This window comes from Thioalkalivibrio sp. ALE16 (assembly GCF_000381305.1).
In the GTDB taxonomy this organism is placed as follows: domain Bacteria; phylum Pseudomonadota; class Gammaproteobacteria; order Ectothiorhodospirales; family Ectothiorhodospiraceae; genus Thioalkalivibrio.
The window spans coordinates 1-51459 of sequence record NZ_KB906369.1 but is presented as its reverse complement, the minus strand read 5'-3'; the positions used below and the strand labels follow the sequence as shown (position 1 = coordinate 51459).

Genomic DNA, 51459 nt, shown 5'->3' with positions numbered 1-51459 from the left:
ACGATGGCCGTGCAGGCTTCGACAAAGGTCGACGTGTACTCCCGCAGATTGACTTCCCAGAAGTCCAGGAAGACTCCCTTCCCTTCATACTCGAAGCGTTCTGCGGCGTACCGGGCCATTCGCTCCCCGTCGTCGGAGAACGGCAGGACCTCCTCCCGAACCTCCCGGATCAACCCTTCCGGGTCGTCCAGCTCTTCGGGCGGGTTCCGGGCGATGTCCATCACCACATCCTCGAACTTGTCCGGGCTGTAGCGCTGGATCCCGCTGTGCGGATCCGCCGATACGCATTTCTCGGCCCAGTACCCGAGCGAAAGATCGATCGGGCCATCCCCGGGCTGGCGGAAGAACTCGAACATATCGTGCATTCGGGCAAACACATACGTGCCCATATCCCCGCTGATCGCGATATACCCCGGCCAGGTGGTGAGCCGATAGCTTTGGACATTGGTGTTCGGGGCCGCGAATCGGATACTCCGAAAGACCCCGTTGTCCTGCTCGATGACCATCTGGTGCTGTTCGAGCTGCGCCACGAGTTGCTGTGCAGTCTTCGTGTGTTCCATAGGTTTTCTCCTGAAAAAGCGCCTCACTGAGGCGGTGGTGTAGACGTCACCGTTGGGCGGCCTTCCGCCCGGTGGTTCCGATGGGGCTCATGAACACGAATGGTTATTCGCGTTCAACGGCTGGACTCTCCAGTTGGGTCACAACCCATGTATCGCGCGAGAGATCCGATCCATGGGCGTAGTCGCCCGCTTCCTCGGGGTCGTTGAACGGCCCCACGAACGTCAACCCGTCAATCGGGTTGCCACAAACAAGAATGCATTGAGTGGCGTTGGCTTCGGACATGGTGATTCTCCTTGAAAGAGGGGCCTTATGGCCCCGTAGTGATGTGACGAGCCCTAACCCGCACACCAGTTTCCGGCGGCGTCTTTTACGAAGTCCTGCGACGAACAGGGCTTCCACGCCGGACCGCCGTCCCAGCGGATAGACGTCACGGCCGCACTGCGACCATCGGATAGGCGGACCAACATGGTCTGCCAACCCGACGCATCGCTCGGATCGTGGAGCACCGCCCCGTCTCCCGGGGCCAGTGCATCCAGCAGCACCGTATCCAGTGACCGCGGGGCGACGAACGTGAAGTTACGCATAGTGGTTCTCCTTGGTTAAAAGCCTCGAACAAGGCGGTGGGTCGACAACAGCCCCGGGACCGGGGTCTGCGCTTCTTCCATGCCGGGTGAGGGCATGGGCTTGAAGCCGGGGGGCCGCGCTCGGACCGGGCGGATGCCCAGGAGCGCCGACGGAATTGGGAAAGGCCACCGCCCGCGTTCACAATGAACACAGGGGTGGTAAAAGGGGGTGGGTTTAGCGGTCAGGCCGCATCGTCGCTGGACCGGATGCATTCGATCGCATCCGGATCCCCGAGGTAATAGCCGTCGTACCCGCCATCGTCGATGTCAAACTGGGCTCCGGTCAGAAACTCGGGGGATGTCATGCGCGCAGCGGCCGCGTCACCATCCGGGGCGTAGACCCGGACGGTGGCTGAACAGGTCGAGTCAAAGGTGACGATCCCCTCATAGAGGCTGTCGCCGGCCTGGGGCTCGTTCAGCACCGTCGGTGCTTCCGTCTCCGTCTCCGTTGCCGGAGCGGACTCCAGTTGCCCATCGAAGCCGATGGAACCGCCCTTGCGCATGAACTCGAGGACATGGTCGATGCCGATGACATCGATGCTCTCCCGTGTGATGCGGGTGACGTGTCCACCGAATTCATTACGGCGGGTTTTGTCGCACCAGTACGCCGCCTTGGCCTCGATGCAGTCCAGGCGGTCGGGGCCGGTGTTCTCGGGCTTGGAGAGGATGGACTGAAGCACGTCTCGCCAATCGATCCCGATCTCGGGGAAATCAATCTCGGGCCACCGATCACCCTGCTCCAGAGTCTCCGGATACCCTTGAAGGACCTCACCGACCCTCGCCATCCATCCAGGCGCTGACTCCAGATCCGGGTAGTTTTCATCGATCAGTTTGCGGATCACGTCCAACTCATCCGGCTCGATGACCCAGAAATTGGAATCGCCGTCTTCCAGGAAGAGGTAGTAACTCCCGTTCGGTTGTTCCTCGATTCCGACGCCCATCCCCTCGAGGATCTTCTGATCCAGGGGATTCAACAGGCGCTTCGGGATGTCCTGAAGGACGGTCGTGGTCTCGTAGTTGTTGCTCATAGTGATTCTCCTTTGAAAAGCCCCGTTCGGGGCGTTGAAAGCCGCTCTGAAGGATTCAGATCACGGCGATGGATGTGCCTTCCTTTTCGATCTTTGCCAGCCAGCCAGCCAACAGAAGGTGGCCACTGGCATTCAATCGCATCAGGTCGCCATCCAGACAGGTTCGCAGACGCAAGTAGTCCACGTCCTTGCCTTCCCTCATATCCATCGGCCCCATGAGTCTCTCGAGAAGGGCCTCTGTGGGGATCCAGATGGCTTCCGGTGGCTCGGGTGCGCCGCGGTCCCGGGGATTCTTGAAGAGATCCTCAATCCGGGTGGTGATTGCGGTATACCCAAGTCCATTCGTGACGTAACGACCCGATTCCTCGGATCGCTCGATCGCCCCCATCGTTTGAGTGGTCCAGTGATCCGGGTGGTGGATACACCAGTCGAACGCGCTGGCGAACGTCTCCTGTTCCTCTTGATCGGAGGCGTTCCGACAAAGGATCAGGCCGTACGCACCCTGAAATGCTCGTGCCATGGTGTGTTCTCCAAAAAAGAGGGGCGCAAGCGCCCCTGTGCTCAGGTCTTACAGGGTTGGACTCTTACGTGATGTGAGAAACCATCGACAGATCCGGCGTCAGGTTTTTCAGGCGGCCTTCGAACACGCCGACCGCTACAAAATCCTCCGGACGACCGGGATCAATCCCCTCGACCATTTCCATCATCGTGCGCATCTGCGCATCGTGGATGGCTTTTTCAACATCCTCCCCGATCGTGGTGATGGTGACGAATTCGTCACCGCCGCGCTTTCCGGGCGCGGCATATTCCGGAAGAGAGAGAACAATGGTGTACGTACTCATACGCTGATTTTCCTCTAAACAAGCCCGCGTGGGCGTGGGTCTAAAACAGCCCCGAGGATCGGGGTCTGCGCTTCATCAACACCGGGTGAGGGTGCTGGCTTGAAGCCGGGGTGCCGCGCTCGGACCCGGACAGGGCCGGGGAGCGGCGGCGGAATTAGAAAGAAAAACCCGCCTGCGCAAAGCAAGGCGGGTGGTGAGGTCGGTATACACAGGCTGTCCAACCGGTCCGAGCCTGACATCAGGACGGACAGCCCGGGTGGCGATAGCGCCACACGATGAATCGATCCGCCGCGGCATCATGCGCTGCGAGGCGTCCCATACGCACCACAGGATGCGGGAGCGGGATTCCATTCAACGGTCGTTCGGGTACGTCGCATCCGCCGAGGGCGGCATGGACAGAATCGGAATTGGTTCCGATGGCGGGTTCGTTTCGTGTGTGACGCGGGGCGTAGTCCGAGGCACGAAACGATCAGAGGCCTTTCAGCCTTTCGCTCAAGCGCGCGGCGCGCGGCTCGAAGCGTCTTGCAACCGCTACTGACCTCACAGCGTTCGCCGGTTGCCGGGTGTGCTCTTCACCCGAGGTGCGATGGGATCGCACCAGGCAGGGGGGTTCCAATGTTCCCGTCGGGCGTTTCACCTCGACGACCTGAAAGCCCCAGTCACGCAAGGCCCGGCCCTGCGTATACTGCCTTGGTTTTCGCAAGCGCGGATCCGCTTCACTCAACCCTTCGTTGCATCCTGTCCACTCGGTGGGTACCGGTCAAGTCCATTTCTCGGGGCGAAACACCACCCAAAAAATCGACAACGACCGAATTTTCGATACCCTGTTGAGGGAATTCCAAACCCCAGTTCAAGGATGAATATGAGCCTTCTCGCATCATTTAACCCCGAGCATGCGGACGCCGCCTCGGCTTGCACCTCCACGGACCCATCCCAATGGGACATAGACTCCAGTGAGCCAATCGACCCCCTTCGCGCTCCCTTATCCGCCCCCGAGATCATTGAGTACGTTCTCGACGCCCCTACACCGAAGGATTACACGGTACGAATGCTGGAAGCCCTGTATCGCGAGGCGCTCGGCGGGGTGGTGGGCCTGACCCCTGATAAAAGCGGCGCCCGACTGGAGCGGCTGCTGGGGATCAAGTCCAAGACCCTGCTGGAGCGCCTACGCAAGCGCGACAATGCGCTGTACAAGCGAACGTTCAAGTTCTTTTCCCAGAAGGAGGGTTCGGCACAGCAAGGGCGCAATCGCATGCTCTCGAAGCTCTACGGGACCTGGACGGCACGGCGATATCAACGAGGCATCGATGATCCCGGTCTCCCAACGCTCGAGCTGATCTGGCTGAAGGACTACTTTGCGCGACGCCCGGCGATCGCGGTCAGCGAGGGCCCCCCGATCCCGAGTGACGAGGCGCTCGATGAGGCGACCCATATCCCTGAGTACCTCGGGCCCTTTATCAGCGAAGGGATATCCACATCCGCTCTCGTGGCACAACAGCTTTCGAGCGGCCCGATGAACGATGTCGAATCGCGCGCCCTCGTAAAGGCCCGGTGTCTTCTCCAGGACGTCTTCCTGTCGGACCGGATGGAGCGATCCGAACAGCGCCGCACCGCGCGCGCTCTGATGGCCTTTTGCTGGCTTATCGGCCCCTGTGACCTCACCTCCCATCTGATCGGATACAGTCCGCACCTCTTCCCGTTCTTTCTGGACCCTGACCCCGATCTGGACGACGCTCGATGGGCGCCCCTGTTCACTATCGACCCCGAAATGCGCGGGCGCCGAGAGCTGTTCCGGGCGCGCCTGGCGGCCGATGTCGGCTTCTTCTATCCGGGGCACTCGTTCGAGGAAAGTGGTTCTTGGATGATTCGAGCGGGCGAGGGTCTTCAACGCACAGAGGGCTCTTTGACGGTCATCCGGGCCCGAGAGTCCGAGCAACTTCTGGATATGCTTCTCGACGTTCTGGATGCGGGTGCCGCCGGCACGTCGTACGCTCACCTGGAGGGCTTCCCCTGGGGTGCAACGCGGCAATCGGTTGACCAGGTTCGCCGAGGTCTCGAGCGACTGGACCCGGGTGCCACCGAGCATCAGGTTTGGAGCGAGACCGTGTTAGCCGAGGCCATGATGAGCGTCGGGCGTTTTCTCGAGTCCCTGGAGGCGGATGAACAGGCGCTGGCGGACAAAGCGGCGCAAGCGGAACAGGCCGACACCGTGCGCGAGCGCGGCCAACTGCTGACCGAGCTGGCGGACGCAATGGAAACGACGGTGCAATCTCATCTTGCATCGCTTCAGCCGGTCCTCGATCTTGACCTTCCGAAGCTATCGGACGGCCAGTGCCCCACCGATTTTCCCACGCCGGAGCCGAATCCGGATCCCGAGACGGACGGGCCGACCCCGCTCGAATGGGAGCAACTCCAGGCGGAGAATGACGCTCTGCGCCAGGCCCTTTTTGCGGCCGAGGACGAAGTTCGCGCGCGACGGCGTTGTGCTCAAACGGGGGGAGCGGGGGCATCCGATCCGAGCCTGAACGAGGCGATTGAGCGCTACGTATCGAATGACACTCCGGACCACGCCCTTCAGCTACTCGCGGCGATGTATCCGGATCGGGTTCGGTTGCTTCCCAGCGCGACCGGGAACGAAACGCTGGACCTTCAGGGCGCGACGGTGATGTCCAAGGTTGGGTCTCTGATCCGGGACGGCTATACACCCCTTCGAGAGGAAGGCTTTGGAGGCCAGGTTCGAGAGGTGGTGCCCGGCAAGATCTCCCCCAGGGAGAGTGACCGCGTCGAATCCAGCGAGAAGCTCCGATCCCATCGCCGATTCAAGGACGGCGACCAGATTCGGGAAATCTTCCCGCACATGACGCTCAGCCATACGGTGCGCCTGTACTTCGAATTCGACCGCACCGAGGATCGGATTATCGTCGGGTACATGGGCAAGCATCTGCCCACGGGCCGTCACGCGACGGTCTGAAGCGATGTCCTGATCGGATCCAACCCCGATCCCAGGCGGGTCGGGGTTGCGCCGGCGGCGCTCTCAGATGGCCGGCTTATACGCCGACGCTCGATTCCGGAGCCACTCCTGCTCCGGATCCAGGGGCGGGCTCCCCAGGGGCCTCCCGAGTGCTCGATCCCGGGCGCGAAGCGCCCATTCCAGCGTGAAGTTGATGGCGTGGCGCGTTCGGTCGGGGGCCGTCGGTCGTTCAACCCTCAGCCAGTCCCGCTGGACGCTGGCCACCAGGCTCTCCACGGCGTCCTCAGGCGTCTCGTGCGACTGGATCGTCGTGCACCCTGAGGGATCGCGCATCGTCAACGCGACCGTCCAGCGATCGGGTTCGGTGAAGGACAGATGGGCCCACTCCAAACAGTGGACGAGTTGCGGCGCGGCGCCAGGCGGCTGCGGACGAATCCGATTCCACCACGTTCGATCGAAACTCCAGATGGCCGCGTCGCCGGGGCCGGGCGCCCGCAGGCGGTCCCGCCCCTCGGTCTGCGTCAACAGCTCCTTCGCATCTCGGTAGAACGAATGGTGGTATCCCCCGCGGAGCTGGTGCCTGTCGAGCAGGTACTCCGGCGCAAGAATCCCTCCGTTGTCGTGGGCGACCTGATCGACATACCGCTGAAAAATCGTCTCTGTGCGCTGCTGGTTTTCACGGTGCGGGTCCGCCAGCGGTATCAGACACCCCAACAAGGGGTGCTGGTAAAAGCCATGGCGCTCGACGCGCTCCTCCTCCTGCGGTTCCAGCATCGCCGAGGGGTCCCAATCACTCCCTCGCCGCCGGCGCGCTCCGCTCACGTTATCCTGTTGCTCCATTTTTCAATCCTTTCGTATGCACCCCAGCGGATGGGCTGACCCGGCGGGGTTGGTTAAACCGGCGCGTGGCGGCGCGCGGTCACGCTGTAGGCCCAGGCCGCCAAACCCCTCCCTATGACCACACCCCTTCGGCTCTCTGGTATCGACGGCAGGATGCCAATACGGTGCTGATAGAGCAGGGCATCCACACACAACCGAGCGAACCAGGCGGCCGCCGCCTCTGAAGTGGATCCCTCCTCCTTTCTGATGGGGGGTTGGGCACCCGCATTGCGCAGTATCTCCAGCGCCCTTTGGATCCCGGCGTTCTGGCCGAGCGCCCATCCGTCTTCATCGACGACCTGATAGATGCGATCTGCGTTGTTCGCGCGCTCCGCGGGCCCGATGCGCTGTACCGTCCGGCCGCTGTCGATCGCTACCTCCAATCCATGCAGGGCCTTCGCGCGCCATCCCGAATCGGGTGCTGATCTGATGCCCGCCACCCACAGGGCGTATTCGGTGGAGATTCGGGACTCGGATTCCTCGATCGCATCTTCAATCTCCCTGTGGTCGGTCACCAGTACCCCGCTATCCGGGATCTTCCGGCCGTTGAACCGGCGCCGATCCAGGTCCTTACGCCCTAGCAACAAGGGGTAGTTGGCCCCGATGGGGGCGCTTCGCATGTCTTTCCAGATCTGGGCAAACCCGGGATCACCGAGGTTCAGCGGGAGGATTGTTCCGAGGGCATCGGAGTGCAGGTACAGATCGATCGGTTTTTGTCTCGGCATGTTGCAGGGTCTCGTTTTTCAGATAACGGCATACTGCCGGGCCGAGCTGGAATTCGCCCACACGGATTCCGCGGTCTGCCGCTTCTGCGCCTGGTGCAGGCAGGCATCCAGAAAGAGCCCCACCAGGTTGAGGCGAGCCTTCTCGCGGGCCTCGGCGGTACCGGAGGTCGGTGTGGGCTCCGTGTTCAGCGGTGGACAGTCTTCTGCGATCCATTGCAGCAACGTCGGCGCGGACCCCGGTTGCGAGTGGATGCCCTCTATATAGCGGTGCCGGAATCGATACAGCGCTTCAACCCGGGTCGCTTGCGGATCGGGTTCGACCCGGTGAAACCGGACCGCCGATTCCCCAAATCGTGAGAGATTCTCGCAGGCAGGCTCCAGGTGCCGTTCAAACACGGAAGACGGTTGTCCGGTCTTCAGGTTGGATTGGGGTGGTAGCCAGATGTATTCGTCGCGGCCCGTGGGATTTGGGTCCCAGGCGCTTTCGAGTGTGTTTTCCTGCCAGGCTTGGGCCACACGCTTTGAGACGGCGGTGCGTGTGGTCGGGGTGGGCTCCGGGATTTCGATGGCGGTATCGAAGTTCCGGGGTTGGCCCCGAGCCCAGTCAAAGACGATGGCCTCTCGGTACGCGCCGGTTGGGACGATTTCGTTCAGGGCCCGCATGGTGGCCTTGTAGGCGGTCGGGCCGGCTGCCCGAACGGCGAAAATCCGTCCCAGCTCCGGATGACTGTACCCGGCAATCGCCGGGGTGGGGTCAGACGCGCTCATTGGCCGGCGGCCGTGTTCACGAAGCCATGCACCAGATCCCCCTCCGGGGTCTGCCCGCCCACCATCATCCAGCCCTTCGGGAGCGGGACTTCCTGGATGAAGCGCTCTTCCATCGCGCGAAGCACTTCCGCCGGCTCCTGGTCGCGGTCGAACTCTGCGTCCGCATCGAACTGCTCGACCCAGTCGGCGCGGGTGGCGGCCTTGAAGACCCGTGTGCCCTCGGGCCACCCCAGTTGGGCGATCGCCTGGCGGGAGACCTTCTCGAACACTTTGTACGGGTTCGGCTCTTCGGGGGATTGGTTGTACAACACCATGGTGATTTCTCCTTTTTTCCGGGTTCAGGCGGCCGAGCCGATCTGGGCGCGCAGGGCGTTGTGTTCCCGGCGCACATGATCGGCGAAGTCCTCGGCCAGCCGCCCCAGGGCCTGATGGCGCATGAGGCGCTCGATCAGCACCGCCGGCGGCTCATTCCACGCGCCAATCCCCGTCCATTGCAGCACGGCCGCATCTTCCAGCGTGTCCGCCAGCGCCTGCCCGATCGCCTGAATGCGATGGGCGGCGCCCTGAATACGCGTCCGCCCCGATGCCGGGTCGTACTGGATCTCGATGCGATGGCCTCGGTAGGCGAGAGACCCCTCCATGCGCCCCGTGCCTTCGATGACATGGAGATCGATGGCAATCTCTCGCGCATTGCCCCGAGCCGGGTTGGCGTGGGTCAGGCGAGCATCCTTGTGCAGGTCGCCGCGGGCCCGGATGCAAACGTCCGTTTCCAGGTGGCGAACCTCGAACACCGGATCCATTCCGCCCCGGTCGACCCGCATAGGTGAACCGACGGGGAAGGTGAGGGTGCCCAGTTGGATGTCTCGGGTCAGCTCGTAGGTGTCGCCCTCGCGCGGGCAGTCGAAATGACGCATGGTGTGCTCCTGTTCCGGCTCCGGGCCGGTTCCGTGTTGCGATTGGTTGAGGGTTCCCATGCTATCCGGATCGTCGCGCCTGTCGATTTCTCAGATCGGGAGCGCTTCGAGGCGTCCCGCCATCGAGTAGGGGACGCGCATCTTGCTCCGTCTGCCGTTATCCAGGTTCCCCACCAGGGTGATCGTCCGCGCGTTATAACGGATCACGGTGCCCACGAAGCGCCGACCCTTGTGCCAAAACTGGTAGGTTCGGTGCGGTGGCACCTGCCGGCGGATCGCCACGGCATCCAGGGCGGGCGCTTCGGCGCTTCGATTCCCCGCTGGATTACCGGACTGCATCGTCTGAGCGCCTTCTTCCGGGTAGTGGTCGCGCACGGCTTGTTGCAGCGCCTGCGCCCAGCGGGCGTGGGGAAGCTCGCTCAGAATCGCGTAGAAGGCGTCATTGTGGACGCTACCGCGCTGGCGCCCGCCCTGTTCGCACTGAATCGCGTGCGCGGTTTCATGGAGAATCACGTGACACACCAGATCCGCCATCGAAGGCGCGCGGTCCCAGCCAAGACGCTCGCGCTCGCGGACGTGCAGCCAGCGGCTCACATCCCCGATGAGATGCTGGCGCACCATCTCACGTCCGAGCGTGATCCGATGGCGGTCAGGGGCGTCGCGATGATAGGTCTGCTGGCCTTTCCCCCGCACGAAGTACAGAGGGCGCTCGAGCTGACCGTCCAGCCCCCGGGGGATATGCTGTTCGGCCATTCGGACCAGGTGCTCCGTAAAGCGATCTGCGACGCTGGCGAGTGGTTTCTGTGCGAAGGCGGATGTGTTCACGTTCGAATTCCTTTTCGATCGGTTTCGGGATCGATTGTGCATGGGTTTGAGGCGCGGCGCAGGTACCCGCCTGGGCCTCCACTACGGCGCGTCGGTTGATCGAGGGTCCCAGTCTGCCGGATGGACGCCGCCCGTCGAGTTTTTTGAGTGGCGGGCGCCCACAAAAAAACCCGGCACCGTTCCAAATGAACGATGACCGGGCGTGGGTCTCGGGGATCGGGCCATTCAGATCCGGTTGAGGATCATGGCTTCGATCCGAGCGTCTTCGGCTCTGTTGAACAGCCGCTGGGCCACATTATCGGTGACCACGGGATTTTCCTCCGGAAGGAATCGCCGGGTCTCCCGTCGCGCCTCATCCATGTCGCGGATGGGGCCGAACTGCTGTGTATCCCACAGGGCGTCTGCGATTTCGCTGCATTCACTCATGGTGTGCTCCTCAAAAAGGCCGCCCACGAAGGCGGCCGGGGTTCGTTGTGGTCAGCCGCGGGCGGCCGACTGGATCTGGGTGCGTAGCACGGCCTTGTTGCGTGCCACCTCCGGGCTCGATTCCTCGATCGATGCGAAGCGTCCTTGACGATAGGCAACCCCGAAGGCCTCCGCATACCCCAGGCCGTCATTTAGGCAAATAGGGGTTTCCCCCTGGATTTCATCCGCTCGAATAGTGGTGTACGCGACCGGCTCCCGAAGGGCCCCGGACAGGGCGTTTGCCATTTGATACACCTCGCCCGTATGGGTCCCCACCATCCCGGCACCCTTGATATAGACGCCGTTCACGAACAAAGCCGCCTGGAGCGGCGGCTCTTCATTCTGGATTTGAACGACAGCGATGGGTGGGTAGTGATTCTGGTGCATGGGTGACTTCTCCTTTTGTATAACCTCGAAATGAGGCGGTGGGTCGACAACAGCCCCGGGACCGGGGACTGCGCTTCTTCCATGCCGGGTGAGGGCATGGGCTTGAAGCCGGGGGGGCCGCGCTCGAACCCGGACCGGGCCGGGGAGCGCTGGCGGAATGCGTAAAGGCCACCGCCACCGTTCCAAAAGAACGGCGGGGTGGTAAAGAGGGTGTGGGTTTCGAGGTCAGATTGGCGCGTACGCCAATGCCTCCGGGTGGTTTTGGATCCACAGCTTCTCGAGGTCGCGTTCACCGAGGATTTCTACTCCCCTCAGCACAATCTCGAGCGCCAGCATGTTGCGGATGCGTCGGCTGTGATCTTCCGGATCATGATCGGGTATCCCATAGCCGTTGGATTCCGCGACCCAGCCGGTCCGCACCATGTACTGAACGGCAGCCTTGAACGACCCCCGGAAAGAACGGGGCCCTTTCGGGGCATATTCGATGACCCGATCACTGGGCCAGCCGGTCCAGACCAACCCTTCCTCTGGGTTGGCATCCTCGGGATCAATGAAGATTTCGCCATAGCGTAATGCTGTACTGAAGTGCGCCGGCCCCGATGCCACATTTTTCGGCACTTTGTGCGTCTTCTCGTGGATCGCGCCGGCCAGCTCCACGGCCATTTTCGGCCGTCTTGCATCGCCTGGATTGGCGTTCGCCCCATTGCCACACCGAAGGAACCGGTCGATCTCCTCTCCGGATCCCGATTTCGTATCAACCCAGGTGGTTCCTCGACCAAAGATCAGGATCCATGGGCTGAAGGTTTCGTCGCCGATTTCTCGCTGGCGACGGGCCAGTTCCTCACGCACCAGTGTGACGTTTTGGGACTCCCGAAGGTCATACAGGGTGCCCAGACGAGGGACCGTCGCGGTCCAGCGTTTGTCTTTCATGAAGGTTTCTCCTTTCAAAAAACCCCGGCCGACGATGTCGGTCCGGGGGGTGGGTATATGACTCAAGCCGCTACGGGCGCCTGTGCCTTTTCTTCCTCGATCGAACGCTTTCCTGCTTCCAGCATGCGTTCGATTTCCGCTGCCACGGATTGATCTCCGTAATAGCCACCGACGCACTCCAGCGTTTCCGTCTGCGACCATTCCCCGGTTTCCGGGTCCCGATCGCATCGTTCGACATGACACGCGTAGACATTGCCGTTTGCCCAGTCGAGATACTCCTGGACCTCAGCACGCGCCGCTTCAAGCCGAGCCTGTTGGCGACCGATTTCGCGACCGCGCGCCGTCAGACAGAAACGTTGCTGCTTTTCCGCCTGATGGCACCAGTCCCAGGCTTGACCCCAGTCGCTGAACTCCAGGATTTCCCCGGACAGATCCAGGGCGTCCAGGAATTCGGGGTCCACATGCACCTGAGGCTGGCCGTTCGGACCTTTTTCTAACGACGCGAACGCCGCTCGATCCTGGTTCCGGTCCAGCTGGTCGAGCCCGTCCTTGTTGAACAGGTAGGCCGCCTTGATGCGGTCGCTGAAACTATCCTGCACGACCAGGTCGATGGGGCCGGCACTGGAGTGATAGCTGTAATCAATCTCCAGCATGTCCGGATTACCCAGCGGGGGGCTGGCTTCCCAGTACGCGTACCAGGCCCGATCCATGAAATCCTCGAACAACACCCGGTCATCCCCCTCATTGAGCAGGGCGGCCGTGAAGTGTTCGAGTTGCTCACGGGTCGGTTGTCCCATGCCAAGATCACAAGCCAGTTCCAACAGCTCGTCCCGACAGGGCACATCCTCCAGGGCCTTGTTCTGCCAGCAGTGCCGGGCCCGCATCCGATCCGTGACGTTCCCCACCGAGGTGGGCGGATACCCCATTTGACGCAGCCATTGCCGCGATTCCGGGTCATCCGCGGCCGCTTCCACGAACCACTCCTGCGGAATGATGCGCTGAAGTGCCCGTCCGTCCAGCCATAGATCGACGATCTCCCGCGGGCGCTGGATCGCAATCGTGCGAGCCAGGTCCTGGGGGATCGGCGATTCGTCCCCGATATGCTCGAAGGCAACACGCCAGGTGAAGGGGTCAACGGATCCGTGCTGGTCGACATCATCCGCCAGCAGGGCATCCGCCACCCGGCGCTTCTGTTCTGGAGAGGCTCTATCCAGAATCACGACCTCACCGAGCTGATCGAAGGCTTTCTGGGGCGATTCTGCCGTTTCGTCGTACGATGCCCATGCCACCAAACAGGTGGTTTCGTCGACCTTGCGGACGACAACATCCTGCCCCATCCCCTCGATGTGAGGAGCGGGGTTTCGGATTTCGAGCCCATCGATGTCCGACGGGTCGATGTCACAATCGCTTTGAAGGGACATGGTGGTTCTCCTTGGTCAAAAAGCCTCGAACGAGGCGGTGGGTCGACAACAGCCCCGGAAACGGGGTCTGCGCTTCTTCCATGCCGGGTGAGGGCATGGGGTTGAAGCCGGTATGCCGCGCTCGAACCCGGACCGGGCCGGGGAGCGCTGGCGGAATGCGTAGAGGCCACCGCCACCGTTCCAAAAGAACGGCGGGGTGGTAAACGAGGGTGGATTGAGGCTCAGGCGGCTTGCTGCTCCGCCTGCGCCTTTTCGGTACGAATCTGCCGGGTCTGGTCTTCCAACCCTTCCCGCAGGTTCATCTCCAGGCCGGATGCTCCGTGGATCTCCCAGAGGCTGTCTGCCTGATCGGTGTAGACCCACTCCCCGGCATTCGAGTCGTAGTCACAACGCTCGATGACGTAACCATAGACATCTCCGTTGGCCCAACCTTCGTACAGATCGGCGAGCGATTCAGCGATCGCCCTGCGCGCCTGAGCACGGCCCCACTCCACTCCGGACGGGGTCAACGAAAAATACCTACCTTCAAGCACATTCTTGCGCCACACCTGCGCGGCCGTCATGTCCTTGAACTCCAGGGGAGCGTCGTCCAGCCCGAGGGCTTCACGGAACTCGGGGTACACCTCGACGTGAACGGTTGACCCGTGATACTCGGCGCGGGAAAAGGCCTCCAGACGTTGTTGATCATCCAATTCTTCCCGGCCGTCCTTGTTCAGCAGGACAAAGGCCTTCGGGTCTTCCGAAAAGCCGTTCTTCACCGACAGGTCGATCGGATCGGCGCCGCCGTTCGTGCGATAGCCCAGCTCCACGAGGTCCGGATCCCGTAGGGGGTTTTCCGCTTCGAACAAATCCCGCCACACTTCATCGATGAACCGATCGTCGTCTTCGTACCGACCAAACGCCGTCTTAATGAAGTGCGTGCTAAATCGTTTCAGGGATTGTTCTTCAACGTGGCGACGGCCGAGGTCCTTTGCGAGGCTGAGTAACTCAGTGGTTACCGGAACATCTTTCAGACGGCACTCCGTCCAGGCCCGTTCCGCCAGCTTCTGGATTGTCGCAGGGTCATTGGCCGTTTCTCCGAACCGATTGATCAACCATTCCTGCGTGTCCGCGTCATCGGCGACCGCCCGGAGGAACCAGTCCTTCGGGATTACCCGCTGAGGGGCGATCCCTTTGAACCATTCATGCTCCAGTATCTCGCGATACCGCTCCAGGAACCGTTCGGCCAACTTCTCCTCGATGTCGCTCAATTTCTCAGCAGTGAATTCCTCCCGGGCTTCCTCCCAGGGGAGGGCGGTGATTTCTCCATTGTGTACGGACTCCGCACCCAGGGCTTTACGAACGCCCTCGAGATCGTCGTCGGTTGCACAGTCGAGCAACACCACGCGTCCGAGCATGTCCCAGGAATCCTGGGGGCAATCGGCATGACTGTCCTGCACCGCATAGGCCACCAGACAGGTGGTTTCATCGACCTTTCGGACGATGGTTTCTTCACCCGCCATGATGGTGTTGGGCAGTGCATCCGGCGGGATGTCCAGCCCATCGATGTCCGACGGGTCGATGTCGCAATCGCTTTGAAGGGACATGGTGGTTCTCCTTGGTCAAAAAGCCTCGAACGAGGCGATGGGTCGATAACAGCCCCGGAAACGGGGTCTGCGCTTCTTCCATGCCGGGTGAGGGCATGGGGTTGAAGCCGGTCAGGCAGCCGTCAGGAGGTGCGGCTACCCCGAGGGGTCGATACGGACGACGCCTCGGTCTCCTTGATCCCCTTCATTGTCCCGAGGGGGTCGGTTGTGTCGATTTTCGGGTCCATGCCCGGGCCGACCCGCTCATGCGTTGGGATCGGCCGGGGCATGCACCGGTTGGTGCATCCAAAAGTTCCGCCGGACACCCCGGAAGGGGTGCCCGAACGGGTGGGTGGGTTTTGACCGTTCGGTTTGAACAGTCAGATTAGGGCGCGGGATCGAGCCCGGAATTCAGGCGACGACATCGCGACATCCGCAATGTTGACCTTCTTCTCCCGAATTCCGACTTCTTCCAGAAACCCCCGAAGGGCCTCCTCAACGAAGATCGCCTGGGTCTTCTCGGCATACGCGGGGATTTGCCGATTTTCCAGTGCGTCGATTTCATCGGCGCTCATGCGGGCCCGGACCTCAAACGCGTGATCGATGATGTCCTTCACCTCATCTCTCAGCCTTATGGCCCTTTTCTCCTTTACAACAAAGCCCCTCTCGTCGATCGCCTGAAGCTGGATGCGACCGACCGGACTGTCCGGGGCCTCATCCAGAAACTCCAAACGATGGAAGCGCATGGCATCCAGCAGGTTGCCTGAATCGCGCGGATCGGTAAGTACCGATAGTTGCTTTTCAAACCAATCCTGCGGAAAGACAAAGATCGCTTCATGCTCGCTTTTGCCCTCCAGGATCGCCTTCACGTCCTTCGACAGTAGATGCCCTCGACGCCCCTTTGATGTATCTGAAAGGATCGCGGGGTGGCCGTTTCGGATCTCATCCTCCATCAACGGGAAGACCGCCATCGGATGGCGCGTCCCTCCGTTTTGGGTTTCGTAGTCGATCTGCTCGAGGACTTGGGAGAAGCTCGAGTTGGCTTGTTGCAAGGCCTTTTCCTGGTTGTCGAGCCAGATTAGCTCGCCGTTCCAGTGCGTATAGTTGACCTGTTCGGTTTCCATGGCTATATCCTCAAAAAGCCCACCCCGAAGGGTGGGGCTGTGGTCATGCGACTTGAAGGCGCTTCATGATCGTCCGGCGCTGGCCGGGGGTCATTCGGCGCCAATCCCGGATCTCGTCCAGGGTTCTTCCGCAACCGGTACATCCGGAGCGGGCGGCGTTGAGTCGGCATTGCTTCGTGCACGGCGATTCCATTGGAACCCCCTAGCTCGAAAAAGCCCACCGGCCGGCCGGTGCATCGGTTACCGCCGGCATTGGACGCGACTGGTTCATACAGGTCATGCGCCAGGTCTTGTCGAGGTCTTCCGCCACCAGTTGCCGGGTGGCTTCCGGCCGGCCGATCGAAAGCCCTTCCAGGGCCACGTCCAGCCGCTCGTCGGTGGACATGGTGACGAGCCATTCCAGTGCGTCCATCCGGTCGCCGGTCAACGAGCTGCGCGACGGCAACCCGCTGTTCCCCCAAGCGGAGTGGAGCCCCTTCGCCACATTGGCGTACAGCTCGGCATAGAAGTGCGGCTCCTGGTGGTCATCGTAGGCGGTCTTAACGGAACCGACTGCGAATCCCCAGGCCAGGCGGTCGCGCTCGTTTTCCCCCTGGGCATCCAGCACCCAGATGGCGTCGAAATCGGCCACCCCGGAGGCCATCGCCTCGAGAATCGCCGCTCCGCCCACCTGATGCAGGACATAACGCCCATCCTCATCCATGCGTAGCGAAGCCAACGGCTGCTCCACCAACGGTTCCTGGAACTTCTCGGCCATCACGAGCTGGTCTTCCAGCTCGCGCAGCGCCGGGGTGAGGTTCTTCGGATCGAAGAGATGAATGCGGCCCCAGGTATTGAAGGCCTGGATCGGGGTGATGGTGGTATTGGACATGGTGATCTCCTTTCATAAAAAGCGCGTCCGTGCGGACTTCATTCCAGCACGGATGGGCGCGGTAGAGGCAAGTGCCGGTCCCCGCGGAATGCGGGGCCGGACGGTTTACGCCGTCAGAAGCGAACGCTTCTGGGTGCTCTTCTGGCGGTCCAGGAGGACCTCCCGGATCACGGATTGCTCCGCCAGAACCCGGCTTTGACGCGTCTCGATGCGCGTTTCGTGCAGGGGCATATCGCTCTCGTGGAAGAGCCGGGCGAGGAAGTGCTCCGCCGCCGCCGGTCCATCCATGAAGAGACGAGTAAACGGAAAGTCGAGCCCGCGCGCCGCCGCTTTGCGACGCACATCCGGCCAGACTTCCGCCAGGGTGTAGCCATCCGGCGTGTGCCGAATACAACCCATTCCGTATGCCACGCGACGTTCACGACGACGCGCCAGGCCCGGCTCAAAGAACACAAAGACCGCCTCCCACGGATCCGGGAGCAAAAAGCCCCGGCCGCCGTGATCGAGGGCCTCGGTGTGATTCCCGGCCGGATCATCGATCCAGGCATCGTCGTAGAAGAACACGACATCAAATTCATCAATGTCGTTGGCGTTCTCCTTGTCGCGAGCCGCGCCCGCCATCTGGTCCAGGCCGATCTTGTCGTGACGATCGGTGGTGTCGTGCGGGATCAGCGTCCCGTTCATGTGCCGATAGGTTTCCATGGTTGTTCTCCTTCAGACACACCCCCGGCCCGGGGTCTGTCGATTGTTGCTAAACAGACCCCCGGGCCGAAGGGATTCAGGACGCCTCACGCCACACAGGCATGGGCGAAGTCGAGTGCGGTGGTGTACCGGGCGCGGCTCGTTTGCCCGACCTCGTCACCGGTCTCCAGGTCGAAGACGCGGATCTGATAGTCGTGCTCACGCTTGACGATCCGGACAAAAACCCCGAGGTCTTCATCACGAATCTCAAAGACCGCGCGGCGTTCGCCGCTTGCATCATTCAGTTGAATGGTCACGAGTGTTCTCCCAAAACACACACCCCCGTCCGGGTGCGTTGTGATTGCAAAACGCACCCCGGGACGGCGGGGCTCTTGGGGCTCGACTCGACTACGAGGCCAGCGCCATTTCGTACAGCAGGCGCTTGGTGTAGTGCCGGTCCATCACCAGAAAGCCATCCACCTTCAGGGCTTCGGACTCATACTGGGCGGAAGGGACGGAGGAGGGGGCACGAAACCGGATGGACCGGTTTTCGTAGGCCATCACCACCATGGATCCTTCCTTGCTCCCCACAATCCATTCCGCCGGACGATTGATGTCCGTGAAGTAGTGAAGCGTGAGGGTGAACAGGACCTGCAACGGGATCTCGACCCGGAAGGATTCAGAGAACCCATAGGTCGAGTTCGACATCAGAACGCTCAGCACACGGTTTTCCATGTGGGGCGCCAGGTCGGGTATTGCCCGCAATGGGGCTGGATGCTTGAGCAGCATGGTGACCTCCAGAGAAAAGGGGTCACCGATCCCATCGGGATTCAATAACCCCGGTGGGAAATACACGGTTCAGGATGAACCGCGTTTGGCTTTACAGCCGCAGGCGTCGAGAACGCCTGTACCGACGATGAATCGCCGATCGCCTTTACCCTGGCGCGGGGTCGAATGAACCTTGATCCTAGCCCTTCTTTCTCTCTCGATCAAAACCACTTTTTCGCGCGGATCGGGCGCCGCACCCATCTGAAAATCGACAACGCCGAGCGATGCTTTACTCTGACGCTATATTCAAGATCGAGCCCTCGCTATGACCCTCATTCTGCGCGTCGCCCTTGAAATTCCGGATGCCGACTATCACGCCATCCGTGAGTCCGTGGAATCCTCCACCTTCATTCTGGGGTTCCCGTCCCTCTATGGCGTTGAATTGGTCGTGCAACGGGGCGTCGTCACAGAGGTGGATTCGATGGAGCCGATGGATCCGCTCTCCATGGATGTTCGGCGCATCGAAGACTGGCTCCACGCAGCCGTCTCCCCCGAGAGCAGGGATGCCGAGGACACGGCCGCGCTTCTCTAAACCCTTGCACTCGGATCGGCACTGGAAAACGCGCGCTTCAATCGGCATTATTCCGATCAGCATCGGTCGTTCGGGTGAACCCCGCAACCGCCGCAAGGGCCGTCACCCAATACAGGCGGCAGGGACATATCCCGCAACAAGGAGGTTGCGCGTGGCAGGACATTCGAAACGCGGGAGGCGGCTCCCGGACGTTGACCTACCGCTCGACCATGTTCGCGCTGGCGGGTTTGACCCGCGGGATTTCAATCTGGCCGTTCGCTTCCCCCCGAACACACGCAGCGCGTGTTTCTCCTGCGAGAAATCCGACTATGGATTGATTTTCGTGGTGGTGGGGCGTCCGGTCGAAGTGGCCGAAGCGCTGGAGGCTGCCGGCTTTCGACTGGTTCGGCCCGAGATACTAACTTAACCCCAACGGAGACCGGAATGCCCCTTGAATGCGGCTTTCATGCGCGCCCGGATGCGGATCTGCACCTGGACGCGGTGGCCCTTGGCTATGACCCCCGAACGCGCGACACCATCATCCCGATTGAGCCCACGATGCGCGCCGTTGTGTTTGCACCCTCCCAGATCCAGGGGCGCGTGTTGTGCCGCGCCGTGGGCTCCCCGGGCGAGCTGGTCCGGATTCTGCGTGACCGCGGCTTCAACGCCCGGCTGGCGGGGCAGGCTTCAGAAGGCCCTCACAGGGCGGGACGGGTGAGCGGTTCTGAAGCGATGAGGGCGCACGGCTAGAGCGTTTTTCGGGGGCGTTCCTGAAGTCCGAACCCAGCTCCCGAGTACCGCGAGGCGTCGGCCATCCTTTACAGCGCGGTCGATTCGGCTATGCAGTGACCGACTCGTGGAGGCGGGCCAAGAAGTCATCGAACACTTCGCGAACCTGCTCCACGCCCCAGGTGTGCACGAACCACTCGATGAGGTTGGTGCCGGTTTCCATATTCAGTCCGTCATCCCGAAAGAATCCGCTACGCCCGATCCCCCATAACACCTTGCGCGCGGTTTCTTCGGGCTTGAGGGTCTCCCGGCGGAAATAGCGGCGCTGCGTATCGCATCCCGCGACGCGGGTTTCCGGGATCTGGATCGTTTTGCGATGCTTCTTCAATACCTTTTCCAGGATCTTGTAAAGCCGCTCTTCCTCCTGATCCAGGCAGTCGAAATCATCAAACGCCCCTACGGTATCGAGTCGATCGAGAACCGTATCCTCCAGCTCCGCATACATGAAGAGGCGCGGGTTCAGATGGTGTGGAGACCGCTCCACCTGGGGTTGGGGGAACAAGCGAAAGCGGCTGCCGTCCATCATGCCGGTCCGCGCCCGCGGAAGCCGCTCGACTCCCGGGAACTGATCCCAGAACGCACTCACCCCAACTCCGCCACTCGGGTCGCACGCCCCGACCTGGAGATCTTCCAGGGTGAGCGGCTGGTTTTCCGGGTTGTCCACCCGGGCGTCCGTGTCATCCCACTCCTCAAAATGCTGGGGGCGGGTGACCACCACCAGGCACTCGGCCAACTGATGGGCTCGCATATCCTCCACCAGGCGGGTTCCGACGCCCATGCGACGGTATTCGGGACGAACGATCAGAAGCGTCAGAACGCCCACGGGATGCTCACAGAGCCGATTCGGTCGCACCCCCTCCTGAACCAGATCGAGGTTTTGCTGAACACCATCGATGTTATGCCGGATGGCGGTGAAGAATGAGGTGTATTCGAAAAGATCGTCATCCGAAACGCTCAGGACCTCCTCCATCGAGTAGTTCGTGAAGGGCTCGGTCAGGGGCGTTTCCAGGATGCGCCCGAGCAGCCACCCGGCCATTTCCCGCTTTCCGCTCTCCGGATCTTCGACATACGCCACGCGCGTGTATTGCCGATAGGGTTCGCGCAGGGAGGGGTAGGCCTTACTGCAATAGCCGGTGGTCTCGATCTTCATGCCAATTCCTTTTAGCTGTGAATGGGGTGCTTCTCAATAGCACATTCGGAGGTGGTTCCTGACGGCAGTTTCGGCTCAGCACCAGAGGACCCACGCAGGATTGGGGGCCGTGCAGATCCTCTAGCCGCACCGCCAGAGCGGCATCATCCTCTTCCTCGTATTCGAGCGCGATCCGCGGGATGTCGATCTCGGTCGCCAACACCCGTCCGACCGCTTCCACTTCGCGGGTGACTGGATTGGAGGCCCAGGCCATCCGCCCCTTGTGTCTCAAGGGGTATGCCTGTGTGGCGAAATGCCGGTGGGTGTGGCCTTCGGTCTGAATACCGATCATCGCTTCCTCCTTGAAGCTGGGCCGCCTGAATCCTTTCTGCCGGTTACTCTATCCGATCCAAGGCGTGCCCCCAAATGCACGCCGTTCCGGCCCCTGGTGCGGCTCACCCCTCCTTTTCACGCCGCTGGAGCGGACACAAAAAAGGGCCGCATGGCGGCCCTTTTCGGGTTCCCTTGCGGGCACCTCTTCAGGGTTCAACCACCCGAACCATGGTGGTGCTGATCTCACTCCCTGCGAAGGCGGTGCTGGAATCGATCGGATCCCGCGACACACGAAGCTCGAACACCAACTCTTCTTCCTCGGTGACCGTGGGCGCGATAAACGACGGATTCGATGTGTTGCTTCCCGACAGATTCACCGACGGTCCAGCAAGCTGCGACCACTGGTAGTAATACGGCCCTCCGGTGCTGGCGGGGTCCTCCACAGACCCTTCCAGATTCACGACCTCGCCCGAGACCGCATTCTGTACGGCGCCGGCGTTGGCGGTCAGGGCGGGCATACCCCCCGTTTCCACGTTGACGATCGTGCGGGCGCGAGCGCTTTCCGCAAGGACCGTATCATCGCTGATGGGCTCGTTTGAGGCCTGGAACTCGAACACCATCTCTTCCGGCTGGTCGATCTCGACCGGCACACTGATCGATGCGTTCCGCATATTGCTGCTGAAGATCTCGGTTTCAGTGCCCGAGAGCTGAACCCAGCGATAGAACAGGGAATCATGCCCGCCCTCCGGGCTTTCAACCGAACCTTGAAGATCCACGAGATCCCCGGGCGCCGCGGTCACCTCGGGGATCGCGGTCACTTCAATCGGGGGTTCCTGCTGCACCAGGATCTCGGTATCTGCGGAATCAGTCTGACCCGCTTCGTCCGTTACGATGCAACGCATGACGATCGGGGTCCCGTCCGGCAGGGTTTCCGGGGTTGCCAACTCCAACATTCCACTCAGCTCGTCGTACCGGTAGTCGACATGCGCTCCTAGATCGCGGATCTCATCATCGTTGACCAGTTCCCACTGGTACCGGGGTTCGGGGTTTTCGCGATCATGGAAGAACCCGCCCTGGTAGGAGCAGGATCGCTCCACCGTGTCGCCCGCCATCACCGCCTGGTCCGGACCGGCATTGACGGAGAGGTCCTGGACACTGGAACGGACGGCAACCTGCATCCGGTCGGTATTCGATAGACCGCCCGTTTCATAGGCCGCGAGTTGCATCGTAAATTCGACGTCCTGCGCGACCGGCCCGATCTCCACCGCTACGGCACAGGTCTTGCGATCCTCGATGGAATAATCCCGGTCCTCCAGGACCTCGGGGTCAAAATCACAGCGGCCCCCGTCCCGGATTTCCACCGTCGATCGACTGTCAAGGTTCCCATCCCGGACGGTCCAGCGCATGTAATCCAGATAAGCGCCCTTGTTGTAGGCATCCCCCTCAATGAAGATGACCGATCCACTCTCAACAACACGGTCGGGGCCGGCATTGACCGATACATTATTCGCCCCCCCGGCCTCGGATCCACCCACACAACCGGTGAGCGTGAGCGCAAGCGGGAGCGCGGCCATCACAGCGACAGCCAGCGGGGTCTTCTGAAGATTCATTGCAGTCCTCTCTTGGTAACGATCCATCGTTCCCCAGGGACGTACGGTGCTCTCGAGGTATTACCGGCCGGTCCCTGGCCTTATTCAGCGCGACAACAAAGCCTTTTCCTGCCGCTGTTGTACATCGTACACCATGCGATCACGCCATGAACACACTCGGTGCGATGCACACCTCTTTTCTCTCAACACATCAAGGCCGGGTCCAATACTCGGACGCGAAGGGATGCGGGTTGACACCCTCCCCATGGCTAAAGCCAGGGGCTTCTCGCGCCTATTCGGTGATCGATCAGGGCTGCACGCAGGCCTGCCCGGTCTCCTGGATATCCGCCAGCCGGCCACCGCCGATCCCGCGGATTTGATCCAGTTCGTGTACGGCCGACCAGGGGCGCCCGGCATGGATCGCCTGTGCCCGGGCCTCGCCGATGTGGGGCAGGGCGGTCAGAGACCGAATGGAAGCCTGGTTCAGGTCGATGCAGGCCGGCGACGCGGGCTCTGCCCATTCCGCGCCCTCCGGCGCATGCAGGGTGTTCCCTTCGAACAGGACATACACGGGGGCGTGATCGGAAACCCGGTCGCGGGCCTTTTCGTGATCCCAGTAGCCCCCGGTCGCCTCGGTCAGCACGACGGGGAAGGGCAGGATGCCGGCTTCGCCCAGCGGGAGATCGTGCTGTCGGGGCACCCAGAGATTGTCGTAGAGGTTGGCGTAGCGTCGGTCGTGCGTGGACAGGGTGGTCGCGCCCTCGGTGATCAGGGGCTTCGCCACCTCGCGTAGGGTTGCCCAGCCGTCGTGATGGGGCTGAAGGTTGAAGTCGCCGAACAGGATGCGCAGGCGCGCATGTTCTGGCTGCACGTCCGCCAGCCAGTCCCAGTAGCGACGCAGCGCCTCGACCTCCGCTACACGGTCGGCCACGCGCTGGCCGTAGGTGATGTGGACGTTGGCCGCGAGGAACTCCTGTCCGGTGCCGCGGGAGCGAAAGGCGGCCGAGAAGGGTTCCCGCGCAAAGCGGTCGGCGTCATCGATATAGGTGAGGGCGCCCCCGGTGTACTCCACGGCGTTCTCGCGCCACAGGAACGCATATTTCTCGCGATAGGAGCTACGCCCCATGGCATCCGAATACAGCACCTCCCAGGGCTCCCCTGTGGATTCTGTAAGGGTGTCCCGGAGCCGGTAGACCCCCTCGGCATTCATCGCCTCCTGGATGGCCACGAAGTCGAAGTGGGCCGCAATCCGGGCGAGGGCGCCGTAGTCCTTCCCGGTGTTCCACCCCAGGTTTTGTATGTTCCAGCTTGCCAGGCGCAGATCCGCCATCGCCGCCGTGGGGAGCCAGAGACACCCCACCAGCAGACTCAATCCGATTGCTTTCCATGCTCGACTCACTTTGAGTCCTCCCTGTGTTGATTCCGAAGCGCCCAATCGTGAGCCTTGCTCCAGGCCTGCGCGGCGTTCCCCGCGCTGGCGATGTCCCGACCGTCCGCCAGCGTGACGACGTAACCGCGAATGCCCATTGCTTCCCGGGCACGGCAGGTCGCCCCGGGCAGCCGCTGGAGGGCATTCGCCTTGGGGGTGTACCCCGGTGGCGGCCCCTTAGCGAACATCAGTTCTCTCCAGGCGGCCGTTCTTCGGCAATCCGTTCGGCCGTGCCCAGCTCTTGAAGCAGCTCCCACGGCGTCTTTTCGTTCACCCGTTGCTCGGGACAAAAGCCGTTCTCCGCGGCTTCGCGCTGGAGGTCGTTCAGGTACTCATTGATCGTTCCCATCGATTCTTCTCCTCCTCGGCCTAATCCTGTTGCGGGGTGGTGCGCCGCATCCGCTTCCGATCGGTTTGGTCATTCCGGGGCCCCTGGATCGCGGCGGCCTGCTCCCGGATCCAGTCGGCGCATTCGCGGGCGTCCCACATGTGCGATAGCTCAACTTTCTCCAGCGGCACGTCTTCGCCGGGCGCCAGATTGGAGCGGAGTTCGGCGGTCAGCAGCTCGTCCGCCAGCGCGTACAGTCGTTACGCAACGATGCTCGCGCACGGGTCAGGGTCCGAGAGAGGGGTCGTGGCCTTCTGCGTGGACGCCTCACCGGTGCCGAAGGCGGATCTCAGTGCATCGGCGGCGTCGCACAACCCGAGACGCTTGGCGGCGCGATGAAGATCCTCGAGCTGCGCCGAGAGGGCGTCCTGGCGTTGGGGTTGGAGCGGTATTGTCTGGATGGCATCCATGAAAGAATCCTATCGTCTTGAGTTCGCCCTAAGTTTGCCCAGTCGGCCGGTCTTGTCGATTTTTCTGGGAGGGTTTAGGCCTCACCCCGCTCCGCCCGGATCCGATCCATCAGCTCGCGCTTGATCCGCATCGGGTTGGAGACGTGCTGCATGTGGATCTCGCCCTCGCTTCCGCCGCCGGCGGAGGACATCTCGACCGTCCCAACCATCAGCAACCGCTCCAGGATGCCTCGGCGCACCGTCGGTATCCGGATGTTCCGGTACTGCATGGACCGCTCCTCGGTTGCGATCACACCCGTGGAGGCGTAGACCGCATGCTCGCCGAGGCGCCACCGATAGCTGAAGCGGGTGTACGCCACGGTCAGCACGATCAGTCCAGCGATTGCCCCGGCCACGAGTGCCGTCAGGACGTCGATGCCGGTTGAACCCAACACGGGCAGGTCGACTTGGGTACCGTTGACCCAGATCGCCAGGTCCTCGTTGTGGCCGTACACCCAGCGCGCGAGGCGGTCGCCCCCGGCGGCCCAGGCGGCAAATACCGCCAGCGCAGCGGCCGTGAGCAGGCGCCCGGCGAACGCGCGCCAGGCCGGATGGATGGTCTTGTCCTTGAACATGGATCCTCCTTGAATCCGCGGGAGCGCCGCGGTGTTGTGTCGAAACGGTGTACTGGTGGTCCGAGTGCTAGTCGTTCAGCCACTCGTCGAAGGTCTTGGCCGGTTGGCCCAGTGCAACCATCTGGTCGCGATAGACCGCATAGCGCTCCTCGAGCGTTCCGTGACCCTGCGGACCCCACTCGAAAGCCGTGCCCGAATTCTGCTCACGGGCTTCTTCGTCGTCCCTCATGCTGCCTCCCGGCCGCGTGCCGTTTCCGCGCGGAGCTGGTGGTGATAGTCCTCGGTGGCCGCGCGCGTCTGGGTGTAGTGGAACCCGCAGCATCGATCGCCGAGCTTTCGCATCAACCCCAACAGCAGAGTTCCACACTGGTCGCACAGATGGTGCGGGGCTCGACCAATCGCCCCGTCTTCCCCGTGAATCTTCACCTCGATCTCGGTTTCAGGGATCTTGAAGCGATGGAGGGTCAGGGCATCGTCGCCGGGGGTAATTCGGTCGCCACAGTCCGCACAGCGCGTGGCGCGGGCGCGCGCCAAAGGGCGTAGATACGGGGCGTATTCCCAGCCGATATCGCCGGGTTCCATATCAAAGTCGCAACTGCATATCAGCATAGAGCCCCCTTTGCCCTCTTACTGCGCCAGCGGCAGGACGGCCGTGGTCCGAAATCGTTCGAAGACCGCGTGCGCGGTGTCGAAGTCCGACCCCGAATAGTGAATCTCATGACGTTCCCCCAGCGTGTCGACGATGAATTCGCCGGCCACGGTCACCAGGAACCTCAGCCGCTGGCGCTGCCCTTCGTCATCCTCGACCGTGAGCGATGCATACTCGATTTTCTGGCGCGCGGCCCACCAGTCGAATTCGGGCTTCGTGAACAGGGTGTCGAAGTTGGTCTCTTTCATGATCGGGTGTCTTTCGATTGGATTCGGACCCACCTTAGCGCGCAACCCCGCGCTGTCGATTTCTTCCGCGGCGGGCTGGAACCACCACTGGAAGACTGGCCGGTTTTCGTCTGTTTCGACCCCGTGGAACAGCCAAAGGCTGGCGGTCACCAGCAGAAGGGGCGCGAACACTCCGCGAAACCAGGGGAATCGCCCGGTTTCGTCGTCGGGCCCGTTCAGGATGCACAGGACGAACAGGCTGATCCCGCCCACGCCGGCGGTGGTGGCCAGTAGTACCAGCCATTCGTAGCTCATTGGGAGGGCCTCCACTTCATCGTTTCACCAGAACGAGGGTGGTTGAAATGTTCGCGAGTCCGTCTCCGAAGGGACCGACTGGAACACCCAATCAAATACCGGCTGGCCATCCTGCGTGTTGACCCCGTGCATCAACCACATCCCGCCGGCGATCAATACCGCCGTCAACACCCAGCGCCTCAACCATCCATGCTCCATCGGTTTTCGATGCCGCCAGTGATCGAAGGCGTCCAGAAGAAGCAAGCCTCCCCCTAGCAACAAGGTGGCCCGACCGCGATCGTGTTGCCTGGATCCATTGCGACGATGGGGTGACCCGCCGAGGTCTCCACGCCAAACAGAACCCAGAGGCCGCCCGCCAGGATAAAGGCCGTACTCACCGCCATTCGGGATGAACCTCTTCGCTGGCGGGCGTGGCCGAACTGGAAAGCCCCGGTCGCCACTCAAACGGTTTCTGATCCCGTCGCAGGTACAGCGGGTGCCCGGGGTGGCCGTCCCGGGTCACCTTCAGGGCGTACAGTGGAATCCCCGCTCGCGCCATCAGGGCCGCCACGGCTTCCCCGCGACCGCGATAGGCCCCGTGTGTGCCCCAGGCCGCGATCACGCGCCCGACATCCTGTGCCCGCTGGAGGAGAGCAGCGTTGTTCTTGAAGCCAATAGGGTCTTCCTGTGCCTTCATGTCCGCCGGGCTGGTCGCGCGATAGGCGAACAGGTTCAGCAGCACCACGCCGTCATACCCCCAGTCCCGGGCATACCCGATACAACGTCGCACGGTCGGGTCGTCTTCGGTCTCGTCCGCTGTGCTTGGGTTCAGCCCGATAAAGGCGACGCTACGGGAAGAATCTTCTGGGTCGCTTTCCCCCCAGTGGCGCCACAGCGCATAACGGTAGCGCCGGCACGGGCTCAGTTGAGCGCCTGAGTGCATGGCTATTCCCTTCCCCGGCCGCCGACGGGCGCTCGATAACTCCAGCACCCCAGATCCGGCGGGCAGGCCATCAGCACATCCGGCTGAACGAATACATCCCGATGGACCCCGGGCGTCTGACTGGCGGCGATCGCGGTCAGGGCGCCGCGGTAGGCGAGGGCGCTCCCGGGGTGGACGTGTTGTGCAAAGGGTTCCGCCGACCCGGGAAGGTCGAGTCGCTCGATGAAACTGGGTGTTCCACCGCTGCGCCGGCATTCGACCTGAATCGCTTCCACGCCTTGTTCCTTCGGAACCACCCGGATGTCCTGCACAGAACAGATCCCCGTCAGGGTTTCGTGGCCGGGCTCGATGGTCGCCCAGCGCTCTCGTTGCAACGTCGTTCCGTGCTCCTGTTGGTGCACCATTGCAGAGGTCACCACGGCACCAGTGCTCTGTTGCTGGCGGACAAAGTTCTGGAACAGAGGGCTGGATACATCCCGGGCACCCGCTTCACTTTTCCAATCTGCCAGGGCGAGCAGTCCAATCGTCGTTACGACCGCGACCGCAGTCCCTACCAGGACCATTTTCCGCCGCATCCGGCGAGAACCCGAGTCGGTCGAACTACGAGAGATTTTTGGCTCGTCCATGAACCCCCCTGCTATTGGATGGTGATGCGCCCGGTTGCGTTGACTGCTCGCCCGGCGACAAAGAGATGTCTGTTTCGCTCGAGACGGATGATTCGAGGTGCAACGCGATATTGCCTGCAAAGACGGTGACACCAATCGCGATCACCCCGGGCGTCAATACCCAGTTCAGATAGATCTCGAACAGTCGAGGCGCAACCCCCATCAGGGCTTCTGCCACCAGGACCCCGGGCAACCCCAGCATCAACAGCGCCAGAATCACAAGGCTGACCATCAACAGTCCGTTGAAAATCCGATTACGAGGGGACTCAGTCGGGATCATTGCCATGTTCTCCCGGCTTGATCGGTGCCCGAAAACTCTTGGCGACCAGGACCAGCATCCAGATCCCGACGACGATGGCCATTGCGATGTACAGCACCGGGGGCAGGGCGGATTGCGTGGCTTCGAGCCCCTGCTGAAATCCACTCAGCTCACCTTCCGCTTCCAGCGGCGGCTCCGGGGTTTTTACGCGGTACAGCACCATCCAGAGCCCCCCGCCCAAGACGGCCGTGGGGATCGCTGTTTTCCGCACCCAGTTCTCGGGGGCGCGGCGCCTTACGCCCAGGGCCGCCCCGGCCAGTAACGCACAGGCGATCGTCACGCCTAACGGGCTGGTGAGCGCCAGCGACGGGATGTACACCCCCAGCGCCAATACGCCGACGACTTCCCGCCATCCCGGCTGTTTCAGCGCAACCCTCACGATGCCAGCCTCCAGGTATGTGCCTCCGATTGATCAATGCGACCCGCGTCGTCCACGGCCGCCCGCGCCAACGTCCAACGCGACGGGTCCAACCCCTGAAGCCTATACAGCCGGGGTTTCAGGTCTGACACCTCCTGCTGCGCGAGCCGAAGAAAGTCGGCCTTGGCGAGCGCGTTGTAGGCCTCGATGATCTGCTGAAGCTGGGCGTGGGTTTGGTCGCGCCAGGCCACAGCGGACGCGAGCGCCTGGTCGCGAGAGATCGGCGTCTTGCGTGTTTCATACGGAAACCGCCGTTTACGCGGTGCGCCATTATCCAGATCCCGATAGCGGACAAAGAACGCCATCGCCCGATTGCGGGCAATGTCCGAGATATAGGCATACCCGGTCCCGGTGCGCTCCGGCGTATCCTCTACACGTGGTAGGCGCAGGGCGATGTTCTTCGCGTGAAAGGGGAGAGTGGTGTAGAGGTCATTGCGCGCCTGAAGCGCCCGGCGCAGGTCGTCGTCGGTTCGGCCCCGCACGAACACCTGTTCGTTTTTCTGGGTGTGTTCGTTCCATACGCGAACCACATACCCCGAATCGAGTGCCGATACCGCAAAAAACGGATTGATCTGGGTCATCCTTGACTCCTGGTGTTGAAGGGCGCCTCTTGCACCCTGGCGTGTATCTACGAGCGCGACGTTCCCGTCGCCCCATCATGGTCGGATTCGAGCGTGGGATAGACCGGCAGCAGCGCTTCCCGCCCGGACCCCGGCGCCAGTAGCCGGATCCCGTGCACCTGGGAGCGGTCCATCGCTTCGGTATACCCCATGTAGACGGTTTCCCCCATTCTCGGCCCCAGGCCCGCGAGGGCGGCCCCGAGATCCTTCGACGCCACGGCCACCGGGTCGTCCCACTTGGGTTGCGCCCCCGGCGGCAGCGGCCAGCCGCGTTGCGCACCCGGTTCAATCAACACAATCCCCATCGGCATTTCATTGAAATTGATCAGCGGTTCGTCGATTGCGAACAAATGCGCCAGACGATCCAGAAGCTGGTCTCGGGCGCCCTGAAGGTGGGCGCTGCCCGGATCCGTCCACACACCTTTCTCGTCATACCAGCCACTGGGCCAGGTGCAGGGCTCCAGGTGCAGGCGTCGGCCATCGGTGGCCATTGCCATCCCCCGGTCCACACAACACCACGGCGATGCCTTCGGGTCACAGGCCGCGTAGACCCATTGGAGGCTGCTGACATCCTGGTCGCACACTTCTTTCATTCCAGGTCACCTCGCTGGCGGAGCGAACCGACCAAATCCACCAGATCCGCGTGGAACTGCCTGCAACCCTGAATCCCCTCTTCAGGGTTGATGCGAAACATGGTGTAGCGGGGGTAGGGCATCGGGTAGGGCTCTTCCGGCGCCTCGACCCGGAACACCCGGGTGCGATCTTCGCTGTGGCGCACGCGCAGGGATGAAGGCTCCCCGTCGATATAAATGACGCCCTTCCCATTGATCTGGATTTGCATTGATCCTCCTTGATCCTATGGCCCTCGGTATCCTCTACCCAAGGGTTCTCCCGTGCTCTTTATACCAGCCCTTCACCAGCGCATAAAACCATCCCGCCAGCACCAGGGTCGCCAGCAGACCCCAGGTGGCCGCCACCGGGCCGAACAGATTCGGGGCCTGCATCAGCATCGACATCAGGGATTCCTCGTACCAGAAAAACCAGGGGTGATCCGGCGGAAACAGCATCTCATGGAGGGCATAAAACGTTCGAACAGGCCCGATGAGCAGCACCGCGGCCACTCCAGCCCCCGTCGTGGCCACAAGCCCGAGTGCCGTACGCCCAAGCGCCGGCGGCGGATCGCGGCCCGCCCGCGCCAGGACCAACAGGGCCACCAGGACGGCCAGGCTGATCCATCCGATCCGCTCCCCGTGTTCCACCAGTACCGCCACGTCCACGAGGTGCTGAATCTCGGGCTCGGTCAACAACACCGGATCCGGATTCATGCCTGGAACCGGGTAGGTCAGGGACTCCAGGGTGCTCCTCGCGGCCTCCGGATCCTTCTGGATCGCATCCGCCATCGCCGCGAACAACCGTTCGTGATCGGAGCGCTCGGTTCGTTCAAAACCGGGCCTCATTTCGTTGTGCGGTGCGTAGGTCGCAATGGTCTCGTCAATCGCCAGAAGGTCGTACCACAATGGATAGGCGAACCCCACTGCCGCCAACAGTTTCCAGGTCAAAAACCACGACGCTATAAGACTGGCGGACACCACTCCCCACCAGCGCAGACGAGCGGCGAGGGGGAGGCGATCAACCATGGGATACGCGCGGTGTGCGCGGGTCGCCATCGCGTCCCGCGAGGGTTCTGGCATACCCCATCATCAGAACGGGGTGGCCCGCTGGCCCTCCTGCGCGGGCCCCTTCGGCTGAACCCGAACCGCCTCCGCGAAACCGTCCACGTCCTCCATGCCGGGGAGGGTATTCAACAGATCCAGGATCGCATCGGTCACCGGCCATTCCACCAGGGCCTGACGGTCCTCTTCGCCCTCGATCGTCCACAACAGCGCATGATTGGACGTTTCAAGCTCCAGCAGCGCTGCGCCGACCATCAGCGTTTGATCTTCCCCCCGGCGCGGGATTTTCATCGTCTCCAGATCGAACTCGAGAATCTGTCGCGAAGGCTTTCCGGGGCGCTTGGTCCGCTCCACAACACCCCCTTCGGTGTAGGTCCACTTCAGCGCCTTCAGCGCCGACTCCATCATGGCTTCGGTCTGCTCGGGGGTGCGCATCCCCTGCGCGATCTCCCGGGCCCGATCCATGTAGTCCCGAGTGCTGGATTGCTGCTCATCGAGGGCGTCGCTGATCGCCCGGGCGTAAAGGTAGACCGCCTCCCGGTAGTCGTCATGCGCATCGAGCACAGCCTTTTTGAATTTGGCCCAGTGTTTGGACGGGACCCGGATTGTGCCGGTCATTGCTTCGGTCATGGATCGTTCCTTTTTCGGATTTCGTGAGCCTACGCTATCAAGAAAAAGGCGCTTGTCGATTTTTCAAAAAACGAACGTCCCAAAAAAAACCGGCCAGCGTCGTGCTGGCCGGTTCATTCATTCGGGTGTTGCGGGATCGCGCTAGTCGGCGCAGACATCCGCCTGCTGGGCATAGACGAAGGTTCCCTCGTTCGCCGGAGCGCACAAGTCGCTGGCGGCACTAATCGGCATGAACCCGTTGCGCTCTTCGATGCCGACATCGATTTCGATTCGATCACCCGTGTAGCTCGTTACGTTCGACAGGGCCGACAGATCCGCCAAATCATCGTTTCCTCGCAAACGGATCCGACCGCTGATTGAGGTAAGCCCTTCAAGCCCCTCCAGGGTGAGTAGTTGATTATCCGACAGCGTAAGGGTGGTCACCTCCTGAAGATTCGCAAGAGCGGTGATATCCGTGAGCGCATTGCGCCCCACATCCAGCTCGCCGCTCAGCGTGGTCAGGGATTGCAGGCCGTCCAAGGTTTCGAGGTTGTTGTTGGAGAGGTCGAGCTTGTTCGCCTCCACCAGGGATTGCAGTCCGGTGATATCCACGATCGCGTTGTACGCGAAGTTGATTCCCTGGGCCTCTTTTAGGTTGTGCAAGCCATCGAGCGTGGTCAGGTTATTTCCATCGGCTCCGATGTTTTCCGCTTCTTCCAGACCGCGGAGGCCGGCGAGCGTGTCGAGATTGTTCAGTCGCAACCGGAGAGGGCCGTTGATTACCCGGATACTGGCCAGCCCTTCCACATCCGTAAGGTCGTTCCGCGAGATATCCACCCATTCGACGACTTCAAACGGGAAATACGCGTCGTAGGTGTCGGCACAGCCGCCCCCCATGGGGATACAGGTGAGCCCATCGTTTTGCCAGTAGATCCCGTCTGACCACGGATTCGAGCTTGTTACATTGTTGTCGCTGGCGAATTGATCCCAAACGGTCGCATCGCCCGGTTCTTCCCGGCCCGCCAGGGGCTCTTCATCCGTCGCGTCCTCGGTCGCATCGTCACCACTTTGAACGTAGACCCCAAACAGCTTCACTTTATGTGAAACGGTGTCTTCGGCCGAGACGGCGCCGCCCCACGGAACGAAGGCCGCCAGCGCTGCAAGTATGATGGTGCTGAATGTTGCGCGAGGGTGTGCGTAACGTTCCCTGAAATCCATTTCAAACGTCCTTTTCATCCTTGGTGGCCCCAAGTTTAGCTGAAGGGTCACCTTTCTCAAAACCACTCCCCAATGGGGGTCGCGCGTGCCGGAGAACCCACCGACCGCTCACCACGCATCCATTCTGCTGCTGGCACTCAGCGCCACCACCTCCCCGCAAAAAGGGCGTCAGAGCACTCGATCCACCAGCTCAATCACCCGGAAGGGGTACCGCTCCGGGTCTACATCAAAGGGTTGACCAACCCTCGAGCCCGACATCTCCTGTCGCAAGTTCCTCTGGAATGCCCGGATTTCGTCCTGCGCCAGCGCGCAAATGGTCGGGGCCGGCGCCTGGAGATCCTCAACCCCGGTTTCAATGGTTTCGGCGCATCGGTGCGAAGAAACTCCAAGAGGGGCGGAGTAGCGGGCTTCGAGATGATGTTGCGCTTCATGCAGCCACTGGGCTTCGGTTTCACGGTTCCACTCGTTCGGCCAGCGCCCGGCCTCCCGCGCTGCATCCACGCGCTCCACCGCCCGGGCGCGGTACGCCTCCAGAACCGCTTCAATCAGGCCCTCATCCCGAAGATTGAAATCGCTCGCAATCGAACCACCTTCAAGCGCGCCCCACTGTGATACCGAATCCAGCTCGATTGCGGAGAGGCCCCGGAAGTTCGGGAATCGCTTGGTGATCGGCTCACCCTGGTCTGGATGTTCAACGACAACCGGGAACCCCTGTCCGGCTCCATAGGACATCACATCCGGGCTCCACAGGCTTCGCCGGCTTTGCTCGTAAACCGTCCCATCCCGGTCCACAACCCGCCACATCGGGCTATAGCTGTCCGGTCGTCCCTCGACGGGCTCACGGTAAAACTCGATGCGCTTCATATCCTCAAGCGCTCGATAGCCCCCATCCGCCAGAAGGTCTTCGAATGTGTCCGCCAGCGGCATCACCACAACATGCCGTTGCTCGAAATCCCCGATACGGAGCATCCGGTATCGGTTGCCATCGGTGGTCTCCACCCATCCCGTCGGGCCGTTGAGTGCCATGATGGCATCGGATGCCACTCGCTCCTGAAAAACCTCCATTGGGTTTTCTTCCCCGCCGGCGACCGCGGTGTTTTGTGCAGCGGCCAACGCGCCCGTGATCGCCGCCGCGATCACGAGGCCGCGCATCACGAGCGTCTGTTTTACTGAAATCAATGTATTCACCTGTTCCTAGCTTCCATTTGCCTGTTGGTTGCACAGCCCCATCAGTTGGCGTTCGTCGCTCGTTCGAAACTCCACCGCCTTTCCAATCACCGTCTGCTTCTCGTTCGGCGACCACCGGGTCAGCGAAGCCTCTCCATTGGGTGGTTCGCCGGTTCGAACCAGCACCGCATCGCCCGCTCGGAGGTGTTCGGTCTCCACCAGGAGTATGATCCCGGTGCTTCGATCCTTCCGATCATCCCCCACGTTCAGCGCGAACCGGGGAGGGCCGTGCTGCGCCCGAAACCCTGGCCCCACCTCAGTGAAGCCTCGGGTTGGCCCGGCACCCGCGGCGCACGCGTACTGAATCAGCTCTTCGCTCAGAACTTCTTGCCGGGTCAGGATCGGGACCCGGGTCCACGGGTTCGCGTTCGACTTGGTCGATGGCAGAGCCTCCGGGCTCAACGTCTGATCCATTGCCCCTCGCGAAAAACCCAGGCGCTCTTCCACATGCCGGGCGGAGTTCTCCCCCATGTTTCTTCGGCCGGTGAGCATCTGCGAGATATAAGAGGGCGCCCACCCCACCGCTTCACCCAGCGCCCGTTGGCTCTCGAAATGATCGACGAGGGCTTCAAGGTTGGCCTTTCGGGCCGCCAACGCCCCCTCGATCGGTTCTCTCTGAACTCGTGGCATTGGACCCCCCAGGTGCGCGCGATGAATGGGTGTCGGTTCAGGGGTCAGACTGACCCCGTCTTCCGGCTATTCTTCTCGATGCCTTCCAGCAATTCGATAATGCGCGCCAGGACAAAGGCCGCCAGCCCCGCCACGAAGGCCCAGATAAAGACGCTCACGATCACCGATGCCATATTGGGCGGGGCGATCTCCCGGGTCATCGCGACCCCATAGAGCACCCATACCAACGGGCCCATCACCCCCAGAATGCGCAGGATCTCGGGCAGGCGCCACGGGGCCGCCACGTACTCGTTGGTTTTCTTCTTGAGATCGTTGGTGCCTTCCTGATCCAAGGCCGGAGCCTTCCCATCCTGAATCGACGACCGAATCACCTCGGCTTCCGGCTGTTCGTCGATCAATTTCGCGATCGCTCCATCCGGGTGGCCCGCCGTTTCGGTGGTGAATTCATGCTCCTTGTCGGAACCCGGGAGCGTGTAGGTCAGTTTGACTGTGGTCATTTTTCGTCTTCCCTTTTGTTGAACACGGTTCCGATCGTGCCCGGTTTTTCTTCCTTGTCGAGTTTTAAGCGTGCTGGAGGCTATTGCCTGCGTTGATGCCGCTTTTGTTCCGGATCCCAGGCTGCCTCCCGGAGCAGGCGGGTGAGGTCCTCTATGGCCCCCGGATGATCCGGAGCGCAGCGCACCCAATTCTCCCCCTCGACGCGGCGGACATACCACCCGAATTCGCGACATTCCATGACCCCGGGCCAAAACCCCGTCCAGACCAGTCGCTCGAAGCCCTGGGTGTCGCATTCGCACGACTGGTACGGGACCCCGCAGGCCGGGCATTGCTCCAGCACACAGGCCGAATGATGATATTCCCCCGGTGCAACCCCGCAGCCTGGGCAATCCATCTGGCTCTCCCACAGCGGCATAGGCTAGACGCTCCGGGTTCGTGGTTGCACTGCCCGCGCGGTGTCCTCTCCGGTGCCGGCGCAATCCGTCTGGAACTCGGGTGGCCCGGCACTGGGCGCCGCCATCCCTCGAGCGTCTTCACTGTTTGCTTTGAACAGCGACGCTTCATGCGCTCGGCGGCGTTGCCGGATCCGCACCGCCTCACGGCGCGTAATCTCGATCGCGCCATGCAGTACGGCCAGCTCGCGCCGGGCGAGGGCGACGTCGTAGTGGCTGCGCCAGGTTCCAGGGGATTGATGCCAGCGGCGGTGCAAGCCGATACGCTCGGCCATCGCGTGCAGTTCGTCCTCGGTGTCCGCCAGCATGTGGCAGATCACCATCCGGCCGAACGGGATCTGGGTGTCGTCGACGTACACGGCCATCCTTGACCTCCTTCGCATCCTTGCTTGAGGGGCCCGGCCCAATCGCCGGGTTATGCCCCGACTGTAACGCCACTGCACCCCCGATAGGGAGGGGCTCCGGCATCAAATCGACAGATTGCGGCCACCGTGCGATGGTTTCTTCCAGTCGAGCCTGGATGCTCTCTACCGGTTTTTTCAACGGAAGCAGGGGTCCGTAACCCCGTTTTACGAGGACCACAGAATGCCTTACTCCTACGCCGGCTGTTTGCCGTCGAACGATCTGCGCGATGCGCTCAACCACATCAAGGACTACGAGCGGCTTGCCCGACGTCTCGGCCCCGCTTTCGTGGGCGATTCCATCGATACGCTATTCGCGCTTCCAGGGGAGGATCTGGATGAGCTTTTTGAGTGTTACCGGTGCGCGTTTGGGTGGAAGGCGTACAACTACGCGGTCGAGACGTTTCCCCGCTGGCGATCCGGCCAAGTGAAGATGTCCGGGCAGACCGCCGAGCGCTTTCTTAACCTGATCCCGCAGCATGTCCCCGAGGCGGATCAGCTCGCCCTCATCCAGAAACTGTGCCGGCACCATTCGACGCCGCGGCATGAGTCCGTGGAGATCGACCGGAACAACCCCGATTCTATCCGCCCCCAGATGCATGCGGCTATGGTCCGAATCGCCAATGCCTCGGCGGTTCGGGGTCTCCCGGAACCTGTAACGGATACCATGTACTGGCTGAAGAGCCCAGAGGGTCGGAAGCGTCGTGCCCTGCTGGCGGACATCGAGCGGCAGGATCATCAGTCCGCTCAGGAGAGGGTCGAGGAGCGCTGGCCCACGATTGCGACGTACGTCCAGGAGCACAAGGCACAAGGTTCCACTGACACCTTCAGTTTCCCGTCCGGCTCTCTACGGGTTTTCACCCGCCGCATGCCCGCGTTCCTGGTGTTTTCGACGGCGGTATACCGGACTCTCAATCACCCGGATATCCTGGTGTTGCGCGCCTGGCGGGACGGCCCGTTGCGCGAGCGCTGGTACAGCACCCCTCTGGCCGGTCTCTATCGCCTCCTGAGTCCGTTCGGTGCGGTGCTTCTGCGTATCGCGCCCTTCCTGCGACCGCTCGCTCGTCGGGCCCTTGGAGGGATGGCCCGCAAAGCCAGGCGGGTGGGTGCCTAATTCAGACCCGCCATGAATAAGCGGTGGCTGGCGGCCCAAGGCCGAGGTTTCTATCGCGTCGACCTGGACTGGCGCGTGGCCCGGCTCCAGATACGCCGTCAGCAACTCCCGGCTTTCTGGTTCATACCGGTGAGCATCTGCAACACCTCCCGGATCTGATCGAGATCGAGATCGCGGAAATAGGCATCGGCCTTGTCGATGCCCTCGGGCGTTGGGTCAAACATCACCCCGATCGACGCCACCTCGTAGCCGGGGGGCTGGGCATAGAACAGAATCCTGGGCTCACCGTGCGCGGTCCGGTTGCGAATAGCGATCACCTGACCCCATTCCTCCAGCTCGAACTCTCGGGCGATTCGCTTCATGCTCGGGTTTCCTGTCCAGTGGGGTATTCGTCTGCATACTCGGGGTCGCCATACAGGACCCAGCCGATCACGGCATCCCAATCGCGCACCATCTTGCGACCGGACCCGTCTGCGCCGAGGCGCAGGGTGGCCTTGCCGCCACGCTGGCGGTCCATGACGCGGTAGAAGGTCCCTTTCGGGCTTCCCCATACCTGGCCGACGTGGAAGGAGTTCACGCGTTTATCTGGAATCATCCTGGTTCCTTTCTTTGATGGGTTCGCGGTCAGTATCCGCCGCGCCCGCTTTCTGTCGATTTTTCTTGGGTGGGGCTCAGGCGGCTCCACGCAGAGTCGGGGGTTCCTTTCAGACGATCAATCGTTATCACCGTCTTCCTCCGGTGGATGCGTCAGCCCCCGAGCCACGACTTCGTTTGTTAGGCCCCGTCTCCGGGTTCCTGTACCAGGCGCCAATAGTGGCACTGTTCCTTGCGCATCCCCGGGTGCGCATGCACGCAGTCCTCCGGCTTCCCCTCATCGAGGACGCAGCCATCAGGCTGCTCCCCGGGGACGAGGTCGCAGTGGCATCCGTATGGCGCAGCGGGCAGCGTGTTCTCGTCGAACATCGACCGGATGGCATCGGCGGCATCGTACATACCCAGTCGATTCGCCACGGCGAGCAGGTCGCGCAACTGTTCGGATTGGGAATCCTGGCGCTGGGACAGGACAGGGATCGCTTTTAGAATGTCGTCTCTCACGGTCTTTCACTCCGGCCTTGGGCCGTTTCCTTGAAGTTCTTTCAGGCTACCAAGAGGGGTGTGTCTGTCGATTTTTCGAGCGGGCTGCCTGCGCTTCCCCTTCACGCATGGCCTGGCAGACATTGTGTAGTCCGATCATTCGGTGAGCGGTGAGAGCGGCGGTTGTTTGGCAGTCGTTTGGCAGGACCCCCATCAGCCGCGACAAAATATCCCGGTACCCACCAGACCCCTCAAGGACCTCGATGCAGTTGAGGGCGATGTGCCGGGCTTCCTCTTCTTCCAGGGGCCAGGCCCCCTTCAGGAGGCTTTCGGTTCTCTCGATCAGTTCACAATCCATCGGCATACTCGACAGTCCTTCTCAGTCGGCGGTGTCACCGGCGTTGGGCGAGGGTTGGGGCTCGGATCTTGATGGGATCTCAAAACTCCCAATGGACTCTGTGGTATGGGCGTTTCGTTGAAACGGCCAGTCGTAGACTGTGTCCCCGCTGGTGGTTTCCACTCCATGCAGAAGCCATGTCCCTGTAAGCAGAAGCACCGCCGGCAAGAGGAAATGCGCTTTCCAATGCTTTCGTTCCAGCTCGCGCCGCCACCACAAAAGGACCGTGACCACTGCCAGGATGCTTCCGATGAGCAGCGACATCGACGCGACAGAAAGCACATCCGCGTAATTGTATTTCACCGATACACCCCTAGCGCTCCAGGTCTTCACACAACTCGGGGCGGAGTGCGCGTAGCATCCTCTCCGCCCGACGCTCGTTGCGCCAGTGGTCGATTGCCCGCTCGAACGCCGCGCCCGCTCCTTGTTCCGCCGCTTCGGCGTCCTCGAAGGGCATCTCGCGTGGGGGCACATAGACCGCTACCCGTACCACCTTCGGGTGAAGGAGGCGGCCTAGCTTAATCAGGAACAGGGCTAAACGTTCACGCATGATCCCCCCCTGGCACGAGCGCCCTCATTGACTGGCGCTCGCGCCGCTTTTCCTTCTTGTCAGGAGAATGGGTTACGGCCAGAGGCAGGGACCGTCTATACAGGTTCTCCGTCGGAACCCAGGGTTCCCTCTCGGATCATGTCGAGCCGGCTTTCGTAATACTTCACCTCTTTCCCGGCTTTGAAGGCGAAGTAGCGGCTGAAGGCCCGGTACGCAAAGTACAGAGGAACCAGCATGGCCAGCAAACCAAAAAACACATTGAACATCCCGACGAGGGCGAAAACCAGTGGCGCCATAAAGAACGTATGTGCCAGGCCGGTCCAGATGAACGGCTTTGACGAGGCCGCGATGTAGTTCCGGACCATTGCTTTCGCTTCCGTCTGATCCGGGCGGGCGCCCATCTGTATTACCACCGGGATGATTTCGTTCTTGAATCGATCATCCCACTTCTTGTTCTGTTCAGTCATATCCGCTTCCTTTCCGTATGTTTTTGGCATTACATCAACCCCATGGTTGACGATTGGACTTTACCAGATCCTCCCACCTCTAGTGATCTACATTTTCGCCTCCAAGACCCTTCAGGCGCTTCCTTTTCGAGCCGCATCGAAGTTCAACCATTCTGAACGGTCTCCTGCATCACCTGGATCTTCTCGCTGAAGCGGCGCTGCCGATCCCGGATTTCCGCCAGGTCACAGCGGGCCTCGAGGGCCAGGTCGCGGCTGACCCCGCGCTGGGCCATCTCGTCGATGATGCACTCCGAGCACGGAGAGCCCGCGCGCATCTTTAGACCGCGACCGCAGGGGCAGTCCTCGTCCCATGGGGCGGCGCTCTGCTCGTAATGCTTGCGCAACTCCCAGATCAGCGCCGAGAAGCTGGCCTGCTTCAGGTCCGTCATCACGCGGCCCCCTTTATCAGATCTGCACGGTGCTCCGGGCTCACAAACACGTACTCGATCGCGCTGTGAACGATGTAATAGCACGGGCGCCCCCTGAACTGACTCTTGTGGAAGCTGACCGCGTGATCCGTATCCAGACGAAGACCCGGGGGGCACTGATCGTAGCCGAGCATCTCTCTGGCCCGGGTCCAGTCGCAGCGGCGCCGGAACGTGCGGGCGGACACCTCAACCGACCCATCAACCATCGCATCGATCGCTTCAGCGTCATCGTCCACGCAGCACGTCAGGTACTCGAATCGGGTCTGTACCATGTTTTCTCCTGCCGGCTTCGGGCCGGTTCCGTTGAATGAGGCTTCAGCGTAGCGAACCGGCCGGATCTGTCGAGTTTACGGCGCCGCCTTCCCCGAACCCTGTCGTCAAGATGGATCTCATAGCCCCGAAGCGCTACCAGGAGCATGAGCGAGACCAGTAGCATGACGTGCCCACCAATCTTCCATTTCATCACTATTCGTTCGGTGTAACGGTGAAATCTTCCGGCTCGATGCCGCTGACTTTTTACTCGAGTGACCGAGGGGTCATCCGCTCCTGTGCAGCCCTGATTGACTGAAGAAGCTCCGCCACAGGTAGCGCCGCATTGACGTATTGCTCATACTTCGCCTCAATGCTTGAAAACTCGGCCTCCTGGATGCACATCGGCCTTTCGTTGCTTCCGTATTTGCAACCGGCCTCCAGTTTCTCCAGAACGATCGCGTGCAGCTCCGGTTGCTCCTCGACCATCTGCCCCAGTCGTTCGTATTCCTCGCTAGTGATCTCGTCCCCCAGGTTCGGGTTGAGTGCGGCAGTATAGAAGGACACTGCCAAAAACAGGCCGGCGGCCATGAGCCCTATGATGAGTGGCATTCTTTTCTCCTTTTTTGAATGAGAAGAGTGCGGATGGTTGATCTCCATCTTGAACGCTTTCTTCCTGTTGTCGATTTTCCATGGCCTTCTCGAATCCCGTTCGCGCTTTTTGCGTTCCCGCACGGCCTGCTGCTCAGCCAGTAACGCTTGATCGCAGGCTTCCGCTTCGGCGCGGGCCCGTTCGATTTCGGCGGGCGTATCTCGCCCCGCCTTCGCCGCAAACGAACGATGGATGATTTACCCATCAACGCACCGGCGGACGATGAATCCGTAGTTTCCCCAGGGGGAGTGCGTTTTCGTGAAGTCTCGCATCGTGTTCTCGTTCGACTGGGGCTAGTCCGCCCCCTCGATCACTGCCTTTAGGTGCCGGTAGGTCAGGGGCGCGGCCGCTTCACCCTCCGGGGCCCGCCACTGCGGGCATTCCTGATCCATTCGGGCGCACAGGGCCTCCCACCCCCGCGCTAGGGCATCCCATTGCGGGCTGGCGGCGCGCAGTAGGTGAAGGCCCTCGGGGGCCGCTTCCGGCACCTGATCAATCAGTAGACGGCACCGGCGGAGATCGGCCGGGTCATGCGGGTAGTGGATGGCCTCCGGAAAGCCTGACCCCATCACCTGGTCCTTGAGAGCGCCCGCCAGCGTGTTGGCGGACAGCCCCGGCTCGCCATGGGCGCCCCAGTGACGCAGGCGCTCCATAACCGGGGCCTCCGGCCCCGGGGCGCTGGCTTTGGCGTCCTCGTCCAGTGCCCGGGTCCGGGCCGCCAGCGCATCCGGCGGGCCGATGAAGAAGGTCCACCCGGTCCGGGCGGCCAGGTCCATACTCAGATTGAGGTCTTCTTCCTCCTCCGACAGACCCCGCATCAGGGCATTGAGCAGCCGCATGGACACCCCGTTGGGGGCTTCGATGCCGATGCAGCCATCGGGCATCTCATGGACGGTGAACCGGTTGGGTGCGGGTTCACCGTTCCCTTGAAACGTCACGCAATCCGACATCATGCTTACCCCTCCCTGGGTGTTTTCGTTCGGCGCGAGGCATCGAGCAGATCGACGATGCGCTGTCCGGGGCTGTTGTGCAGGACGTGCTCCAGAAGATCCGGGTTCTCGGCTTCCATTTCCTCGAGGCTGGCGACCAGTTCTCGAGCGCGCTGCACCGCGGGGTTCTCGTCCAACGCCTGAACGAACGTTCGGGCAGCGCCCGCCAGCAGGGCGACGGTGTCCCGGTCGACCGGGGCGGAATGCCAGTCCTCTCCATCGGTGGTGAGATGCAGGTTGATCCCGGCCGCTGTGCGTTCTAGTCGAACTTCACGCAACCCCCGCTGGCGGATCACTTCCCGATTCACGAGGACTCCTTGCGCTCGAAACGCTGCTTTTCCGGGTTCCAGGCGGCCTCGGCGTAGAGCCGGTTCAGATCGGGCTCCTCGCGCCCGTTGATCGTGATCGTCCAGCCGAACTCTCGACATTCCGCCTCACCGGGCCATTCCCCCATCCACGGGACGGGCGGGCAATCATGGATCGCACAGCCGCACGACAACAACTGGAATCCGCAGGCCGGGCAGCGCTCCACATCGCAATCGGGTTCGTGATATTCGCCCGGGGCCACATTGCAGTCCGGGCAGTTCTTGGTGGTGCAGGTCATGTTCGATTCTCCGTTGTGTCTCTATGAGATCCCGATTCCGTGGGCTGTGGCTCGAGCCGGTATCGCCTCAATCCCCGTGCAGGCCCTCGTGCTCGGCATACGGATATTCCGCATCCGCCTTGGCGCGCTCCCCCTTGCGGGTCGCCATCTCGAGATCGCGCCCCGGCGCCAGGATGAACGTCCCCGTGCGGCCGGTGTGGTGGCGATCGACGGACAGGCGTTCGATCTTGCCCTGCGCCTCCAGCCACGCGGCGAACCCGATATTCGGGGTCATGCCGGGGGCGGGCGCTTCTCCGGCTGCCACAGCGTCCACGTAGGCCTCGCCCAACGCGAACAGGTCCAGATCCTCCAGCGCGCGGGCGAACACGTCCACGCCAAAGTCGTCGAACTCCCCCGAGTCGAGGGTGAAGATGCGGTCCTTCTCGATTGAATAGATCATGGTGTTCTCCTGCCGGCTTCGGGCCGGTATCCGTGATGGGTATAACTCCAGAATAGCCGAGGAGGGCGGGGTGTCGATTTCTGCTCCCACCCTCCGTCGATCCGCCTTTCGGTGGGCTCTCGCTCGGATGTTTCTCGAGAACTCGGGGTTACTCGCCCCGATGGAACGGCTCGAACGGGCAGCGCGCCGCCGGGGCTGGCGTGATTCCGGTCGGTACCGCATCGTCCCAGCTCAGGCCGCAGGACAGACACGTCACCTTGTCGCGGGCCTCGTCGCCCGGTTGCAGCGGGCGCACCTCGAAGTCGTCCGGGATGTCCTCGGGGGCGAGGCGCGTCTGGAACGTGCGCACCGTTTCCTCGGCATCCTCGATTTCGGGGGCGGCCAGGGTGACCACCCACCAGTCCTCGTCCAGTCCGTCGCCGTATTCATTGGCCGCCTCGGTATCCGCGAACGGGCCGATATGGCTCAGACCGTCGACGGGGTTTCCGACGATGAGGATGGCCGGGCTGATGTCGTTGATCGTTTCCATGGGGATTCTCCTGCCGGCTTCGGGCCGGCTCCGTTGAATGAGGCTCCAGTGTAGCGAGGCGCCCGCATCCGTCGATTTCCTCGATCGCACCTCCCGCCATTGCTGGCGGGGCACTCCCCGTGTCTCACCCCGACTCGGAGCGCGCTACATCCTGATGGCTGTCTCCTTCGCCACCTTGCGGCAGGTGGCGTGACCACCGGGAGCAGGGCCGACATCCGAGGGCAGGATGCGCCCCGTCCCGGGGTCCACGACACTCAGATCAAAGTCCTCCAGTCGCTCAACCGCGACGGTGCGGTGAAACGCCTCCAGCGCCCACAGGTACGCATCCTCGTCGCGCAGCGCACGGGGAATGTCGCTGACCCGGTGCGCGCCAGGTACTGAGCGGTCGGCCGGTTCGGTGATGTCGCCGCTGGCGGTCGCCAGGATCAGGAGTGATCGTTCGGGATATTCATGCGTACCGGACATCAGCAGGAAAAACTCCTCGCGCCCGAACCCCGGGACGCTGTGACTGTGTGGATGGGGCTGCTGGCGGTCGTTCAGTCCAGCGGGTCCATTTCGCGGAGCAGGAGGGTCACGAGCCACGGTGGAAGGTCCGTCCCGGTCTTCTCGCACGATACACCGCCGATCCACTCGCCACCGGTCGGGTCTTCATCCTCGTCCAGCAGCCTACCGGCCTCCGTGTCGATCACGAAGATCGCGAGGTCTTCAACGAAGGCGATCCCCTGGCTCTCATGGAATGCCTCCAGCGCGTAGTAGGCGGCTTCTTCCTCGGTCACCCGATCCGGGATGCCGTCTACGCTGTAGACGCCCGGGATGGCGCTGTCATCGCCTTTGAATTCATCCCCATCCGGCGGCAGCATGTGGCGCTCGGGCAGCACAACAACAAGGACGTTGCGGTAGGGCGTTTCCGTGTTCATTTGCGACATGGTGGTGCTCCTTTTCTGACTGAGGGCCGGGCCCGCCTGGTCGATTCCCGGCGGTTGGTCGTATGGAGTGAGGGCGTCTCGGTTCGCAGACCTATCGGCTCACGGCGGAATCGGCGTGGAACTTCTCGGCCTCGATGTAGTGCTCGATCATCTCTCGGCGCGCGCGGGTCGACATGCCGCGCCAGTAACCATCCTTGCGGGAAAAGAACAGCGCCGCATGGTCACCTGAATTCACTCCGATCGTGGCCTGCAAACGGCCAAGGGCCTCGTCGAATTCGGGGGTGTTCATGTCGAACTGCGTCACGGCATCGATCGATTTCTGGACCTCGGGGTTTGCGCCGAAGTCATCGGGATCTGGAAGCCCCATGAAGAATTCGGTATCGGAGCCTGCCTTGAGTAAGCCATAGGCGGCTTCCAGCGGCGAAATCGTCACGATCTTCTTGTCGCTCGCATCGGCGATGATTGCACCCGTGTCTGCTTCCTGCGCCAGCTTCCCGAACGATTGGTCCAGCATCTCCTCGCTCTCGGCGTAGAAGGTCACGGTGAAGGTCTTGCGGTAGTAGTTCTTTTGAGACATGGAGCGCTCCTTGCCGGCTTCGGGCCGGTATCCGTTGATTGAAACTCCAGCGTATCGAAGACGCCGGATCTGTCGATTTTTTCGGCGGACATAAAAAAGGGGCGCATCGCACCCCTTTCTGTTGCCCGTTTTCAGGCCTCAGCCATCGTTGTTAGGCCGTTGCATGGCGCACCTCCTGGTCGGTTTGAGTGATCGGCGAAGGGGTGAGGAGTGCCGTACCGGACCGGCGGGGCTAGTCGATGGAGACCCCCACATCTCGCGCCAGACGATCGCTGGGCTTTTTGCCGGTCAGAATGCCATCCGCCCCTCGTGAGCTTCTCGACTATCACTGATCTCCTCCTTGAATCTGCTTGGTCCTTTCGTAACACCACGCCTGCCCGGTGTGGGTCCGCAGGCGAACCCTACGTGTCCCGGTTCTCGCAGGACACCCAGCGTATCCGGGCGGTACCCGGCTCGGGTGTGGCTTTCAGCAGGGTCTTTCGAGACAGGACTTGCACCGCTCCGTCCTTCTTACCCACCTCAACCGCCTGGATCTCGTAGTGGTACCGCGCGCTGTGGGCGAGGTAATGACTCCGCGCCATGCGCTTGATCGGCTCCATCCGGGCATAAGGGGTCGATTCCCAGTCGGGTGATGCCGCGGGCGGGACCGGATAGCGGTAGGCTCGGAAGAGGTAACCGGATTCAGCCATCACCATGTGCCTCGCTCGCCGCTTGCTCGGCCGCCTCGATGGCGGCATCCACCGCGGCCTCACGGGTGGCGACCGTCGAGAGATCGGCCGTGAACGGGACTCGGACCGCCAGCGCAGCGCTCCGGTCTTCCTCCGACTCCTGATCCACGCCAAAACGCAACCAGGCGCCGTGCCTCACCAGGAAACGGCCGCGTCGCGCATCCTGCGCCTGATTCGCATCTTCGTGGCCCACTTCGGACACCGAGGGCAGGGCGGCCATCAGGTCCGCGACTTCATGCAACCAGTCCTGCACGTCGCTGACGTCCCACATATACGCCTCGGGGTCTTCCTCCGCGCCGAGGACCTCCGCCAGCTCAATCAGGATCTCGTGGAGTCGTGCGCCCGATCCTTCGGGTAGGTTTGTCGGTGTGGTCTGTTCCATGCGGTCTTCCTTGTTCTGACTGTTCGCTTCCATGCTATCGGCCACTTGCGATCTGTCGATTTATTCGCCCGTCAGCGCACACCGCGCCAGGGACGCGGTTCAAGATTACGGTGCATGTATAGCGGGTGCCCGGGCTGCCCGGCGCCCGTCACCTTCATGGTCCATACCCCGCCGGCGTTTGTCTGAAACATCGACCGGCTCATCTCTATATCAAGAGCCGTCTTGATGGTCGTCGGCCTTCGAGGTTTTTCCGCTAACCATATACCCGCGTGGATATGGATAATCAGTGATTGTCTTCCCACCTTTTGTGACCCCCGGATGTGGCCCGATTACCCGGCTCACCAATAAGGCTCCGAACAGAATAGTGATTGCCAATGCGAAAGACGCAGCGCCTTGCGGATCCTCGAGAGCCACCCTGTAGAGGTCGTCGCCAAAATGACTGACCATCCACAGCGCGATCACCAGGAACATTACCCCTCTGGCAAGACTGTAGATTCCGTCGACAAGCGGGGCCAAGCCGTTTCCTGGTTGGTACGAACCACTGATGACGATCTTTATCGCGGATGCGAAAATCACCGTCGCCATGTAAACCGGTATCCCGATCTGTAAAACCAAGTTGTAGGTGTCTTGCGCGAACCCTTTTGGCGGCTCCCCCATTGATAGCGAAAGGGTCACCAGCAATATGCCGTAGCTCGCCACCTTCACGTAACCCCAGATCGAATCATTCATAAACACCCGTCCCTTTTAGATGATGAAGATGTCCGTGCGCCCTGGGCGCTATTACCCGACAAGCCGGCCGAATACCTGAACCCGCCGTGCCCAGGCTCGGAAGCTCTCGTCCGGCCCCACCATGGAATGGATCAGCTCGCCTCGGGATCGGGCGATCCCCACGACCTTGCCGCGTACCCCGTGTTGCACGAGAACCCAGCCCCGCCAGCCGTTCTCCTGGAACACCGCCAGGCGCAGGGCCGTGAAGAAATCATCGGCGCGGTCGGCCGGGTGCTGCCGGCGGATACAGGGGCGGTACTTCTTATGATGACTGCTCATCCCGGCTCCGAGGTGTCCAAGTCCGCCAGCGCCTGCCAAAGCGCCTGCACATGCTCGGCACTCACGACCATTCCATCCTCTCCGCTGTCGTGCCAGTGCTGGATGGATCGCGCGGCCTCGACCACCGGCTGCATGGACTCCACACGGTACGCATCGGCCGCCATTTGTCGAATCGCTTCGGGAAGGCCGCCTTCGCCATCGTCGTTCATCCAGGGCTGTGCAACAGCATCGAGCACCTGAACCAGGTTGGCGTATTCGCGAATGAAGTGGGGTGCCGGCTCTCGGCCGGGCGGGGGCGGGCAGGAGCGCCAGTGGGTCGCCGAACCACCCTCGCTGACTACCCCTCGGTCCGTCGACCAGGCGTGGCCCAGACGCTGGAGCGTCGCAGCCTCAGCGTCCTGCACCCAATAGGCATCCGGAATCCGCCCACGCTCCGGGATGTAGAGGTCCACGCGGGTGCCATCTCTTGGGGCCTCGTGAATGGGCCGCCATTGATCCGGGGATCGGGGGGTACTCGTTTCGGTCATCGTGTGATCGCTCAATGTGTCCATCCTTGTCCTTCTCTCGGCTGTGAGCGCGGCCGGCTGATTGATCTTCCAGTATGCCGATTCGGGGCCGCGCGTCGATTTCTTCCGCTCCCCTTTGACACCCTCCCCGCGGCCGCCGCGCTATACCCGCTGAAGCTGGGGCTGCTCACGCCTTTTGGGTGCGTCCGGCGGCCCACTTTCCCTCGGCCCGACGCTGGCCTACCATGTCCATAATCCTCATGTGCACATGGTTCCAAACGAATCCGCACAGGCGCCATCCTTCAACCGCATGCAAGCAGGCTTTCCTTGTCCAAAGAACACGCCCTACTGAACACGCCCCCGGCGGACGGTACCGACCCATCCACCCGTCGATCCGCAGGGCCGAATCCGACACCCCCGATGCAGGCGTCCATCCAGGCGGGATGGGCCTCCCCGCTGGGGGAGAGGTGTGCTCACGCGTTACTCGATCCGTTCGAGAAGTCCGTCCTTTTTCTTTGCCGCTTCGCCCATGAACACCTCCGACACGACACCCCGGAGCACCGCGTCGAGCAGATGGAGGCCCTGATTCACGGATACATGGATCGCCTGTTCCCATCCGGTCTACTGGATCAGCGCCAGGATAAGGTGGAGAGCCTGCTGCTGGCGGAGGGGCTTGATCCAGAGACGATCTACACGGACGCGACGCCCTTTGATTGTTCAGTTCAAACGCAACTGGGGGAGCGCCTGGTGAACACGATCCGCGCGGCCGATCGCTATTCCGCGCTGCTGGCGATGGGCCGCGCGCACGACCTGATCACCGACAAGCACCACAAGGGCGAGTTCTTTCGGTACAAGCGGTCACTGGAGAAGCTGGTCAACAAGGTCCAGCTCACTCACAAGCGGGCTCGCTATCCAGGGGCTAACCCCCTGGTCGATTCCGGTGACGTACGCGGACTCACCCAGTCGCAGTTGGACACAGTGCCGAACGGCAAGGGTGTCGTGCAGTACGCCTTCGCTTCGCCCGGTCCGAAACGCCCCCCGAAGGGCAATACACGACACGGCATGCAAACCAGCTGGCGGTGAGATCCGGCGACCCCTTCTATCAGCCCTAAGACCTTCTCTGCCATCTTGTGGGGGTCTTTCGGGCGACATCGATCGTACCGTCTCCATGGAACCCCCTCGGGCGAGAGGGGGCCGCATTCGACATCTCTCGATGGACGCTTCAATCCACCTCGATCACATCCTCCAGCCCGGCATCCTCGTACAGCTCCTTGGCAAGCCATCGGTGCCCGAAGAACTCGATGACCTCTTCCTCGGTGTCACAGACACACCCGCTGTGACGGTCGCGCTCGCCCTGCCAGCGAGTGCGCCCGATCTGGTGGCACACGAACCTGCCGCCCTGGGTCTTGTACAGGGCCAGTTCGGTCCAGCGTCCGGTCTGCCCGCTATAGCTGCTTCCGTGGGCGTTGTTGTCGGTGCTCGATGCCGATGCGATCCGCTCGCCGGTGAAACGGATATCCGGGGCGTTGTCGATCTCCAGGGTGATCGTTTCCATGTCGCTTTCCTCGTCTACGTCGATGTCGTCGGTCTGCGCGATCTGAAGATCGCTGTAGTCAATGCACTTGAAGTCTTCATCCAGGTAATCCGCCAGCTCCGCGGCCGACAGCGGATCGCCGTCTTCATCCACCACCGTGGCGCCTTCCACGGACCACACCATGTCCTGACCTTCGATGCCCGTCTTGAGCGTTTCCGGCTGGTACAGGTCGTAGTTGAAACTTTCGGTGTAGGTGATCCGGATGCCTTCACAGGTGGAGGTGAGTTCGGCTGCTCCGAATTCGTGCGGGATCGCCGCCTGGTAGGGGTCGCCATCATCGTCCCACTCGTCGCGGGTCTGGGTGATTCTCGTGATGACCTCGATGTCCTGCTCTCGGGTCCAGGTGCCGTTCTCCACGAGCGCCTCGAACTGCGCGATCGATAGTGTCTTCATGCTGTTCCCTCGTCATTCCCGGTGTCGCCGCCGGGCGCGGCTGTGGATGTCTTCCACGGATCTAGCGTAGCAAAGCGCAGGCGTCCGTCGAGTTTTGGGTGTGTCCTGGCTCCAGACACAAAAAACCCGCGCCGCCGGAGCGACACGGGTCGGGGGGTGCTTCCTTTCTCGGGGCGCTATGCGGCCGTCGCCTCCGGATCGCGGGGCTTGAAGAACCCGGGCCCCACCAGATCTTCTTCTCGCGGCCGCCCAAACCCTTCCTCTCGTTCCTCGATCATCACGCCGAACGCCAGTTGGATGGCTCGGCGCCAGAATCGCGGGGCCTCACTGATCGCGCCGCCGTCGTCCTCGTCAATCGCTACGTAGGCGAGATAACCCACCTCCCCATGAATCGATCCATCGCTCATGCGCACGCCACCCTGTTCCCAGATCGCTTCGAACGCCTCCGAGACCGAGGGTTGCTTCTCCGCCTCTTGCAGCGCGACGAGCCCGTCCAGATGACCACAGGCCTGCACGCGGCTGGCGGCCACAAAAAGCGCCTGCATTTCCGCCGGCGCAACGTCGACCCGCAGATCCCCACGGACAAACGCATCCATCATCTGCTCCGGTTTGCGCATCACCAGCGCCACCTCCGCCGCAGTGTGCATGTCCTTTGCGCCGCGGATGCAGGACACCTCGAACCGCACCTCGCCCCGGCCGCGGGCGGTGACCGCCAGCAGGGCGAACCGGGGCGCATCGGTGGCGCGCTGAACCTTGCGCCCGGTTTCCTCGACACCGCACGAAAGCTCCGATTGGTGATCTCGATCAAAAGCCACCATCGGCTCCTGATAGCCCGCCTTCAGGGCGGCATTGCGGGCCCGTTCGATATGCACCCCCTTTGCGCGTTCGGCCGCCTCGACCGCAGTTGAGTAGGTGTAGACGCTCGGGTCTCCAGACGCCGTGTGGCAGGCGAGGGTGACGACTTCGTTGCTCTTTGGCATGACTTACTCCTGTTGCGGCTTCGCGCCGCTTGCGTTGATGGAGTCTCCATCATAGGAATAACCGCCCATCTGTCGATTTTTCGGGCACACCTCCCGCCTCCAGACACAACAAACCCGCATCGCCGGGGCGACACGGGTGGAGTAAGGGGGGGCTCGCCGCACCCCGGTTCACCCCGAACGCGGGTCAGTCCGAGGTGCAGGTGTCGCTTGTCTGGCGGAGCTTGCGGACGGTGTTGTCTCCGCCCCCGGAGTACACATTCCCGGTTGCATCGACCGTTACCGGCCAAACCCAGCTCGTGTGCCCTTCAAAGCTCCAGACCTGATTCCCGTTCGGGTCGATCTTCCGGACGGT

The 51459-nt window shown here is 62.1% G+C and carries 76 protein-coding genes (1 of these 76 only partly in view); 5 read left to right on the top strand and 71 right to left on the bottom strand.

Annotated features, from left to right (window positions below; translation table 11 throughout):
• From F627_RS16040 to F627_RS0112395, 6 genes are all read right to left on the bottom strand, one after another.
• Positions 1-560: the 5' portion of a hypothetical protein gene (locus tag F627_RS16040; protein WP_019584224.1), read on the bottom strand. It extends 346 nt beyond the left edge of the window; 560 of the gene's 906 nt are visible here — the first part of the coding sequence; it begins with the start codon at positions 558-560; its stop codon lies beyond the left edge, outside the window.
• A gap of 103 nt (positions 561-663) precedes the next feature.
• Positions 664-843, bottom strand: coding sequence for a hypothetical protein (locus tag F627_RS15815; protein WP_019584223.1), 180 nt, complete (start codon positions 841-843; stop codon positions 664-666).
• Between the two features lie 53 nt (positions 844-896).
• The gene (locus F627_RS0112410) at positions 897-1145 is read right to left on the bottom strand and encodes a hypothetical protein (protein WP_019584222.1); all 249 of its coding nucleotides are present in this window, start codon (positions 1143-1145) and stop codon (positions 897-899) included.
• A 221-nt stretch (positions 1146-1366) separates the two neighbouring features.
• The gene (locus F627_RS0112405) at positions 1367-2212 is read right to left on the bottom strand and encodes a hypothetical protein (protein ID WP_019584221.1); all 846 of its coding nucleotides are present in this window, start codon (positions 2210-2212) and stop codon (positions 1367-1369) included.
• Between the two features lie 55 nt (positions 2213-2267).
• Positions 2268-2732: a hypothetical protein gene (locus F627_RS0112400; protein WP_019584220.1), complete on the bottom strand. Its 465-nt coding sequence runs from the start codon at positions 2730-2732 to the stop codon at positions 2268-2270.
• A gap of 64 nt (positions 2733-2796) precedes the next feature.
• Positions 2797-3054, bottom strand: coding sequence for a hypothetical protein (locus F627_RS0112395; protein WP_019584219.1), 258 nt, complete (start codon positions 3052-3054; stop codon positions 2797-2799).
• 1048 nt (positions 3055-4102) lie between these two features.
• Here F627_RS0112395 and F627_RS0112390 point away from each other — a divergent pair.
• Complete coding sequence (locus F627_RS0112390) at positions 4103-6025, top strand: hypothetical protein (protein ID WP_155987134.1); 1923 nt, start codon at positions 4103-4105, stop codon at positions 6023-6025.
• A gap of 63 nt (positions 6026-6088) precedes the next feature.
• On the opposite strand, the gene F627_RS0112385 is transcribed toward F627_RS0112390, so the two are convergent.
• The 17 genes from F627_RS0112385 to F627_RS0112310 form a co-directional block, all read right to left on the bottom strand.
• The gene (locus tag F627_RS0112385; protein WP_019584217.1) at positions 6089-6865 is read right to left on the bottom strand and encodes a hypothetical protein; all 777 of its coding nucleotides are present in this window, start codon (positions 6863-6865) and stop codon (positions 6089-6091) included.
• Between the two features lie 53 nt (positions 6866-6918).
• Positions 6919-7629, bottom strand: coding sequence for a hypothetical protein (locus F627_RS0112380; protein WP_019584216.1), 711 nt, complete (start codon positions 7627-7629; stop codon positions 6919-6921).
• Between the two features lie 18 nt (positions 7630-7647).
• Positions 7648-8397, bottom strand: coding sequence for a hypothetical protein (locus tag F627_RS0112375; RefSeq protein WP_019584215.1), 750 nt, complete (start codon positions 8395-8397; stop codon positions 7648-7650).
• Complete coding sequence (locus F627_RS0112370) at positions 8394-8711, bottom strand: hypothetical protein (protein ID WP_019584214.1); 318 nt, start codon at positions 8709-8711, stop codon at positions 8394-8396. The genes F627_RS0112375 and F627_RS0112370 overlap by 4 nt, the downstream gene beginning before the upstream one ends.
• Positions 8712-8735: 24 nt before the next feature.
• Complete coding sequence (locus F627_RS0112365; protein WP_026332105.1) at positions 8736-9371, bottom strand: hypothetical protein; 636 nt, start codon at positions 9369-9371, stop codon at positions 8736-8738.
• Positions 9372-9401: 30 nt separating this feature from the next.
• The gene (locus tag F627_RS0112360) at positions 9402-10136 is read right to left on the bottom strand and encodes a hypothetical protein (RefSeq protein WP_155987133.1); all 735 of its coding nucleotides are present in this window, start codon (positions 10134-10136) and stop codon (positions 9402-9404) included.
• A gap of 225 nt (positions 10137-10361) precedes the next feature.
• Positions 10362-10562, bottom strand: a complete 201-nt coding sequence (locus tag F627_RS0112355; protein WP_019584211.1) for a hypothetical protein — start codon at positions 10560-10562, stop codon at positions 10362-10364.
• Between the two features lie 51 nt (positions 10563-10613).
• Positions 10614-10988, bottom strand: a complete 375-nt coding sequence (locus tag F627_RS0112350; protein WP_019584210.1) for a hypothetical protein — start codon at positions 10986-10988, stop codon at positions 10614-10616.
• Between the two features lie 225 nt (positions 10989-11213).
• Positions 11214-11918, bottom strand: coding sequence for a hypothetical protein (locus F627_RS0112345; protein ID WP_019584209.1), 705 nt, complete (start codon positions 11916-11918; stop codon positions 11214-11216).
• 62 nt (positions 11919-11980) lie between these two features.
• Positions 11981-13339 carry a hypothetical protein gene (locus tag F627_RS0112340; protein ID WP_019584208.1) on the bottom strand — a complete coding sequence of 453 codons (1359 nt, stop codon included), beginning with the start codon at positions 13337-13339 and terminating at the stop codon, positions 11981-11983.
• A 221-nt stretch (positions 13340-13560) separates the two neighbouring features.
• Positions 13561-14925: a hypothetical protein gene (locus F627_RS15805; protein ID WP_019584207.1), complete on the bottom strand. Its 1365-nt coding sequence runs from the start codon at positions 14923-14925 to the stop codon at positions 13561-13563.
• A 359-nt stretch (positions 14926-15284) separates the two neighbouring features.
• Entirely contained in the window at positions 15285-16028 is a 744-nt protein-coding gene (locus F627_RS0112330) for a hypothetical protein (protein WP_019584206.1), read from the bottom strand.
• 43 nt (positions 16029-16071) lie between these two features.
• Positions 16072-16221: a DUF1289 domain-containing protein gene (locus tag F627_RS17355; protein ID WP_081630757.1), complete on the bottom strand. Its 150-nt coding sequence runs from the start codon at positions 16219-16221 to the stop codon at positions 16072-16074.
• A gap of 9 nt (positions 16222-16230) precedes the next feature.
• Positions 16231-16899, bottom strand: a complete 669-nt coding sequence (locus F627_RS15800; protein WP_019584205.1) for a hypothetical protein — start codon at positions 16897-16899, stop codon at positions 16231-16233.
• A 105-nt stretch (positions 16900-17004) separates the two neighbouring features.
• Positions 17005-17583 (bottom strand): hypothetical protein, encoded by a 579-nt coding sequence (locus F627_RS0112320; RefSeq protein ID WP_155987132.1) that lies wholly within the window; start codon positions 17581-17583, stop codon positions 17005-17007.
• 104 nt (positions 17584-17687) lie between these two features.
• Positions 17688-17897, bottom strand: coding sequence for a hypothetical protein (locus tag F627_RS0112315; RefSeq protein ID WP_019584203.1), 210 nt, complete (start codon positions 17895-17897; stop codon positions 17688-17690).
• Positions 17898-17988: 91 nt separating this feature from the next.
• Entirely contained in the window at positions 17989-18369 is a 381-nt protein-coding gene (locus F627_RS0112310) for a hypothetical protein (RefSeq protein WP_231370159.1), read from the bottom strand.
• Positions 18370-18673: 304 nt separating this feature from the next.
• Here F627_RS0112310 and F627_RS15795 point away from each other — a divergent pair, with 304 nt between their 5' ends.
• Entirely contained in the window at positions 18674-18940 is a 267-nt protein-coding gene (locus F627_RS15795; RefSeq protein WP_019584201.1) for a hypothetical protein, read from the top strand.
• Between the two features lie 423 nt (positions 18941-19363).
• Positions 19364-19669, top strand: coding sequence for a hypothetical protein (locus F627_RS0112300; protein WP_019584200.1), 306 nt, complete (start codon positions 19364-19366; stop codon positions 19667-19669).
• A gap of 88 nt (positions 19670-19757) precedes the next feature.
• Here the strand turns inward: F627_RS0112300 and F627_RS0112295 are convergent, their stop codons facing one another.
• The 24 genes from F627_RS0112295 to F627_RS15765 all read right to left on the bottom strand — a co-directional run bounded on the left by F627_RS0112295 (position 19758) and on the right by F627_RS15765 (position 36407).
• A complete protein-coding gene (locus F627_RS0112295) occupies positions 19758-20858 on the bottom strand; it encodes a GNAT family N-acetyltransferase (RefSeq protein ID WP_019584199.1) in 1101 nt (366 codons plus the stop codon).
• Positions 20827-21189: a hypothetical protein gene (locus F627_RS17045; protein WP_155987131.1), complete on the bottom strand. Its 363-nt coding sequence runs from the start codon at positions 21187-21189 to the stop codon at positions 20827-20829. Before F627_RS17045 ends, F627_RS0112295 begins: the two co-directional genes overlap by 32 nt.
• Positions 21190-21376: 187 nt before the next feature.
• Complete coding sequence (locus tag F627_RS0112290) at positions 21377-22780, bottom strand: hypothetical protein (RefSeq protein WP_019584198.1); 1404 nt, start codon at positions 22778-22780, stop codon at positions 21377-21379.
• Between the two features lie 286 nt (positions 22781-23066).
• Positions 23067-24158 (bottom strand): endonuclease/exonuclease/phosphatase family protein, encoded by a 1092-nt coding sequence (locus tag F627_RS0112285; protein ID WP_042835238.1) that lies wholly within the window; start codon positions 24156-24158, stop codon positions 23067-23069.
• Positions 24159-24375: 217 nt separating this feature from the next.
• Positions 24376-24537 (bottom strand): hypothetical protein, encoded by a 162-nt coding sequence (locus tag F627_RS17040; protein WP_019584195.1) that lies wholly within the window; start codon positions 24535-24537, stop codon positions 24376-24378.
• Positions 24538-24776: 239 nt separating this feature from the next.
• Positions 24777-24986: a hypothetical protein gene (locus F627_RS15790; protein WP_019584193.1), complete on the bottom strand. Its 210-nt coding sequence runs from the start codon at positions 24984-24986 to the stop codon at positions 24777-24779.
• A gap of 74 nt (positions 24987-25060) precedes the next feature.
• Entirely contained in the window at positions 25061-25600 is a 540-nt protein-coding gene (locus F627_RS0112260; protein ID WP_019584192.1) for a PH domain-containing protein, read from the bottom strand.
• Between the two features lie 67 nt (positions 25601-25667).
• On the bottom strand, positions 25668-25829 hold the full coding sequence (locus F627_RS17035; RefSeq protein ID WP_019584191.1) for a hypothetical protein: 162 nt from the start codon (positions 25827-25829) through the stop codon (positions 25668-25670).
• Positions 25826-26209: a hypothetical protein gene (locus F627_RS0112250; protein WP_019584190.1), complete on the bottom strand. Its 384-nt coding sequence runs from the start codon at positions 26207-26209 to the stop codon at positions 25826-25828. The genes F627_RS17035 and F627_RS0112250 overlap by 4 nt, the downstream gene beginning before the upstream one ends.
• An 18-nt stretch (positions 26210-26227) precedes the next feature.
• The gene (locus F627_RS0112245; protein WP_019584189.1) at positions 26228-26791 is read right to left on the bottom strand and encodes a hypothetical protein; all 564 of its coding nucleotides are present in this window, start codon (positions 26789-26791) and stop codon (positions 26228-26230) included.
• Between the two features lie 373 nt (positions 26792-27164).
• Entirely contained in the window at positions 27165-27713 is a 549-nt protein-coding gene (locus F627_RS15785) for a DUF1643 domain-containing protein (RefSeq protein WP_019584187.1), read from the bottom strand.
• A 2-nt stretch (positions 27714-27715) separates the two neighbouring features.
• Positions 27716-28339, bottom strand: coding sequence for a hypothetical protein (locus F627_RS0112230; RefSeq protein WP_155987130.1), 624 nt, complete (start codon positions 28337-28339; stop codon positions 27716-27718).
• A complete protein-coding gene (locus tag F627_RS0112225; protein WP_019584185.1) occupies positions 28314-28658 on the bottom strand; it encodes a hypothetical protein in 345 nt (114 codons plus the stop codon). The genes F627_RS0112230 and F627_RS0112225 overlap by 26 nt, the downstream gene beginning before the upstream one ends.
• Positions 28645-29076, bottom strand: a complete 432-nt coding sequence (locus tag F627_RS0112220; protein ID WP_019584184.1) for a hypothetical protein — start codon at positions 29074-29076, stop codon at positions 28645-28647. Before F627_RS0112220 ends, F627_RS0112225 begins: the two co-directional genes overlap by 14 nt.
• The gene (locus F627_RS16035) at positions 29073-29696 is read right to left on the bottom strand and encodes a hypothetical protein (protein WP_019584183.1); all 624 of its coding nucleotides are present in this window, start codon (positions 29694-29696) and stop codon (positions 29073-29075) included. The genes F627_RS0112220 and F627_RS16035 overlap by 4 nt, the downstream gene beginning before the upstream one ends.
• Positions 29697-29743: 47 nt before the next feature.
• Positions 29744-30328, bottom strand: a complete 585-nt coding sequence (locus tag F627_RS15775; protein ID WP_155987129.1) for a hypothetical protein — start codon at positions 30326-30328, stop codon at positions 29744-29746.
• The gene (locus F627_RS0112205) at positions 30325-30576 is read right to left on the bottom strand and encodes a hypothetical protein (protein WP_019584181.1); all 252 of its coding nucleotides are present in this window, start codon (positions 30574-30576) and stop codon (positions 30325-30327) included. Before F627_RS0112205 ends, F627_RS15775 begins: the two co-directional genes overlap by 4 nt.
• Before the next feature lie 34 nt (positions 30577-30610).
• Positions 30611-31402 (bottom strand): DUF1461 domain-containing protein, encoded by a 792-nt coding sequence (locus F627_RS15770; RefSeq protein ID WP_231370158.1) that lies wholly within the window; start codon positions 31400-31402, stop codon positions 30611-30613.
• Between the two features lie 33 nt (positions 31403-31435).
• On the bottom strand, positions 31436-32038 hold the full coding sequence (locus tag F627_RS0112195; protein ID WP_019584179.1) for a hypothetical protein: 603 nt from the start codon (positions 32036-32038) through the stop codon (positions 31436-31438).
• Positions 32039-32179: 141 nt separating this feature from the next.
• On the bottom strand, positions 32180-33235 hold the full coding sequence (locus F627_RS0112190) for a leucine-rich repeat domain-containing protein (protein ID WP_019584178.1): 1056 nt from the start codon (positions 33233-33235) through the stop codon (positions 32180-32182).
• 168 nt (positions 33236-33403) lie between these two features.
• The gene (locus F627_RS0112185; protein WP_155987128.1) at positions 33404-34423 is read right to left on the bottom strand and encodes a hypothetical protein; all 1020 of its coding nucleotides are present in this window, start codon (positions 34421-34423) and stop codon (positions 33404-33406) included.
• Positions 34424-34429: 6 nt separating this feature from the next.
• The gene (locus tag F627_RS0112180) at positions 34430-35092 is read right to left on the bottom strand and encodes a helix-turn-helix transcriptional regulator (RefSeq protein WP_019584176.1); all 663 of its coding nucleotides are present in this window, start codon (positions 35090-35092) and stop codon (positions 34430-34432) included.
• A 44-nt stretch (positions 35093-35136) separates the two neighbouring features.
• Positions 35137-35589: a hypothetical protein gene (locus tag F627_RS0112175; protein WP_019584175.1), complete on the bottom strand. Its 453-nt coding sequence runs from the start codon at positions 35587-35589 to the stop codon at positions 35137-35139.
• 419 nt (positions 35590-36008) lie between these two features.
• Positions 36009-36407, bottom strand: coding sequence for a DUF4031 domain-containing protein (locus tag F627_RS15765; RefSeq protein ID WP_019584173.1), 399 nt, complete (start codon positions 36405-36407; stop codon positions 36009-36011).
• 220 nt (positions 36408-36627) lie between these two features.
• Between F627_RS15765 and F627_RS0112160 the strand changes: the two genes are divergently transcribed.
• On the top strand, positions 36628-37557 hold the full coding sequence (locus F627_RS0112160; RefSeq protein ID WP_026332103.1) for a hypothetical protein: 930 nt from the start codon (positions 36628-36630) through the stop codon (positions 37555-37557).
• A gap of 98 nt (positions 37558-37655) precedes the next feature.
• On the opposite strand, the gene F627_RS0112155 is transcribed toward F627_RS0112160, so the two are convergent.
• From F627_RS0112155 to F627_RS0112050, 22 genes are all read right to left on the bottom strand, one after another.
• Positions 37656-37919 (bottom strand): hypothetical protein, encoded by a 264-nt coding sequence (locus F627_RS0112155; protein WP_019584171.1) that lies wholly within the window; start codon positions 37917-37919, stop codon positions 37656-37658.
• On the bottom strand, positions 37916-38152 hold the full coding sequence (locus F627_RS0112150) for a hypothetical protein (RefSeq protein ID WP_019584170.1): 237 nt from the start codon (positions 38150-38152) through the stop codon (positions 37916-37918). Before F627_RS0112150 ends, F627_RS0112155 begins: the two co-directional genes overlap by 4 nt.
• A 179-nt stretch (positions 38153-38331) precedes the next feature.
• Positions 38332-38652, bottom strand: a complete 321-nt coding sequence (locus tag F627_RS0112145) for a hypothetical protein (RefSeq protein ID WP_019584169.1) — start codon at positions 38650-38652, stop codon at positions 38332-38334.
• Positions 38653-39010: 358 nt separating this feature from the next.
• The gene (locus F627_RS16625; protein WP_231370157.1) at positions 39011-39331 is read right to left on the bottom strand and encodes a hypothetical protein; all 321 of its coding nucleotides are present in this window, start codon (positions 39329-39331) and stop codon (positions 39011-39013) included.
• A 10-nt stretch (positions 39332-39341) separates the two neighbouring features.
• Entirely contained in the window at positions 39342-39578 is a 237-nt protein-coding gene (locus tag F627_RS0112135; protein ID WP_019584167.1) for a hypothetical protein, read from the bottom strand.
• A 95-nt stretch (positions 39579-39673) separates the two neighbouring features.
• The gene (locus F627_RS0112130; RefSeq protein ID WP_019584166.1) at positions 39674-40045 is read right to left on the bottom strand and encodes a hypothetical protein; all 372 of its coding nucleotides are present in this window, start codon (positions 40043-40045) and stop codon (positions 39674-39676) included.
• A gap of 143 nt (positions 40046-40188) precedes the next feature.
• The gene (locus F627_RS0112125; protein ID WP_019584165.1) at positions 40189-40473 is read right to left on the bottom strand and encodes a hypothetical protein; all 285 of its coding nucleotides are present in this window, start codon (positions 40471-40473) and stop codon (positions 40189-40191) included.
• Positions 40473-40784: a hypothetical protein gene (locus tag F627_RS0112120; RefSeq protein WP_019584164.1), complete on the bottom strand. Its 312-nt coding sequence runs from the start codon at positions 40782-40784 to the stop codon at positions 40473-40475. The genes F627_RS0112125 and F627_RS0112120 overlap by 1 nt, the downstream gene beginning before the upstream one ends.
• Positions 40785-41028: 244 nt before the next feature.
• Positions 41029-41496 carry a hypothetical protein gene (locus tag F627_RS0112115; RefSeq protein WP_231370156.1) on the bottom strand — a complete coding sequence of 156 codons (468 nt, stop codon included), beginning with the start codon at positions 41494-41496 and terminating at the stop codon, positions 41029-41031.
• A gap of 210 nt (positions 41497-41706) precedes the next feature.
• The gene (locus F627_RS0112110; RefSeq protein ID WP_231370155.1) at positions 41707-42366 is read right to left on the bottom strand and encodes a hypothetical protein; all 660 of its coding nucleotides are present in this window, start codon (positions 42364-42366) and stop codon (positions 41707-41709) included.
• Between the two features lie 2 nt (positions 42367-42368).
• Positions 42369-42710, bottom strand: a complete 342-nt coding sequence (locus F627_RS0112105) for a hypothetical protein (RefSeq protein ID WP_019584161.1) — start codon at positions 42708-42710, stop codon at positions 42369-42371.
• On the bottom strand, positions 42707-43006 hold the full coding sequence (locus F627_RS0112100; protein ID WP_019584160.1) for a hypothetical protein: 300 nt from the start codon (positions 43004-43006) through the stop codon (positions 42707-42709). Before F627_RS0112100 ends, F627_RS0112105 begins: the two co-directional genes overlap by 4 nt.
• Positions 43007-43073: 67 nt before the next feature.
• On the bottom strand, positions 43074-43445 hold the full coding sequence (locus F627_RS0112095; protein ID WP_019584159.1) for a hypothetical protein: 372 nt from the start codon (positions 43443-43445) through the stop codon (positions 43074-43076).
• Between the two features lie 148 nt (positions 43446-43593).
• Complete coding sequence (locus F627_RS0112090) at positions 43594-43974, bottom strand: hypothetical protein (RefSeq protein WP_019584158.1); 381 nt, start codon at positions 43972-43974, stop codon at positions 43594-43596.
• 144 nt (positions 43975-44118) lie between these two features.
• Complete coding sequence (locus F627_RS0112085) at positions 44119-44439, bottom strand: hypothetical protein (protein WP_019584157.1); 321 nt, start codon at positions 44437-44439, stop codon at positions 44119-44121.
• 71 nt (positions 44440-44510) lie between these two features.
• Entirely contained in the window at positions 44511-44900 is a 390-nt protein-coding gene (locus F627_RS0112080; RefSeq protein ID WP_026332101.1) for a hypothetical protein, read from the bottom strand.
• A gap of 91 nt (positions 44901-44991) precedes the next feature.
• On the bottom strand, positions 44992-45477 hold the full coding sequence (locus tag F627_RS0112075) for a hypothetical protein (RefSeq protein ID WP_019584155.1): 486 nt from the start codon (positions 45475-45477) through the stop codon (positions 44992-44994).
• 401 nt (positions 45478-45878) lie between these two features.
• The gene (locus tag F627_RS0112070; RefSeq protein WP_026332100.1) at positions 45879-46166 is read right to left on the bottom strand and encodes a hypothetical protein; all 288 of its coding nucleotides are present in this window, start codon (positions 46164-46166) and stop codon (positions 45879-45881) included.
• Positions 46159-46620 carry a hypothetical protein gene (locus F627_RS17030; protein WP_231370154.1) on the bottom strand — a complete coding sequence of 154 codons (462 nt, stop codon included), beginning with the start codon at positions 46618-46620 and terminating at the stop codon, positions 46159-46161. Before F627_RS17030 ends, F627_RS0112070 begins: the two co-directional genes overlap by 8 nt.
• A gap of 177 nt (positions 46621-46797) precedes the next feature.
• Complete coding sequence (locus F627_RS0112060; protein ID WP_019584152.1) at positions 46798-47316, bottom strand: hypothetical protein; 519 nt, start codon at positions 47314-47316, stop codon at positions 46798-46800.
• A 51-nt stretch (positions 47317-47367) separates the two neighbouring features.
• A complete protein-coding gene (locus tag F627_RS0112055; RefSeq protein WP_019584151.1) occupies positions 47368-47634 on the bottom strand; it encodes a hypothetical protein in 267 nt (88 codons plus the stop codon).
• A complete protein-coding gene (locus tag F627_RS0112050) occupies positions 47631-48161 on the bottom strand; it encodes a hypothetical protein (protein WP_155987127.1) in 531 nt (176 codons plus the stop codon). Before F627_RS0112050 ends, F627_RS0112055 begins: the two co-directional genes overlap by 4 nt.
• 399 nt (positions 48162-48560) lie before the next feature.
• Here F627_RS0112050 and F627_RS0112045 point away from each other — a divergent pair, with 399 nt between their 5' ends.
• Positions 48561-49223 (top strand): hypothetical protein, encoded by a 663-nt coding sequence (locus tag F627_RS0112045; protein WP_019584149.1) that lies wholly within the window; start codon positions 48561-48563, stop codon positions 49221-49223.
• Positions 49224-49362: 139 nt separating this feature from the next.
• Here the strand turns inward: F627_RS0112045 and F627_RS0112040 are convergent, their stop codons facing one another.
• Positions 49363-50127, bottom strand: coding sequence for a hypothetical protein (locus F627_RS0112040; RefSeq protein WP_019584148.1), 765 nt, complete (start codon positions 50125-50127; stop codon positions 49363-49365).
• 176 nt (positions 50128-50303) lie between these two features.
• Positions 50304-51107, bottom strand: coding sequence for a hypothetical protein (locus tag F627_RS0112035; protein WP_019584147.1), 804 nt, complete (start codon positions 51105-51107; stop codon positions 50304-50306).
• Positions 51108-51459 lie beyond the last annotated feature (352 nt).

What these genes read in the sequence shown, in the direction of transcription:
- F627_RS0112085 (WP_019584157.1), bottom strand. Translation starts at nt 44,439, where the DNA reads ATGTCCGGTACGCATGAATATCCCGAACGATCACTCCTGATCCTGGCG.
- F627_RS0112295 (WP_019584199.1), bottom strand. Translation starts at nt 20,858, where the DNA reads ATGAAGATCGAGACCACCGGCTATTGCAGTAAGGCCTACCCCTCCCTG.
- F627_RS0112055 (WP_019584151.1), bottom strand. Translation starts at nt 47,634, where the DNA reads ATGAGCAGTCATCATAAGAAGTACCGCCCCTGTATCCGCCGGCAGCAC.
- F627_RS0112340 (WP_019584208.1), bottom strand. Translation starts at nt 13,339, where the DNA reads ATGTCCCTTCAAAGCGATTGTGACATCGACCCGTCGGACATCGATGGG.
- F627_RS0112075 (WP_019584155.1), bottom strand. Translation starts at nt 45,477, where the DNA reads ATGTCTCAAAAGAACTACTACCGCAAGACCTTCACCGTGACCTTCTAC.
- F627_RS0112245 (WP_019584189.1), bottom strand. Translation starts at nt 26,791, where the DNA reads ATGAGCTACGAATGGCTGGTACTACTGGCCACCACCGCCGGCGTGGGC.
- F627_RS0112250 (WP_019584190.1), bottom strand. Translation starts at nt 26,209, where the DNA reads ATGCTGATATGCAGTTGCGACTTTGATATGGAACCCGGCGATATCGGC.
- F627_RS15795 (WP_019584201.1), top strand. Translation starts at nt 18,674, where the DNA reads ATGACCCTCATTCTGCGCGTCGCCCTTGAAATTCCGGATGCCGACTAT.
- F627_RS0112155 (WP_019584171.1), bottom strand. Translation starts at nt 37,919, where the DNA reads ATGAAGCGAATCGCCCGAGAGTTCGAGCTGGAGGAATGGGGTCAGGTG.
- F627_RS0112135 (WP_019584167.1), bottom strand. Translation starts at nt 39,578, where the DNA reads ATGCGTGAACGTTTAGCCCTGTTCCTGATTAAGCTAGGCCGCCTCCTT.
- F627_RS0112380 (WP_019584216.1), bottom strand. Translation starts at nt 7,629, where the DNA reads ATGCCGAGACAAAAACCGATCGATCTGTACCTGCACTCCGATGCCCTC.
- F627_RS15770 (WP_231370158.1), bottom strand. Translation starts at nt 31,402, where the DNA reads ATGGCGACCCGCGCACACCGCGCGTATCCCATGGTTGATCGCCTCCCC.
- F627_RS0112125 (WP_019584165.1), bottom strand. Translation starts at nt 40,473, where the DNA reads ATGACGGACCTGAAGCAGGCCAGCTTCTCGGCGCTGATCTGGGAGTTG.
- F627_RS0112060 (WP_019584152.1), bottom strand. Translation starts at nt 47,316, where the DNA reads ATGAATGATTCGATCTGGGGTTACGTGAAGGTGGCGAGCTACGGCATA.
- F627_RS0112160 (WP_026332103.1), top strand. Translation starts at nt 36,628, where the DNA reads ATGCCTTACTCCTACGCCGGCTGTTTGCCGTCGAACGATCTGCGCGAT.
- F627_RS17045 (WP_155987131.1), bottom strand. Translation starts at nt 21,189, where the DNA reads ATGATCGGTATTCAGACCGAAGGCCACACCCACCGGCATTTCGCCACA.
- F627_RS17030 (WP_231370154.1), bottom strand. Translation starts at nt 46,620, where the DNA reads ATGGAAGCGAACAGTCAGAACAAGGAAGACCGCATGGAACAGACCACA.
- F627_RS17040 (WP_019584195.1), bottom strand. Translation starts at nt 24,537, where the DNA reads ATGGGAACGATCAATGAGTACCTGAACGACCTCCAGCGCGAAGCCGCG.
- F627_RS0112050 (WP_155987127.1), bottom strand. Translation starts at nt 48,161, where the DNA reads ATGACCGAAACGAGTACCCCCCGATCCCCGGATCAATGGCGGCCCATT.
- F627_RS0112095 (WP_019584159.1), bottom strand. Translation starts at nt 43,445, where the DNA reads ATGATCTATTCAATCGAGAAGGACCGCATCTTCACCCTCGACTCGGGG.
- F627_RS16035 (WP_019584183.1), bottom strand. Translation starts at nt 29,696, where the DNA reads ATGACCCAGATCAATCCGTTTTTTGCGGTATCGGCACTCGATTCGGGG.
- F627_RS0112180 (WP_019584176.1), bottom strand. Translation starts at nt 35,092, where the DNA reads ATGCCACGAGTTCAGAGAGAACCGATCGAGGGGGCGTTGGCGGCCCGA.
- F627_RS0112290 (WP_019584198.1), bottom strand. Translation starts at nt 22,780, where the DNA reads ATGAATCTTCAGAAGACCCCGCTGGCTGTCGCTGTGATGGCCGCGCTC.
- F627_RS17355 (WP_081630757.1), bottom strand. Translation starts at nt 16,221, where the DNA reads ATGGAATCGCCGTGCACGAAGCAATGCCGACTCAACGCCGCCCGCTCC.
- F627_RS0112150 (WP_019584170.1), bottom strand. Translation starts at nt 38,152, where the DNA reads ATGATTCCAGATAAACGCGTGAACTCCTTCCACGTCGGCCAGGTATGG.
- F627_RS0112260 (WP_019584192.1), bottom strand. Translation starts at nt 25,600, where the DNA reads ATGTTCAAGGACAAGACCATCCATCCGGCCTGGCGCGCGTTCGCCGGG.
- F627_RS0112320 (WP_155987132.1), bottom strand. Translation starts at nt 17,583, where the DNA reads ATGAACGGGACGCTGATCCCGCACGACACCACCGATCGTCACGACAAG.
- F627_RS0112310 (WP_231370159.1), bottom strand. Translation starts at nt 18,369, where the DNA reads ATGCTGCTCAAGCATCCAGCCCCATTGCGGGCAATACCCGACCTGGCG.
- F627_RS0112330 (WP_019584206.1), bottom strand. Translation starts at nt 16,028, where the DNA reads ATGGAAACCGAACAGGTCAACTATACGCACTGGAACGGCGAGCTAATC.
- F627_RS0112045 (WP_019584149.1), top strand. Translation starts at nt 48,561, where the DNA reads ATGCAGGCGTCCATCCAGGCGGGATGGGCCTCCCCGCTGGGGGAGAGG.
- F627_RS15765 (WP_019584173.1), bottom strand. Translation starts at nt 36,407, where the DNA reads ATGGCCGTGTACGTCGACGACACCCAGATCCCGTTCGGCCGGATGGTG.
- F627_RS0112090 (WP_019584158.1), bottom strand. Translation starts at nt 43,974, where the DNA reads ATGGAAACGATCAACGACATCAGCCCGGCCATCCTCATCGTCGGAAAC.
- F627_RS0112410 (WP_019584222.1), bottom strand. Translation starts at nt 1,145, where the DNA reads ATGCGTAACTTCACGTTCGTCGCCCCGCGGTCACTGGATACGGTGCTG.
- F627_RS0112395 (WP_019584219.1), bottom strand. Translation starts at nt 3,054, where the DNA reads ATGAGTACGTACACCATTGTTCTCTCTCTTCCGGAATATGCCGCGCCC.
- F627_RS0112350 (WP_019584210.1), bottom strand. Translation starts at nt 10,988, where the DNA reads ATGCACCAGAATCACTACCCACCCATCGCTGTCGTTCAAATCCAGAAT.
- F627_RS0112300 (WP_019584200.1), top strand. Translation starts at nt 19,364, where the DNA reads ATGCCCCTTGAATGCGGCTTTCATGCGCGCCCGGATGCGGATCTGCAC.
- F627_RS0112035 (WP_019584147.1), bottom strand. Translation starts at nt 51,107, where the DNA reads ATGCCAAAGAGCAACGAAGTCGTCACCCTCGCCTGCCACACGGCGTCT.
- F627_RS0112345 (WP_019584209.1), bottom strand. Translation starts at nt 11,918, where the DNA reads ATGAAAGACAAACGCTGGACCGCGACGGTCCCTCGTCTGGGCACCCTG.
- F627_RS0112205 (WP_019584181.1), bottom strand. Translation starts at nt 30,576, where the DNA reads ATGCAAATCCAGATCAATGGGAAGGGCGTCATTTATATCGACGGGGAG.
- F627_RS15800 (WP_019584205.1), bottom strand. Translation starts at nt 16,899, where the DNA reads ATGTCCAATACCACCATCACCCCGATCCAGGCCTTCAATACCTGGGGC.
- F627_RS15790 (WP_019584193.1), bottom strand. Translation starts at nt 24,986, where the DNA reads ATGGATGCCATCCAGACAATACCGCTCCAACCCCAACGCCAGGACGCC.
- F627_RS0112190 (WP_019584178.1), bottom strand. Translation starts at nt 33,235, where the DNA reads ATGGATTTCAGGGAACGTTACGCACACCCTCGCGCAACATTCAGCACC.
- F627_RS0112195 (WP_019584179.1), bottom strand. Translation starts at nt 32,038, where the DNA reads ATGACCGAAGCAATGACCGGCACAATCCGGGTCCCGTCCAAACACTGG.
- F627_RS15815 (WP_019584223.1), bottom strand. Translation starts at nt 843, where the DNA reads ATGTCCGAAGCCAACGCCACTCAATGCATTCTTGTTTGTGGCAACCCG.
- F627_RS0112080 (WP_026332101.1), bottom strand. Translation starts at nt 44,900, where the DNA reads ATGTCGCAAATGAACACGGAAACGCCCTACCGCAACGTCCTTGTTGTT.
- F627_RS0112375 (WP_019584215.1), bottom strand. Translation starts at nt 8,397, where the DNA reads ATGAGCGCGTCTGACCCCACCCCGGCGATTGCCGGGTACAGTCATCCG.
- F627_RS0112230 (WP_155987130.1), bottom strand. Translation starts at nt 28,339, where the DNA reads ATGGACGAGCCAAAAATCTCTCGTAGTTCGACCGACTCGGGTTCTCGC.
- F627_RS0112100 (WP_019584160.1), bottom strand. Translation starts at nt 43,006, where the DNA reads ATGACCTGCACCACCAAGAACTGCCCGGACTGCAATGTGGCCCCGGGC.
- F627_RS0112070 (WP_026332100.1), bottom strand. Translation starts at nt 46,166, where the DNA reads ATGGCTGAATCCGGTTACCTCTTCCGAGCCTACCGCTATCCGGTCCCG.
- F627_RS15785 (WP_019584187.1), bottom strand. Translation starts at nt 27,713, where the DNA reads ATGCACTCAGGCGCTCAACTGAGCCCGTGCCGGCGCTACCGTTATGCG.
- F627_RS0112110 (WP_231370155.1), bottom strand. Translation starts at nt 42,366, where the DNA reads ATGATGTCGGATTGCGTGACGTTTCAAGGGAACGGTGAACCCGCACCC.
- F627_RS15775 (WP_155987129.1), bottom strand. Translation starts at nt 30,328, where the DNA reads ATGAAAGAAGTGTGCGACCAGGATGTCAGCAGCCTCCAATGGGTCTAC.
- F627_RS15805 (WP_019584207.1), bottom strand. Translation starts at nt 14,925, where the DNA reads ATGTCCCTTCAAAGCGATTGCGACATCGACCCGTCGGACATCGATGGG.
- F627_RS0112225 (WP_019584185.1), bottom strand. Translation starts at nt 28,658, where the DNA reads ATGATCCCGACTGAGTCCCCTCGTAATCGGATTTTCAACGGACTGTTG.
- F627_RS0112175 (WP_019584175.1), bottom strand. Translation starts at nt 35,589, where the DNA reads ATGACCACAGTCAAACTGACCTACACGCTCCCGGGTTCCGACAAGGAG.
- F627_RS0112355 (WP_019584211.1), bottom strand. Translation starts at nt 10,562, where the DNA reads ATGAGTGAATGCAGCGAAATCGCAGACGCCCTGTGGGATACACAGCAG.
- F627_RS0112390 (WP_155987134.1), top strand. Translation starts at nt 4,103, where the DNA reads ATGCTGGAAGCCCTGTATCGCGAGGCGCTCGGCGGGGTGGTGGGCCTG.
- F627_RS0112385 (WP_019584217.1), bottom strand. Translation starts at nt 6,865, where the DNA reads ATGGAGCAACAGGATAACGTGAGCGGAGCGCGCCGGCGGCGAGGGAGT.
- F627_RS17035 (WP_019584191.1), bottom strand. Translation starts at nt 25,829, where the DNA reads ATGAGGGACGACGAAGAAGCCCGTGAGCAGAATTCGGGCACGGCTTTC.
- F627_RS0112370 (WP_019584214.1), bottom strand. Translation starts at nt 8,711, where the DNA reads ATGGTGTTGTACAACCAATCCCCCGAAGAGCCGAACCCGTACAAAGTG.
- F627_RS0112405 (WP_019584221.1), bottom strand. Translation starts at nt 2,212, where the DNA reads ATGAGCAACAACTACGAGACCACGACCGTCCTTCAGGACATCCCGAAG.
- F627_RS0112400 (WP_019584220.1), bottom strand. Translation starts at nt 2,732, where the DNA reads ATGGCACGAGCATTTCAGGGTGCGTACGGCCTGATCCTTTGTCGGAAC.
- F627_RS0112365 (WP_026332105.1), bottom strand. Translation starts at nt 9,371, where the DNA reads ATGGGAACCCTCAACCAATCGCAACACGGAACCGGCCCGGAGCCGGAA.
- F627_RS0112130 (WP_019584166.1), bottom strand. Translation starts at nt 40,045, where the DNA reads ATGACTGAACAGAACAAGAAGTGGGATGATCGATTCAAGAACGAAATC.
- F627_RS0112040 (WP_019584148.1), bottom strand. Translation starts at nt 50,127, where the DNA reads ATGAAGACACTATCGATCGCGCAGTTCGAGGCGCTCGTGGAGAACGGC.
- F627_RS0112120 (WP_019584164.1), bottom strand. Translation starts at nt 40,784, where the DNA reads ATGGTACAGACCCGATTCGAGTACCTGACGTGCTGCGTGGACGATGAC.